This is a genomic window from Streptomyces sp. NPDC030183 (assembly GCF_055573455.1).
The window spans coordinates 54,364-99,310 of the sequence record NZ_JBVIBK010000030.1; the positions used below are offsets into that span (position 1 = coordinate 54,364).

At 73.5% G+C, this 44,947-nt stretch carries 40 protein-coding genes and 1 pseudogene (1 of these 41 cut by a window edge); 24 read left to right on the forward strand and 17 right to left on the reverse strand.

All coding sequences use genetic code 11. The features are described from left to right. Positions 1–43 carry the 3' portion of a class I SAM-dependent methyltransferase gene (locus tag ACZ4Z2_RS30810; protein ID WP_468080464.1) on the forward strand. It extends 644 nt beyond the left edge of the window, so 43 of the gene's 687 nt are visible here — the last part of the coding sequence; its start codon lies beyond the left edge, outside the window; its stop codon occupies positions 41–43. A 33-nt stretch (positions 44–76) separates the two neighbouring features. Then, positions 77–931, forward strand: coding sequence for an aminoglycoside 3-N-acetyltransferase (gene aac(3) / locus ACZ4Z2_RS30815; protein ID WP_468080466.1), 855 nt, complete (start codon positions 77–79; stop codon positions 929–931). Positions 932–940: 9 nt separating this feature from the next. Here the strand turns inward: aac(3) and ACZ4Z2_RS30820 are convergent, their stop codons facing one another. Next, complete coding sequence (locus ACZ4Z2_RS30820) at positions 941–1,315, reverse strand: fic family toxin-antitoxin system, toxin component (RefSeq protein ID WP_468080467.1); 375 nt, start codon at positions 1,313–1,315, stop codon at positions 941–943. Positions 1,316–1,319: 4 nt separating this feature from the next. Continuing rightward, the gene (locus ACZ4Z2_RS30825) at positions 1,320–1,595 is read right to left on the reverse strand and encodes a toxin-antitoxin system HicB family antitoxin (RefSeq protein WP_468080468.1); all 276 of its coding nucleotides are present in this window, start codon (positions 1,593–1,595) and stop codon (positions 1,320–1,322) included. A 218-nt stretch (positions 1,596–1,813) separates the two neighbouring features. On the opposite strand from ACZ4Z2_RS30825, the gene ACZ4Z2_RS30830 reads away from it, so the two are divergent. The 10 genes from ACZ4Z2_RS30830 (at position 1,814) to mug (ending at position 12,833) form a co-directional block, all read left to right on the forward strand. Beyond that, a complete protein-coding gene (locus ACZ4Z2_RS30830; protein ID WP_468080470.1) occupies positions 1,814–2,686 on the forward strand; it encodes an ABC transporter ATP-binding protein in 873 nt (290 codons plus the stop codon). 3 nt (positions 2,687–2,689) lie between these two features. After that, entirely contained in the window at positions 2,690–5,260 is a 2,571-nt protein-coding gene (locus ACZ4Z2_RS30835) for an ABC transporter permease (RefSeq protein ID WP_468080472.1), read from the forward strand. 131 nt (positions 5,261–5,391) lie between these two features. Continuing rightward, positions 5,392–6,270, forward strand: coding sequence for an LLM class F420-dependent oxidoreductase (locus tag ACZ4Z2_RS30840; RefSeq protein WP_468080473.1), 879 nt, complete (start codon positions 5,392–5,394; stop codon positions 6,268–6,270). Between the two features lie 119 nt (positions 6,271–6,389). Next, positions 6,390–6,809 carry a GNAT family N-acetyltransferase gene (locus ACZ4Z2_RS30845; protein WP_468080474.1) on the forward strand — a complete coding sequence of 140 codons (420 nt, stop codon included), beginning with the start codon at positions 6,390–6,392 and terminating at the stop codon, positions 6,807–6,809. A gap of 259 nt (positions 6,810–7,068) precedes the next feature. After that, a complete protein-coding gene (locus tag ACZ4Z2_RS30850) occupies positions 7,069–8,406 on the forward strand; it encodes a hemolysin family protein (protein ID WP_468080475.1) in 1,338 nt (445 codons plus the stop codon). Continuing rightward, positions 8,403–9,419 (forward strand): hemolysin family protein, encoded by a 1,017-nt coding sequence (locus ACZ4Z2_RS30855; protein ID WP_468080477.1) that lies wholly within the window; start codon positions 8,403–8,405, stop codon positions 9,417–9,419. The genes ACZ4Z2_RS30850 and ACZ4Z2_RS30855 overlap by 4 nt, the downstream gene beginning before the upstream one ends. A gap of 109 nt (positions 9,420–9,528) precedes the next feature. Further along, a complete protein-coding gene (locus ACZ4Z2_RS30860; RefSeq protein WP_468080478.1) occupies positions 9,529–10,356 on the forward strand; it encodes an SGNH/GDSL hydrolase family protein in 828 nt (275 codons plus the stop codon). A gap of 23 nt (positions 10,357–10,379) precedes the next feature. Further along, positions 10,380–10,718, forward strand: a complete 339-nt coding sequence (locus ACZ4Z2_RS30865; protein WP_468080480.1) for a DUF4326 domain-containing protein — start codon at positions 10,380–10,382, stop codon at positions 10,716–10,718. Between the two features lie 130 nt (positions 10,719–10,848). Then, positions 10,849–12,291, forward strand: coding sequence for an adenylosuccinate lyase (gene purB / locus ACZ4Z2_RS30870; RefSeq protein ID WP_468080482.1), 1,443 nt, complete (start codon positions 10,849–10,851; stop codon positions 12,289–12,291). 44 nt (positions 12,292–12,335) lie between these two features. Continuing rightward, the gene (gene mug, locus ACZ4Z2_RS30875; RefSeq protein ID WP_468080483.1) at positions 12,336–12,833 is read left to right on the forward strand and encodes a G/U mismatch-specific DNA glycosylase; all 498 of its coding nucleotides are present in this window, start codon (positions 12,336–12,338) and stop codon (positions 12,831–12,833) included. A gap of 46 nt (positions 12,834–12,879) precedes the next feature. Here the strand turns inward: mug and ACZ4Z2_RS30880 are convergent, their stop codons facing one another. Then, a complete protein-coding gene (locus ACZ4Z2_RS30880) occupies positions 12,880–13,317 on the reverse strand; it encodes a hypothetical protein (protein ID WP_468080485.1) in 438 nt (145 codons plus the stop codon). A gap of 218 nt (positions 13,318–13,535) precedes the next feature. Here ACZ4Z2_RS30880 and ACZ4Z2_RS30885 point away from each other — a divergent pair, with 218 nt between their 5' ends. Continuing rightward, on the forward strand, positions 13,536–14,693 hold the full coding sequence (locus ACZ4Z2_RS30885) for an ROK family transcriptional regulator (protein ID WP_468080487.1): 1,158 nt from the start codon (positions 13,536–13,538) through the stop codon (positions 14,691–14,693). 68 nt (positions 14,694–14,761) lie between these two features. Here ACZ4Z2_RS30885 and ACZ4Z2_RS30890 read toward each other — a convergent pair whose 3' ends face one another. After that, the gene (locus ACZ4Z2_RS30890; protein ID WP_468080489.1) at positions 14,762–15,523 is read right to left on the reverse strand and encodes a GntR family transcriptional regulator; all 762 of its coding nucleotides are present in this window, start codon (positions 15,521–15,523) and stop codon (positions 14,762–14,764) included. A 278-nt stretch (positions 15,524–15,801) separates the two neighbouring features. Next, complete coding sequence (locus tag ACZ4Z2_RS30895; protein WP_468080491.1) at positions 15,802–16,695, reverse strand: RNA polymerase sigma-70 factor; 894 nt, start codon at positions 16,693–16,695, stop codon at positions 15,802–15,804. A 155-nt stretch (positions 16,696–16,850) separates the two neighbouring features. Here ACZ4Z2_RS30895 and ACZ4Z2_RS30900 point away from each other — a divergent pair, with 155 nt between their 5' ends. Then, positions 16,851–17,681 (forward strand): alpha/beta fold hydrolase, encoded by an 831-nt coding sequence (locus tag ACZ4Z2_RS30900; RefSeq protein ID WP_468080492.1) that lies wholly within the window; start codon positions 16,851–16,853, stop codon positions 17,679–17,681. A 555-nt stretch (positions 17,682–18,236) separates the two neighbouring features. Here ACZ4Z2_RS30900 and ACZ4Z2_RS30905 read toward each other — a convergent pair. Continuing rightward, a pseudogene (locus ACZ4Z2_RS30905) lies at positions 18,237–18,650 on the reverse strand (EamA family transporter); the annotation flags it as partial. Between ACZ4Z2_RS30905 and pdxR the strand changes: the two are divergent. From pdxR to ACZ4Z2_RS30930, 5 genes are all read left to right on the forward strand, one after another. Then, positions 18,641–20,092 carry a MocR-like pyridoxine biosynthesis transcription factor PdxR gene (pdxR, locus tag ACZ4Z2_RS30910; RefSeq protein WP_468080494.1) on the forward strand — a complete coding sequence of 484 codons (1,452 nt, stop codon included), beginning with the start codon at positions 18,641–18,643 and terminating at the stop codon, positions 20,090–20,092. The pseudogene ACZ4Z2_RS30905 and the gene pdxR overlap by 10 nt on opposite strands. A 288-nt stretch (positions 20,093–20,380) precedes the next feature. After that, positions 20,381–21,970 carry an alkaline phosphatase D family protein gene (locus ACZ4Z2_RS30915; RefSeq protein WP_468080496.1) on the forward strand — a complete coding sequence of 530 codons (1,590 nt, stop codon included), beginning with the start codon at positions 20,381–20,383 and terminating at the stop codon, positions 21,968–21,970. A 130-nt stretch (positions 21,971–22,100) separates the two neighbouring features. After that, positions 22,101–23,558, forward strand: coding sequence for an SWIM zinc finger family protein (locus ACZ4Z2_RS30920; protein ID WP_468080498.1), 1,458 nt, complete (start codon positions 22,101–22,103; stop codon positions 23,556–23,558). Next, positions 23,555–26,326: a DUF7824 domain-containing protein gene (locus ACZ4Z2_RS30925; RefSeq protein WP_468080500.1), complete on the forward strand. Its 2,772-nt coding sequence runs from the start codon at positions 23,555–23,557 to the stop codon at positions 26,324–26,326. Before ACZ4Z2_RS30920 ends, ACZ4Z2_RS30925 begins: the two co-directional genes overlap by 4 nt. Before the next feature lie 137 nt (positions 26,327–26,463). Further along, entirely contained in the window at positions 26,464–27,891 is a 1,428-nt protein-coding gene (locus tag ACZ4Z2_RS30930; RefSeq protein WP_468080502.1) for a GNAT family N-acetyltransferase, read from the forward strand. A gap of 140 nt (positions 27,892–28,031) precedes the next feature. Here ACZ4Z2_RS30930 and ACZ4Z2_RS30935 read toward each other — a convergent pair whose 3' ends face one another. Beyond that, entirely contained in the window at positions 28,032–29,276 is a 1,245-nt protein-coding gene (locus tag ACZ4Z2_RS30935; protein WP_468080503.1) for a trans-sulfuration enzyme family protein, read from the reverse strand. 60 nt (positions 29,277–29,336) lie between these two features. Between ACZ4Z2_RS30935 and ACZ4Z2_RS30940 the strand changes: the two genes are divergently transcribed. Both ACZ4Z2_RS30940 and ACZ4Z2_RS30945 read left to right on the forward strand, forming a co-directional pair. Continuing rightward, on the forward strand, positions 29,337–29,828 hold the full coding sequence (locus tag ACZ4Z2_RS30940; protein ID WP_468080505.1) for an Lrp/AsnC family transcriptional regulator: 492 nt from the start codon (positions 29,337–29,339) through the stop codon (positions 29,826–29,828). A gap of 116 nt (positions 29,829–29,944) precedes the next feature. After that, positions 29,945–31,636 carry a DUF885 domain-containing protein gene (locus ACZ4Z2_RS30945; protein ID WP_468080506.1) on the forward strand — a complete coding sequence of 564 codons (1,692 nt, stop codon included), beginning with the start codon at positions 29,945–29,947 and terminating at the stop codon, positions 31,634–31,636. Positions 31,637–31,721: 85 nt separating this feature from the next. Here the strand turns inward: ACZ4Z2_RS30945 and ACZ4Z2_RS30950 are convergent, their stop codons facing one another. Together ACZ4Z2_RS30950 and ACZ4Z2_RS30955 are read right to left on the reverse strand one after the other, a co-directional pair. Continuing rightward, positions 31,722–32,285 carry an Imm21 family immunity protein gene (locus ACZ4Z2_RS30950; RefSeq protein ID WP_468080507.1) on the reverse strand — a complete coding sequence of 188 codons (564 nt, stop codon included), beginning with the start codon at positions 32,283–32,285 and terminating at the stop codon, positions 31,722–31,724. Between the two features lie 65 nt (positions 32,286–32,350). Next, positions 32,351–32,830: a rhodanese-like domain-containing protein gene (locus tag ACZ4Z2_RS30955; protein WP_468080508.1), complete on the reverse strand. Its 480-nt coding sequence runs from the start codon at positions 32,828–32,830 to the stop codon at positions 32,351–32,353. A 159-nt stretch (positions 32,831–32,989) separates the two neighbouring features. Here ACZ4Z2_RS30955 and ACZ4Z2_RS30960 point away from each other — a divergent pair, with 159 nt between their 5' ends. Further along, the gene (locus tag ACZ4Z2_RS30960) at positions 32,990–33,445 is read left to right on the forward strand and encodes an Lrp/AsnC family transcriptional regulator (RefSeq protein ID WP_468080510.1); all 456 of its coding nucleotides are present in this window, start codon (positions 32,990–32,992) and stop codon (positions 33,443–33,445) included. Positions 33,446–33,502: 57 nt separating this feature from the next. On the opposite strand, the gene ACZ4Z2_RS30965 is transcribed toward ACZ4Z2_RS30960, so the two are convergent. The 5 genes from ACZ4Z2_RS30965 to ACZ4Z2_RS30985 all read right to left on the reverse strand — a co-directional run bounded on the left by ACZ4Z2_RS30965 (position 33,503) and on the right by ACZ4Z2_RS30985 (position 39,803). Continuing rightward, positions 33,503–36,499 carry an AAA family ATPase gene (locus ACZ4Z2_RS30965; protein ID WP_468080511.1) on the reverse strand — a complete coding sequence of 999 codons (2,997 nt, stop codon included), beginning with the start codon at positions 36,497–36,499 and terminating at the stop codon, positions 33,503–33,505. Next, complete coding sequence (locus ACZ4Z2_RS30970) at positions 36,496–37,659, reverse strand: exonuclease SbcCD subunit D (protein WP_468080512.1); 1,164 nt, start codon at positions 37,657–37,659, stop codon at positions 36,496–36,498. The genes ACZ4Z2_RS30965 and ACZ4Z2_RS30970 overlap by 4 nt, the downstream gene beginning before the upstream one ends. A gap of 222 nt (positions 37,660–37,881) precedes the next feature. Beyond that, the gene (locus ACZ4Z2_RS30975; RefSeq protein ID WP_468080513.1) at positions 37,882–38,508 is read right to left on the reverse strand and encodes a YigZ family protein; all 627 of its coding nucleotides are present in this window, start codon (positions 38,506–38,508) and stop codon (positions 37,882–37,884) included. Between the two features lie 69 nt (positions 38,509–38,577). Next, positions 38,578–39,120, reverse strand: coding sequence for a SixA phosphatase family protein (locus ACZ4Z2_RS30980; protein WP_468080514.1), 543 nt, complete (start codon positions 39,118–39,120; stop codon positions 38,578–38,580). Beyond that, the gene (locus tag ACZ4Z2_RS30985; protein ID WP_468080515.1) at positions 39,117–39,803 is read right to left on the reverse strand and encodes a hypothetical protein; all 687 of its coding nucleotides are present in this window, start codon (positions 39,801–39,803) and stop codon (positions 39,117–39,119) included. The genes ACZ4Z2_RS30980 and ACZ4Z2_RS30985 overlap by 4 nt, the downstream gene beginning before the upstream one ends. Positions 39,804–39,970: 167 nt before the next feature. On the opposite strand from ACZ4Z2_RS30985, the gene ACZ4Z2_RS30990 reads away from it, so the two are divergent. After that, entirely contained in the window at positions 39,971–40,378 is a 408-nt protein-coding gene (locus ACZ4Z2_RS30990; RefSeq protein WP_468080517.1) for a CoA-binding protein, read from the forward strand. A gap of 58 nt (positions 40,379–40,436) precedes the next feature. Here the strand turns inward: ACZ4Z2_RS30990 and ACZ4Z2_RS30995 are convergent, their stop codons facing one another. The 3 genes from ACZ4Z2_RS30995 to ACZ4Z2_RS31005 all read right to left on the reverse strand — a co-directional run bounded on the left by ACZ4Z2_RS30995 (position 40,437) and on the right by ACZ4Z2_RS31005 (position 44,185). Beyond that, on the reverse strand, positions 40,437–41,381 hold the full coding sequence (locus tag ACZ4Z2_RS30995) for a universal stress protein (RefSeq protein ID WP_468080518.1): 945 nt from the start codon (positions 41,379–41,381) through the stop codon (positions 40,437–40,439). Positions 41,382–41,462: 81 nt separating this feature from the next. Then, positions 41,463–42,674 (reverse strand): FAD-dependent monooxygenase, encoded by a 1,212-nt coding sequence (locus ACZ4Z2_RS31000; RefSeq protein ID WP_468080520.1) that lies wholly within the window; start codon positions 42,672–42,674, stop codon positions 41,463–41,465. A gap of 56 nt (positions 42,675–42,730) precedes the next feature. Next, positions 42,731–44,185: an MFS transporter gene (locus tag ACZ4Z2_RS31005; protein ID WP_468080522.1), complete on the reverse strand. Its 1,455-nt coding sequence runs from the start codon at positions 44,183–44,185 to the stop codon at positions 42,731–42,733. An 87-nt stretch (positions 44,186–44,272) separates the two neighbouring features. Here ACZ4Z2_RS31005 and ACZ4Z2_RS31010 point away from each other — a divergent pair, with 87 nt between their 5' ends. Further along, positions 44,273–44,839 carry a TetR/AcrR family transcriptional regulator gene (locus ACZ4Z2_RS31010; RefSeq protein ID WP_468080524.1) on the forward strand — a complete coding sequence of 189 codons (567 nt, stop codon included), beginning with the start codon at positions 44,273–44,275 and terminating at the stop codon, positions 44,837–44,839. Positions 44,840–44,947 lie beyond the last annotated feature (108 nt).

Genomic DNA, 44,947 nt, shown 5'->3' on the forward strand with positions numbered 1-44,947 from the left:
CGCGGGCGAGGGCGAGGGCGAGGACAGGGACGGAAATGACTAGGGCGTCCGGCGGGCGGCGGATAGCGTCGCGGCCATGGACGAACAGGCCCTGCTCACCCGCTCCGACGGTCCGGTCACCCGCGGCCGGCTGGTCCGTGACCTGACCGCGCTCGGCCTCACGGGCGGCGACGTCGTGATGTTCCATACGCGGATGTCCGCCATCGGGTACGTGGCGGGCGGCCCCGAGACGGTCATCGGCGCCCTCCTCGATGTCGTCGGGGAGCGGGGCACCCTGATGGTGACGTGCGGCTGGAACGACGCCCCGCCCTATGACTTCACCGACTGGCCGCGGCCCTGGCAGGACGCGCTGCGCGCGGAGCACCCGGCGTACGACCCCGGCCTCAGCGAGGCCGATCACTCCAACGGACGCCTCCCGGAGGCACTGCGCCGCCGGCCCGGCGCCGTGCGCAGCCGTCACCCCGACGCCGGTTTCGCCGCACTCGGCGCGGCGGCGACCGCGCTGATGGCCGACCATCCCTGGGACGACCCGCACGGCCCCGGCAGCCCGCTGGCCCGGCTGGTCGCGCGGGGCGGCCGGGTCCTGCTCCTGGGCGCCCCGCTGGACACCCTCACGCTCCTGCACCACGCCGAGGCGCTCGCCGAGGCCCCCGGCAAGCGGTACGTCGACTACGAGCAGCCGATCCTGGTGGACGGCGAGCGGGTGTGGCGGCGTTTCCACGACATCGACTCGGAGAACGGGGCCTTCGACTACTCCTCCGTGGTCCCGGAGGGGCAGGACCCGTTCGAGGCGATCGCCCGGGACATGCTGGCCTCCGGGATCGGCAGGACGGGTCTGGTGGGGGCCGCCGAGAGCCACTTGTTCGAGGCCGGGGAGGTCGTGGACTTCGGCGTCACCTGGATCGAGGGGAAACTGGTCGAAGGCCGCTGACGCGGTGGTTCACCGGCTCCACTGGCGCAGTTCCCGCGCGATGTCCTGCACCGTGGCCTCGCCGCTCTTGACCAGGCGGGCCAGTTCGCGGACCTGCTCGGCGGAGGTGACGACCTTGACGCCGCTGGCGACGAGGTAGCCGTAGGCGACGGCCGAGGCGAACAGCGCGTTGGAGCGCTCCAGGGCCGGGACGTGCATCAGCAGTTGCAGGAGGGAGGCGGCCCGGGCGTGCGGGGTGTCGTAGACGGGGACGTCGAAGATCTGCGCGTCGTGCCGGGCGACGGCCGCGACGAGGGCGCCCCAGTCGCTGACCTGGGGATCTCCGGGCGTCTTCTGTTCGGCGACCATCAGCAGCCAGGCGAGGTCGATTCTGAGCTGGCTCAAGGGATCAGTGACGTCCCTCGCGCCCGCCCCCGGGTTCCCCCGCCGCGCTCGACGTCGCCCGGGCGGGGGCGGCCCCGTCGAACTCCTCGGCGAAGACCGCCGCGTACTGCTTCATGAAGTCGGCCGCGGACTCCACGAAGGTGTGGCCCACCTCTCCGGTGTCCTGTCTGACCAGCTCCTCGATGTACCGGTTGACACTCATTCCGCGCTCCAGGGCTCGCTCGCGGGCGGCTCGCGCCGTGTCCTCGTCCACCCGTACGTTCAGCTGGGTCTTGGCCATGACTCGACGCTAGCGCCGGAGCGCTAGCAGGACAAGGGCGCTCTATCCGTGTGCGCCCCCCTGGGACGTCACACCGGTGCCCCTTACACCGACATCCGGTACCCGACCTGCGGCGGAGAACGGCTCGGACCTCGGGGGGATACCCGGTGTGGACTGGATCACATTAGGCTCGTCCGGGAACGCCCGGAATGCGAACCCGTTCGAGCAGGGAGGCCGTCTTGTCCACTGCTGCCGCTGAGCACTCCCTCGGCCGCGCCGAAGCCGACGGTGTCGCCGCCCGCGCCCGGGGCCTGACGAAGGCGTACGGCTCGGGCGAGACGGCGGTGCTCGCCCTCGACTCGGTCGACGTGGACATCACGCGCGGCCGCTTCACCGCGGTGATGGGCCCCTCGGGCTCGGGGAAGTCCACGCTGATGCACTGCCTGGCCGGGCTCGACACCGTGTCGGCCGGACAGGTGTGGCTCGGGGACACCGAGATCACCGGGCTCAAGGACCGTGAGCTGACCCGGCTGCGCCGTGACCGCATCGGCTTCATGTTCCAGTCGTTCAATCTGATCCCGACACTGAACGCCGCCGAGAACATCACCCTGCCGATGGACATCGCGGGCCGGAAACCCGACGAGAAGTGGCTGGACCAGGTCATCGACACGCTGGGGCTGCGGAACCGGCTCGGGCACCGGCCGTCCCAGCTCTCCGGCGGGCAGCAGCAGCGGGTCGCCTGCGCCCGTGCCCTCGCCTCCCGGCCCGAGCTGATCTTCGCGGACGAGCCGACCGGAAACCTCGACTCGCGGGCCGGCCTGGAGGTGCTGGGCTTCCTGCGCGAGGCCGTCGACCGGCTGGGCCAGACCGTCGTCATGGTGACCCACGACCCGGGGGCCGCCGCCCACTCCGACCTGGTGCTCTACCTCGCCGACGGACGGATCGTGGACCGGATGGAGCACCCCACGGCGGAGGCGGTCCTCGAACGCATGCGCCTGTTCAGCGGGAGCGGCGCCCAACCCGGCGGGCTCGACCCGCGCGCCAGGCCCGACGGGGAGGGCGCCCCCACCGACGCGCACACCACCGGGACCACCGACCTCGACAAGGACTGAGCCGTGCTGAAGGCGACCCTGCGGAGTTTCCTGGCGCACAAGGGGCGGCTGGTGCTCTCGGCGCTGGCCGTCGTCCTGTCCGTGGCGTTCGTCGCGGGCAGTCTGATCTTCTCGGACACGGTCACCCGCACCTTCGACCGGCTCTTCGCCTCCACCTCGGCCGACGTCACCGTGGGCCCGAAGGACGACGACCTGGAGGGCCAGCTGCCCTCCGGGGCGGTCGACACCGTGCCCGCCTCGCTCGCGCGGCGGGTCGCGAAGGTGGACGGCGTCGCCGACACGCATGTCGACGCGGCGGTGGAGAACATCACGGTCGTCGACCGGAACAACGAGTCCGTGGGGCCGACGACCGGTGCCCCCACGATCGCGACCAACTGGTACCTCACCGACCGCAGCCCGGTCGAGCTGACCAGCGGACACGCGCCGGAGGGCCCCGGCCAGGCGCTGCTGGACGCCGACACCGCGAAGAAGAAGGACGTGGAGATCGGCGACACGCTCACCGTGCTCGCCGCGCCCGGCTCCTTCAAGGTGGAGGTCGTCGGCATCGCCACCTTCACCACCACCAACCCCGGCGCCGCGCTGGTCTTCCTCGACACCCCGACCGCGCAGACCCGGCTGCTGGGCGACCCGGACGCCGCCACGGGCATCTCGGTGACCGCGGAGCCCGGTGTCGGCGACGCGCAGCTGAAGAAGCGGATCGCCGCCGCGCTCGGACCGGGCACGTACGAGTACCAGACCGCCGACGAACAGGCCGATTCCGCGGCGGCCTCACTGGGCGGGTTCCTCGACGTCATCAAGTACGTGATGCTGGGTTTCGCCGGCATCGCGACGCTCGTCGGGGTGTTCCTCATCGTCAACACCTTCTCGATGCTCATCGCCCAGCGCACCCGTGAACTGGGCCTGTTGCGCGCCCTCGGCGCCGACCGGCGGCAGGTGCGCCGGTCCGTGCTCACCGAGGCGGCGCTCCTCGGCCTGGTCGGGTCGACGCTCGGCCTCGCCGCCGGCATCGGGCTGGCCCTCGGGCTGATCGAGCTCATGGGCGCGTTCGGGATGAACCTGAAGTCCACCGAGATGGTGGTCGGCGTGGGCACGCCGATCGCGGCGTACGTCGTCGGGCTCGGGGTGACCTTCGTGGCGGCGTACCTGCCGGCGCGGCGCGCGGCGACCGTGTCGCCGATGGCGGCGCTCACGGACGCCGAGATCGCCGGGGTGGGCCGGCCGATGCGGACGCGGGCGGTGGTCGGCGCGGTCGTCGGCGCGGCCGGTGCCGCCGCGCTCGTGGGGTGCGCGGTCTCGTCGGACACCGGTTCGGCGGCCTCGCTCCTCGGCCTCGGGGTCGTCCTCACCCTGATCGCGACCGTCATCGCGGGCCCCCTCCTGGTGCGGCCGGTGATCCGGGTCCTCGGCGGCGCGTTCCCGGCGCTGTTCGGCTCGGTCGGCCGGATGAGCCAGCGCAACGCCCTGCGCAACCCGCGCCGTACGGGAGCCACGGCCGCCGCGCTGATGGTGGGGCTCGCGCTGGTCGCCGGGATGTCCGTGGCGAGCGCGTCGATGACCAAGTCGTTCGACAACGAGATCGACAAGACGCTGGGCGCGGACTTCGTGATCCAGAACCAGAACTTCCTGCCGTTCCCCCAGGAGGTCACCGACAAGGTCCGCGACACCGAAGGTGCCGGCCTCGTCGTACGGCAGCGGTTCGCGCCCGTCGCCGTGCGGCTGCCGGACGGCGAGCGGGTCGAGACGACCGCCGCCGCCTACGACCCCCGGCTCGACGAGGTCGCGAACGTCACCTACGCCGAGGGCGACAGCGCCGCCGCGCTGGCCGGCGGCGCCATCGGCATGGACGTGGACTTCGCCCGCGAGCACGACGTGACGGTCGGCGACACGGTCCCGGTGCGGTTCCCGGGCGGCAAGGACGCCGAGCTGAAGGTCGCCGCGCTCACCGACCAGGACACCGCCGACGGCTTCGGGATGCAGGGCGGCCTCTTCTTCGGGATGGGCACCGCCGAGCGGTACGTGCCGGAGGGCCAGGACTCCGCGCTGTACGTGAACGCCGCCTCCGGGGTCGGCGCCGACGAGCTGCGGGCGGGCCTGGAGCGGACGCTGGACGCGTACCCCCAGGTGCAGGTGCGGGACCAGGCCGACTACAAGGAGCTGGTCCGCGGCCAGATCGCCGTGCTGCTGTACCTGGTGTACGCGCTGCTCGGCCTCGCGATCGTGATCGCCGTGCTGGGCGTGGTGAACACCCTCGCCCTGTCGGTGGTCGAGCGCACCCGGGAGATCGGACTGCTGCGCGCGATCGGTCTCGGGCGGCGGCAGCTGCGGCGGATGATCCGGCTGGAGTCGGTGGTGATCGCCGTGTTCGGCGCGGTCCTCGGGCTGGCGCTCGGGCTGGTGTGGGGGGTGTGCGTGCAGCAGGTGCTGGCCCTGCAGGGCATGAAGGCGCTGGCGATCCCGTGGGGCACGGTCGTCGCCGTGGTGATCGGCTCGGCGGTGGTCGGTGTGGTGGCCGCCCTGCTGCCGGCGTTGCGCGCGTCGCGCATGAACGTGCTGGCGGCGATCGCGCACGAATGACCTCGCGGGAACCGCGCAGGGCGCGTGTCGCCGACCGGAACGTCGTGACCGGGCGTGCTGGCAGCGAGCGCGTCCGGGTGGTGTACTCGCCGGGATGCCAGGCTCAAATCCCCTGCCGGTGAGGAGAGTTCATGCCGCGCCCGTTCCGTTTCGGAGTCAATCTGCTCAATCCGACCTCGGCCGGGGAGTGGCGCGCGAAGTGCCGCCGGGCCGAGCGGCTCGGCTACGACGTGATCCTGGTCCCCGACCATCTGGGTATGCCGGCTCCGTTCCCGGCGCTGGTGGCAGCGGCCGAGGCGACCGAACGGCCGCGGGTCGGCACGTTCGTGCTCAACGCGGGTTTCTGGAACCCGGCGCTGCTGGCCCGCGAGGTGGCCACGACGGACGCGCTGACCGACGGACGGCTGGAACTGGGGCTCGGCACCGGGTACGTACCGGCCGAGCACGAGCGGGCGGGCCTGCCGTGGGGGTCCCCGGGCGAGCGCGTCGACCATCTCGCGCGGACGATCGCGGAGTTACGGCGGCTCCTCGGATCCGGGGAGCACGAGCCGCGCCCCGCGCAGCGGACCGTACCGCTGCTCGTCGGCGCCAACGGCGACCGGATGCTGCGGATCACCGCGGAGCACGCGGACATCGCGGCGTTCACGGGCGCGCGGCCGGGCCCGGGCGGCACGCTGGAGGCGTTGACGGCGGAGGAACTGGACGAACGGGTCGGCCGGTACCACGAGTTCGCCTCCGGCCGGGACGAGCCGGCCGAGCTCAATCTGCTGATCCAGCTCGTGGAGTTCACCGAGGACCGGGGTGCCGCCGTTCAGCCGTGGCTCGGGCACATCCCGCACCTGAGCGAGGAGCAGGTCCTGCGTCTGCCGCTGGTCCTCGTGGGGACGCTGGACGAGGTCGTCGAGCAGGTGCTGGCGCAGCGGAAACGGTACGGGTTCACCTACCTGACGGTCCTGGAGCCGAACATGGAGGCGTTCGCCCGCGTCATCGAGGCGCTGCGCGGCAGATGAGCCGCGCTCCGCGAGGGCAGGGGCAGCGGGACGGGAACTCGCGGGAGCGTCCGCCTTTGCGGTGAGACCCGGGGTAAATCCGTTCGCCAGGCAGACGGGCGCTCTGCTTGGCTCGCCCCATGAGTGATCTTCATATCCGCCACGCCACCCTCCCGGACATCGACACCGTGCTGCGGTTCTGGCGCGAGGCCGCCGAAGGAACGAGCATCAGCGACGACCACGACGGAGTGGCCCGGCTCCTCGCACGGGACCCGGAGGCCCTGCTCCTCGCGGAGCGCGACGGCGACCTCGTGGGAACCGTGATTGCCGGCTTCGACGGATGGCGGTGCTCCGCCTACCGGCTGGCCGTGCACCCGGACCGCCGTCGCCAGGGCATCGCCACCGCCCTGCTGGAAGCAGCGGAACAGCGCTTCGCCGCCCTCGGGGGGCGACGCGTCGACGCCATGGTCCTGGAGGCCAACGAACAGGCCCACCACACCTGGGCGGCGACCGGATACCACCGCGAGGACCACTGGCGACGCTGGGTCAAGCCCCTGTAGGTGGGTAGCCGCCCGGAAGGAACGGGGGCGGTGGGTGAAGCCGCTCGGGAACCGAGGGAGCCGATGCGACCGGGACGGCGACACGCCACTTTGCCGACCCTTTACCATGGGTGGGCCAGTGAACCTCTACGAAAGGTCGTGAGCGTCCGCCCATGGGCGAGCCTCCCAGTAGCCTGCCCGGCGCCCGTCGCGCCCGGACCGGCGCACGACATCGCGCGATCATCCCGCCCCTGCCGGATCATGGGACGGAGGTGACCCGATGACCGAAGTGCTCCTCCTGCTGGTGGCGGTGCTGCTGTCGCTGGTCTGCGGCGCGTTCGTGGCCGCCGAGTTCTCGCTGACCACCGTCGAGCGCGGTCGGCTGGAGCGGGCCGTCGAGCGCGGCGAGCGGGGTGCCGCCGGCGCCCTCAAGGCCGTACGGAATCTGACGTTCCAGCTGTCCGGCGCCCAGCTCGGGATCACCGTCACCAATCTGGTCGTCGGCATGCTCGCCGAGCCGTCCATCGCCAAGCTCATCGCGGGCCCGCTGGAGGCGCTGGGCGTGCCCGCCTCGGCGTCCGGTTCCGTCGCCCTGGTGATCGGTACGGCCCTGTCCACGATCGTCCTCATGGTGGTGGGCGAGCTGGTGCCCAAGAACTGGGCGATCTCCTCGCCGCTGTCGGTGGCGAAGAAGGTGGCGAACCCGCAGCGCTGGTTCAGCGCGGCGTTCCGCCCCTTCATCACCCACCTCAACAACACCGCCAACCGTCTCGTCCGCCTGTTCGGGATCGAGCCAGCCGAGGAGCTGGCCTCCGCGCGCGGTCCCCAGGAGCTGGCGGCCCTCGCCCGGCACTCCGCGAAGGAGGGCGCGCTGGAGGCGGACACCGCCGAGCTGTTCGTGCGGACGCTGAACCTGGCCGACCTGACCGCGGAGAACGTGATGACGCCGCGGGTGCAGGTGATCGCCCTCGAAGCCATGGCGACCTGCGAGGACGTGGCGAACGCGACGCGCGCGACCGGTCTGTCCCGCTTCCCCGTCTACCGGGGCAGCCTCGACTCGGTGGTCGGCACCGTCCACATCAAGGACGTCCTCGCCGTGCCCGCCGAGCGCCGGCTGCGCACCTCGGTGTCGGAACTGCTGCGCGAGCCGCTGCTGGTCCCCGAGTCGCTGACCGTCGACCGGGTCCTCGACCGGCTGTCGGGCAAGCGCACGATGGCCGTGGTGATCGACGAGTACGGCGGCACCGCGGGCGTGGTGACGCTGGAGGACATCGTCGAGGAGGTCGTCGGCGAGGTGCGCGACGAGCACGACCCGCACGAGACGCCCGACCTGGCGCCCGTGGGCAGCGACGAGGACGGCCGTGAGCTGTACTCGGCCGACGGCGCCGCCCGCACCGACCAGCTCGCCCGCGTCGGCCTGAGGGTGCCGGAGGGGCCGTACGAGACGCTCGCGGGCCTCGTCGCCACCGAGCTGGGCCGCATCCCGGCCGTCGGCGACACCGTCGAGGTGGCCCGCTGGCGGCTCGACGTCGTGGACGCCTCCGGGCACCGGGCCGCCCGGGTGCTGCTGCACGCGCCGGCCGAGGCCGACGACGAGCACGAGGAGGAGAGGCGATGACCGCCGTCCAGCTGCTGATCGGCCTCGCGACCCTGGTCGTCAACGCCTTCTTCGTCGGCGCGGAGTTCGCGCTGATCTCCGTCCGCCGCAGCCAGATCGAACCGTACGCCGAACAGGGCGACCGCCGGGCCCGCAGTGTGCTGTGGGGGCTGCGGCACGTGTCGGCGCTGATGGCGGCCGCCCAGCTCGGCATCACCCTGTGCACCCTGGTCCTCGGTGTGGTCGCGGAACCCGCGATCGAGCATCTGCTGGAGCCGGTGTTCCACGCGCTGGGCGTGCCGGAGGGCGCGGGGCACGCGATCTCGTTCGTGATCGCACTGACCCTCGCGACCTATCTGCACATGCTGCTCGGCGAGATGGTGCCGAAGAACATCGCGCTGGCGGAGCCGGTGCGCAGCGCCCTGCTGCTCGGCCCGCCGCTGGTGACGCTGTCCCGGGCGCTGCGGCCGGTGATCTTCACGGTCAACGCCTTCGCGAACACCCTCCTGAAGCTGATGCGCATCGAGACGAAGGACGAGGTCGCGGCGACCTTCTCCGACGCGGAGCTGGCCCGGCTCGTCCGGGACTCCACCGAGGCCGGCCTGCTCGACGACCGGGCCCGGGAGCGGCTGCACGACGCGCTCGAACTGGGCCGCAGGCCGGTCCGGGACGTCGTGCTCCCGCTGGAGCGCGTGGTGTACGCGCGCGTGGGCGTCACGCCGGAGGAGCTGGAGCGGCTGTCGGCGGAGTCGGGGTTCTCCCGCTTCCCCGTGGTGGACGAGGGGCGCCGGATCGTGGGCTACCTCCATGTCAAGGACGCGCTCGACGCGGCCCCGCGCGATGTGCCGTTCCCGATCCGGGACATGCGGTCCATCGCCCGCGTCCGGGAGACCACTCCCCTGGACGACGTGCTCACGGCGATGCGCCGCAGCCGTACGCACCTGGCGGCCGTGCTGGGCGCGGACGGACGGCTCGGCGGGATCGTGACCATGGAGGACGTCCTGCGGGAGCTGTTCGGCCAGCCCGCGGCCTGACCCAGGAGGCGGGGCAGAAGGGGCGGCCGGCCGACCGCGCTCGGCGCGGGAGGCCGTACGCCAGGTGACCGACCGCGGGGTATGTGAAGGCGATAGCATCGTTCTCGCCATGCAGACGAACGCCACGCACACCGATGACACACATCCCCCGTACTCCAGCCTTGTCGCGGTCGGCGACTCCTTCACCGAGGGCATGTCGGACCGGCTGCCCGACGGTTCCTACCGGGGCTGGGCGGATCTCCTCGCGGGCCGGATGGCCGCGCGGTCGCCCGGCTTCCGGTACGCCAACCTCGCGGTGCGCGGCAAGCTCATCGGCCAGATCGTCGACGAGCAGGTCGACGTGGCGGCCGCCATGGGCGCGGATGTGATCACGCTGGTCGGCGGTCTGAACGACACCCTGCGCCCGAAGTGCGACATGGGCCGGGTGCGCGGGCTGCTGGAGGAGGCCGTGGAGCGGCTCGCGCCCGCCTGCGAGCAGCTCGTCCTGATGCGCAGCCCCGGCCGCCAGGGACCCGTCCTGGAGCGGTTCCGGTCGCGCATGGAGGAACTGTTCGTCTGCGTCGACGACCTGGCCGCGCGGCACGGCGCCCTCGTCGTCGACCTGTACGGCGCGGCCTCGCTGTCCGACCCCCGGATGTGGGACGTGGACCGGCTGCACCTCACCGCCGAGGGACACCGCCGGGTCGCCGAAGCCGTGTGGCAGACCCTCGGCTATCCGGCGCAGGACGCGCAGTGGCATGCGCCGATGGCCGCGACGCCACCGCCCGCCTGGGTGGCCCGACAGGTGGCCCACGCGCGCTTCGCCCGGCAGTACCTGCTGCCGTGGATCGGCCGTCGGCTGACGGGCCGGTCGTCGGGCGACGGGCGCCCGGCGAAGCGTCCCGACTTGCTGCCGTACGAGGGACCGGCAACCTGGAGTCGACAGGGTTCCGAGTGAGGCCGCGGCGGAGGGAGCCGAGCGTGACCACGACCGTGATCAACCTGAAGGGCCGCATCCAGGACTACGGGCCGCGCCTGGAGAAGGCCCCCGACGACGTCGTGTACATCGGCCGCCGCTGGACCATGGGCCACTGGGACCTGCCGCAGCACCCGCTGTACAACCCGTTCCAGCCCGACACCGAGAAGAAGAAGCGGGACGGGACGCGGGCCGAGGTGATGGCCAAGTACCGGGAGTACCTGTCGGCCCGGCCCGAGCTGCTGGAGCTGGTCCCGCAGCTGCGGGGCAAGACGCTGGCCTGCTGGTGCGCTCCGGAGCTGTGCCACGGTGACGTCCTGGCCGAGCTGGCCGACGGCGGCTGAGGCAGCCTCCGCGTGCGTGCGGGGCCGGGGCGCGCTCGCGGGTCGCGGTGGGTGTGACGGGGCTCTCGTAGGTTCCGACGAGCGGGGCCGGGGGGCCTGCCTGCATGAATCGCCAGTAGAATCCGTACACGTGACTTCTGCGCCAGCCAAGCCCCGCATCCCCAACGTCCTCGCCGGACGGTACGCCTCCACCGAGCTCGCCACGCTCTGGTCGCCCGAGCAGAAGGTGAGGCTGGAGCGGCAGCTCTGGCTGGCCGTGCTGCGGGCCCAGAAGGATCTCGGCATCGAGGTGCCGGACGAGGCCCTCGCCGACTACGAGCGGGTCCTCGACACGGTCGACCTGGCCTCCATCGCCGAGCGCGAGAAGGTCACGCGGCACGACGTGAAGGCGCGGATCGAGGAGTTCAACGACCTCGCCGGGCACGAGCACGTCCACAAGGGCATGACCTCCCGCGACCTCACCGAGAACGTCGAGCAGCTCCAGATCCGGCTCTCCCTGGAGCTGATGCGCGACCGCACGGTGGCGGTCCTCGCCCGCCTCGGCAAGCTGGCCGCCGAGTACGGCGAGCTGGTCATGGCCGGCCGCTCGCACAACGTGGCCGCGCAGGCCACCACCCTCGGCAAGCGTTTCGCAACCGCCACCGACGAGCTTCTCGTGGCGTACGGCCGCGTCGAGGAACTGCTCGGCCGCTACCCGCTGCGCGGCATCAAGGGCCCGGTGGGCACGGCGCAGGACATGCTGGACCTGCTGGGCGGCGACGCCGCGAAGCTCGCCGAGCTGGAGGACCGGATCGCCGGACACCTGGGCTTCTCCCAGGCCTTCACCTCCGTCGGCCAGGTGTACCCGCGCTCGCTGGACTACGAGGTCGTGACGGCGCTGGTCCAGCTGGCGGCGGCCCCGTCCTCGCTGGCGAAGACGATCCGGCTGATGGCCGGACACGAGCTGGTGACGGAGGGCTTCAAGCCGGGCCAGGTCGGCTCCTCGGCGATGCCGCACAAGATGAACACCCGCTCCTGTGAGCGCGTCAACGGCCTCATGGTCATCCTGCGCGGCTACGCGTCGATGACCGGCGAGCTGGCGGGCGACCAGTGGAACGAGGGCGACGTCTCCTGCTCGGTGGTGCGCCGGGTCGCGCTGCCGGACGCGTTCTTCGCGCTGGACGGCCTGCTGGAGACGTTCCTGACCGTGCTCGACGAGTTCGGTGCCTTCCCGGCCGTCGTCGCACGCGAACTGGACCGCTATCTGCCGTTCCTCGCGACGACGAAGGTGCTCATGGGCGCGGTGCGCGCGGGCGTCGGCCGCGAGGTCGCCCACGAGGCGATCAAGGAGAACGCCGTCGCCTCGGCCCTCGCCATGCGGGAGCGGGGCGCCGAGCGCAACGAACTGCTCGACAAGCTGGCCGCGGACGAGCGCATCCCGCTGGACCGGGCGCAGCTCGCCGCGCTGATGGCCGACAAGCTGTCCTTCACGGGCGCCGCGGCCGACCAGGTCGCCGTCGTCGTCGGCCGCGTCGAGGAGATCGTCAAGCAGCGCCCTGAGGCGGCCGGTTACACCCCGGGAGCGATCCTCTGACGCGCTTCACCCCGCAGGAGCTGGAGGCCGCCCGCGACCGGCTGGTGCCGGACGTGGTCGCGGACGGCCTCCGGGTGCTGTTCTGCGGTATCAACCCGGGCCTGATGACGGCGGCGACCGGCCACCACTTCGCGCGGCCCGGCAACCGCTTCTGGCCGGTGCTGCACCTGTCCGGCTTCACTCCGCGGCTGCTGAAGCCGTCCGAGCAGGGCGAGTTGCCGGCGTACGGACTCGGCATCACCAACGTGGTCGCCCGGGCGACGGCGCGTGCCGACGAGCTGACGGCGGAGGAGTACGTCGAGGGCGGTCGCCTGCTCACCGCCAAGGTGGAACGGCTGCGGCCACGGTGGCTCGCGGTGGTCGGTGTGACCGCGTACCGGGCGGCGTTCGGCGACCGCAAGGCCGTGGTCGGCCCGCAGGAGCGGACGATCGGCACGACCCGGGTGTGGGTCCTGCCCAACCCCAGCGGCCTGAACGCGCACTGGACGGCGACGACGATGGCGGAGGAGTTCGCCCGGCTGCGGGTGGCGGCCCAGGACTGAGGGCCCCGGGACTCAGGGGCAAGCGCTGAGGGTCGGACGATGAGACTCAGGGCGGATCCGTCGCCGTTATCAGGGCGACGAGTTGGAACGGCAGCTCCTTGTCCCACTGGGAGACGCCGAGGGCGACCCAGCGGCCGTCGACCTGCCACAGGTGCACATCGGGGACGTGCGCGCTGAGCACCGCCCACGGCTCCGGTATGTCCTCTCCCTCCAGGGAACGCTCCTGGACGCTCCAGAGGCTGAGCACGTCCGGCGCGCCCCAGCGCTCGGCCAGCCGCTCCGACAGGGCGTCCCGGTCCGCCTCGTACTGCTCCTCGGTCTCCTCCCTGCGGGTCCCGTCGTCCTCCCAGAAGTCGGCGCTGGTCTGTAATGCGGCGAGGTGGTGGTCGGGCCCGCCCGTGCACGTGTCCGACCGGCCGGGCTCCGCGGGGAACTCGGCGGAGCACAGCCGCTCGATGAGGGCGAGGTGCCGCGTGATGCTCATGCGTCCAGTAAAGCGGGCACCACTGACAATTGGCGGCCCGTCAGCGGCGGCCTCGGCGAAGGCGTACGGGCTTGCGGAGGCCCACCGGCAGGCCGGCCGGACGGGCTCGGGGGCCGGGGTGGGCGCGGGTCCGCAGGTCGGGCTCGGCAGACACTCGCCGGGGTCCCCCTCGACGAGTACGATCCGGCAGACACGCGCGCTAGCTGGGAGGACGGACGTTGGGGCAGCTGACCGGCGGGGATCCCTCTCTGCTCCGGAGAATCAACTCGGCGGTGGTGCTGCACGCGCTGCGCGCCACGGATCACGCGACGCTCACCGAGATCACCCGGGTCACCGGGCTGTCCCGGCCCACGGTCGAGGGCGTCGTCGAAGGGCTGGTCGAGGCCGGGCTGGTCGTCGAGCGGGCCGCCGACGAGGGAGCCGCCCGGCGCCAGGGCCGGCCGGCGCGACGGTACCGGTTCCGGGCGGAGGCGGGGCACCTGCTCGGACTGGAGGTGGGCTCGCACGGTGTCACCGCGCTGCTCGCGGACCTCGACGGGCGGGTGCTGGGCTCGCTGGCCAAGGACGTCGCCGAGACCGCGGCGGCGGACGAGCGGCTGGAGCGGCTGCGCGCGACCGTCGCGGAACTGCTCCGCAGGGCCGGTGTCTCGCGGGACTCGCTGCGCGCGGTCGGTGTGGGCACCCCAGGCATCGTGGAGGCCGACGGCACCGTACGGCTGGGCACGGCCCTGCCGGGGTGGACGGGGCTGAACCTGGGCGAGCGGCTGAGCCGTTCCTTCAAGTGCCCGGTCCTGGTGGAGAACGACGCCAACGCCGCCGCGGTCGCCGAGCACTGGAAGGGGGCGGCCACCGAGTCCGACGACCTGGTGTTCGTGCTGGCCGGGCTGAGCCCGGGGGCGGGTTCGCTGATCGGCGGGCGGCTGCACCGGGGCTACGGGGGCGCTGCCGGGGAGATCGGCGCGCTGCACCTGCTGGGCCGGGGGGCCACACCGGAGGCGCTCCTGTCGACCACCGGGGAACCCCTGCATCCGCTCGACGAGCAGGCCGTCGCCGAGGTGTTCAAGCACGCGCGCGAGGGCGACGAACGGGCCCGCGCCGCGGTGGAGCGGTTCATACAGCGGCTGGTGCACGACGTGGCCGCGCTCGTGCTGGCGCTCGACCCGGAGCTGGTCGTGGTCGGCGGGTGGGCGACCGGCATCGACGACGTCCTCGACCCGCTGCGGCACGAACTCGCCCGCTACTGTCTGCGCCCGCCCCGGGTGGCGCTGTCCCGCCTCGGCGAGACGGCCGTCGCCACAGGCGCGCTGCGGCTGGCGCTCGACCATGTCGAGGAGCAGCTCTTCGCGGTGGAGGGCACGGTCACGGCCCGGCGCTGAGTTCGGAAACGCCGCGCCCCGGCGTGTCCGGGGCACGGCGGATGCGGCTCAAGGGGCGGCCCGCGGCCTCAGGACGCTCGGCGTTCCGGGCCGTGGTGGATCTCGACGCCGCCCGAGGCGCCGAAGGTCAGACGGCAGGTGTCGGCGCGGTAGGTGGCCAGGGAGACGGCGGCGGCGCGTCCCCCGGCGAAGAAGCGGGTCGTCACGACCAGGACGGGCGCGCCCGGCAGCCGGTCCAGTTCCTTCGCGTCGTCCGCGCGCGCGGAGCCCAGCTCCACCGAGCGGTCCTGCGCCTCCAGCTCCAGCCGCTGCAGCTCGCGCAGCACCGCACGCGCGCGTGCCGCGCCGGACGGCGCGTCTATGGCGGACAGCGCGGGCACCGAGGCCGCGGGGATGTACAGCAGCTCGGCGGCCACGGGCTGGCCGTGGGACATGCGGGAGCGGCGTACGACATGGACCTGCTCGCCGTGGAGGGTCTCCAGGATCTCCGCCACCGCGGTGGGGGGCACCGCCTCCGCGCAGTCCACGGTCTGCCAGGCGTCGTCGCCCGTACCCGGCCAGGCGTGCTGCTCGCCACCGACGGAGACGCCCACGCGCGGCGGGGCCACGGTGGTGCCGACTCCGCGCCGGCGCTGGAGCCGGCCTTCCAGTTCGAGCTGTTCCAGCGCCTGCCGGAGCGTGGCCCGAGCGACGCCGAAGCGGGCCGCGAGGTCCCGTTCGTTGGGCAGGATCTCGCCCACCGAGAACTCGGAGTCCAATGCCTCACTGAGCACGGTCTTCAGGTGCCAGTACTTCGGTTCCGGCACCGATTCGAGCTGCTGGGTCCCCACCCTGTCCTCCGCTGCTTCGCCGTGTCCCGGCGGCGTTTTTAGCGCCCTTGTTTATTAAAGGTTGTTGCACTTTCTTGCGACCATAGGCCCGCCCCCACCCTTGGTCAAGACCAATCCTGGAACGCCCGGGCCGTCCACCGGGTGCGGTGTGGCACAGCGTTCACGGAGGCTTCATGACGGCATGACGGACCGCCGTACGACCGATCGTCAGACGCGTCGTACGGCGGTCCACCGGCGGGCACTTGACGGCCCACGGGCGCTCGGCTGCCTCCTACCGGTCACCGCTCCCGGTCGAGCGACAGGGAGAGCAGCTTCTCCGGGTTGCGCAGGATGTGGATGCGCTGGATCCGCCCGTCGGCGACGTCGAGCTGGAACACCGAATCGGGCTTGCCGGCGACGAGGACGACCAGCGCGAGGCCGCCGTTGATCTCCATGAGGCGGAACGCGGCGTCCTCGATGCCCTTGCCGGACACGCCGTGCAGGAAACGCCCCACCTTGTCGGCGGACTCGATGATCCGCACCGGGGCCTTGGCGAGACCGCCGCTGTCGGCGACGAGGCGGACGTCGGGGGCGAGCAGCGCCATGAGCCCGTCGAGGTCGCCGCCGGCCGCCGCGGCGAGGAACCGCTCGGTCAGCTCGCGGCGTTCGGCCGGGTCCACGTCGTAGCGCGGGCGCCGCTCGTCGACGTGTCGGCGGGCCCGTCCGGCGAGCTGGCGCACGGCGGGCTCGGTGCGGTCGAGCATGCCGGCGATCTCGGCGTAGGGGTAGCCGAATGCCTCCCGGAGCACGAACACCGCGCGCTCCAGGGGCGAGAGGGACTCCAGGACGACGAGGACGGCGAGGGAGACGGTGTCGGTGAGCACGGCGCGTTCGGCGGTGTCCGGGACGGTCGCCTCGTAGTCGGTGGCGTACGGCTCGGGCAGCCACGGGCCGGGGTACGCCTCGTTGCGGGACTGCACCTGGCGGAGCCGGTCGATGGCGAGGCGCGTCGTCACACGGACCAGGTAGCCGCGGGGTTCGCGTACGTCGGACCGGTCGGCGCCGGTCCAGCGCAGCCAGGCTTCCTGGACCACGTCCTCGGCGTCGGCGACCCGGCCGAGCATGCGGTAGGCGACTCCCATGAGGACGGGACGGTGCTCTTCGAAGACGTCGGTCGCGGTGTCAGTGGTCACCGTCCCATCCCATCCGACGCGCGGGCCGGTGTCCAGGGCGTTTGTTACCCACCGGGACTACCCGTCAGTAGCGGTTGCTGACAAGCTGTCTAGGAATGCCGTACGACTCCGCCGTACGACCGCGCGCCCCAGCCGCACAGACGAGGAGCTGCACCATGTCCGCCACGGTCTCCTTCCAGGTCCCCTCCCCGCTCGGTCCGCAGTCCGTGACGGTCTCCTACGCGCGCGAGGGCACCGGCGAACCGCTGCTCCTGCTGCACGGCATCGGCCACCACCGGCAGGCCTGGGACCCGGTGGTGCACCTGCTGGCGGCCGAACGCGAGGTCATCAGTGTGGACCTGCCCGGGTTCGGCGCGTCCCCCGGACTCCCGGACGGCCTCTCCTACGATCTGCCCACGACCACCGCCGTGTTCCGCGCCTTCTGCGAAACGCTCGGCCTCGACCGCCCCCATGTCGCGGGCAACTCCCTCGGCGGTCTGCTCGCCCTGGAGCTGGGCCGCGAGAAGCTCGTCCGGTCGGTCACGGCGCTGTCGCCCGCCGGGTTCTGGACCGAGGCCGAGCGGCGTTACGCCTTCGGCATCCTGCTCACGATGCGCCACCTCTCACGGCGGATGCCGCTGCCGCTGGTGCGGCGCCTGTCGCGGTCGGCGGCCGGCCGGGCCGCCCTGACGAGCACCATCTACGCGCGCCCGAGCCGCCGTTCACCCGAGGCCGTGGTCGCGGAGACGCTCGCGCTGGCCGGGGCCACCGGGTTCGACGCGACCCTCCGGGCGGGCGGCAGCGTCCTGTTCACCGACGACGTCCCGGAGCTGCCGGTCACCGTGGCCTGGGGCACCCGGGACTGGCTGCTCGTCCCGCGCCAGGGCGTCCGCGCCAAGCGGATCATCCCCGGGTCCCGGCTGGTGCGGCTGCCCGGCTGCGGCCACTGCCCGATGAACGACGACCCGGCGCTGGTGGCCCGCGTCATCCTCGACGGCAGCCGCTGACCCGGGGCGCGCCACAAGGGGCCGGCCGCGCGGGACCTTCACCACGCCCCACAGCCCCGAGCCGAGGGCGACCCCCGCACCCACCAGGGCGCTGCCCGCGGCCTGGGCGGCGCCGTAGGAGCCGGTGCCGACGAGGGGCGCGGTGCAGGCGGCGGCCACCGGGATGAGGCCGGAGAAGAGAGTGGCGCGCTCGGCGCCGATGCGCCGCATGCCCATGTACCAGCACACGAACCCGATGACGGTGACGACCGCCGCCTGCCACACCAGCGCGGCGGTCTCCGTGCCGTCCGGACGGCGCAGCCAGGCACCGCCGTCGACGAGCAGCCCGACGGCGGCCGACTCGACCGCGGCGACGCCGCACACGGTCGCCGACAGCAGCCGCGCCCCGAGCGGCCGCAGCACCGGCACGGCCAGGACCGCGAAGCCGACCTCACCGGCCAGCGCGCAGACGGAGAAGGCGATCCCGATGCCGTCCGTGCGGCCCCAGCCCTGCACGGCGAACGCGCCCGCCGCGACCAGTGACGCCCCGTACAGGACCGTCCGTCGGGGGCGCCGTCCCTCCAGCAGGGGCACCAGCACGGCCACGACCACCGGGGCGCACCCCACGAAGACCCCGGGCACGGCCGGTTCCGCCGTGCGCTCGGCGGCGAGCACGGCGAGGTTGAAGCCGACCATGCCAACCGCCGCCAGCAGCGCCAGCCGCAGCCACTGCCGGACGGTGAGGTGGCGCAGCGGTGCCGTGCCGCCCCGGCCCAGGAGCGGGAGCAGCAGCAGGCAGGCGAGCCCGTAGCGGAGGAACTGGCCGCCGGCGTACGGGTAGGCGCCGAGGAGGCTGTTGGCGGTGAAGGAACCGCCGACGAGGACGCAGGCGAGGGCGGCGAGCAGGGCTCCGCGAGCCGTGGTGGCGTTCATGGCCGTGACGTTAGGGACGCGGGCGGCCCGGTTTAAGGTCCACTTCCATGACGTCATCGGGGACCAATTCACCGCCGGACGCCTCCTCTTCGGACGGCGAGGGGTCCGTTCCCTGGGCCGCCGCCTGGGAGCTGCTGCTGCCCGTCGCCTCCGCGCCCGCACGCGCGCGTGGACGCACCCTGCAGGCGGCGCTGCGGGAGGCGATCCGCAGCGGGCGGCTCGCGCGGGGGACCAGGCTGCCGTCGAGCCGGGACCTGGCCGTGGATCTGGGGGTGTCGCGCGGCCTGGTGACCGAGGCGTACGAGCAGTTGGCGGCGGAGGGGTATCTGCGCAGCGGCCGGGGCGCGGGGACCTGGGTGGGGGCCGCGGTCCGTGCCGCGCCGCCACGCGCGCGTGATCTCGCTCCCCGCTCCCCCGGTGCCCGCGCCGACTTCGTTCCCGGGACACCCGACCTGTCGCTCTTCCCGCGCGCCGCCTGGGCCGCCGCACAGCGCGGGGTGCTCACGGAACTCCCCCACGACGCGCTCGGCTACCCGGACCCGCGCGGGCTGCCCCGGCTGCGCACCGCCCTGGCGGGACTGCTCGCCCGGCGCCGGGGTGTGGTCGCCGACCCGGAGCGTCTGGTGGTGGTCTCCGGGGTCGCCCAGGCGATGACCCTGCTCGGGCTGGTGCTCCACGCGCGCGGAGAACGGGACTTGGGCGTCGAGGACCCCGGCAGCCCGGAGCACGCGTCCCTGTACGCCGCCGCCGGGATGGGCACGGTGCCGCTGCCGCTGGACCGGGCGGGGCTCGCCGTGGCTCCGCTGCGGGACTCGGGGGTGCGGGCGGTGGTGACGACGCCGTCCCACCAGTTCCCCTCGGGCATCGCCTACTCGGCGCGGCGCCGCACCGAGCTCCTCGACTGGGCGCGGTCGGTGGACGGTCTGATCGTCGAGGACGACTACGACGGCGACTTCCGCTACGACCGCGCCCCTGTGGGCGCCCTCCAGGGACTCGACCCCGAGCGGGTCGCCTACACCGGCTCCGTCAGCAAGTCGCTCGCCCCGGGGCTGCGGCTCGGCTGGCTCCTCGTACCGGCGGCGCTGACCGAGGAGGTCGTCGCGCGCAAGCGGACCATGGATCTCGGCCATCCCATTCTCGACCAGGCCCTGTTCGCCCGGTTCGTGGAGCGCGGCGACTACGACCGGCAACTGCGCCGCTGCCGGCGGGCCTACCGGGAACGCCGGGACACCCTGGTGGCCGCCCTCACCGAGCACCTGCCCGGCACACGCGTGTCCGGGATCGCCGCCGGGCTCCATGTGATCGCCACGCTGCCCGAGCGGTACGGGCCGTGCGACCGTTTCGTGGAGCGGGTCACGGCGGCGGGCGTCGCGGTGCGGGAGCTCGGGCGGTACGGGCGCGTGCCGGACGACCGCCCACGGCTCGTCCTGGGCTACGCCCACCTGCCGTCGGCCCGGATCCGGGAGGGTGTACGGCTGATGGCGGAAGCGGTCCGTTAGGACCCGTCGCGGCTGACGGGGCAAGCGGTCCGTTAGGCCCCGTCGCGGCCGATGGCGCAAACGGTCCGCTAGGACCCGTGGCGGCCGATGGCGCAATCGGTCCGCTAGGACCCGTCGCGGCTGATCCCGACTGCCGCCGCCGGCCGCGCGACACACCCCGCGCGTGCCTCGCGGCGTGCTTCCCCCGCGACCCCGGTCAGTTGTTCACTTGTCGTTTCCGCGTGCGCCTCGGCGCACCAGTACTTGTGGCACTGCGCATTGGCCGAATCCGCCCCAGGAGGCTCATTCATGTCACACCGTCCGCCGATCTCCCTGCCCGGCCGCCGCAGTGTGCTGCGCGGTTCCCTGGCCGCGTCGGCGGCCCTGGCCCTCCCCGGCTCGCTCGCCGCCGCTCCAGCCTTCGCCCTGTCCGGGCGGCCGCGGGCCGGTTGGGGTGTGCAGGCCGGAGACGTGAGCGCGCACTCCGGTCTGGTGTGGGTGCGTGCGGACCGGCCGGCGCGCATGATCGTCGAGACGTCCGCCACCGAGGCGTTCCGCAACCCGCGCAGATGGCACGGCCCGCTGCTCGGCGCCGGCACCGACTTCACCGGGACGACCCGGCTGCGCGGTCTGCCGGCCGGCGAGCAGATCCACTACCGGGTGCTCCTCGCCGACCCCGACGACCCGCGCCGCACCGGCGAGCCGGTGACGGGCACGTTCCGTACGACGCCGCTGAAGCGGCGCTCCGGGGTGCGGTTCCTGTGGTCGGGCGACCTGGCCGGGCAGGGCTGGGGCATCAACCCGGACCGCGGCGGCTACCGCGTCTTCGACGCGATGGGACGGCTGGACCCGGACTTCTTCCTGTTCAGCGGTGACACCATCTACGCCGACGGCCCGATCGCCGCGACGGCGACGCTGCCCGACGGCGGGACCTGGCGGAACATCACCACCGAGGAGAAGTCCAAGGTGGCGGAGACGCTGGCCGAGTTCCGCGGCAACTTCCGCTACAACCTGCTGGACGAGAACCTGAAGCGGTTCAACGCGCAGGTGCCGTCGATCGTGCAGTGGGACGACCACGAGGTCACCAACAACTGGTACCCGGGGGAGATCCTCACCGACGCCCGCTACACGGAGAAGAGCGTGGACGTGCTCGCGTCCCGGGCGCGGCGCGCCTTCAGCGAGTACTTCCCCGTCTCCACCCTGCGGCCGGGCTCCCGCGAGGGCCGGGTGCACCGGGTGGTGCGCCACGGTCCGCTCCTCGACGTGTTCGTCCTGGACATGCGGACGTACCGCGACGCCAACTCGCCCGGCAAGCAGACCACCGACCCGGTGGGCATCCTCGGCGCCGAGCAGTTGCGGTGGCTGAAGCGGGAGCTGGCGCGGTCACGGGCGGTGTGGAAGGTGATCGCCTCCGACATGCCCCTCGGCCTGGTCGTCCCCGACACCGGCGACGGGAGGCCGAACATCGAGGCGGTGGCGCAGGGCGACCCCGGCGCGCCGCTCGGGCGCGAGCTGCAGATCGCCGAGCTGCTGCGGTTCATCAAGCACCGCAGGATCACCGGGACGGTGTGGCTCACGGCCGACGTGCACTACACCTCGGCGCAGCACTACCAGCCGTCGCGGGCCGCCTTCACCGACTTCGAGCCGTTCTGGGAGTTCGTCTCCGGACCGCTCAACGCCGGTGCCTTCCCGGCGAACGCCCTGGACAACACGTTCGGTCCCGAGCGGGTCTTCATCAAGGCGCCGACCACGGCGAACGTGTCGCCCGCGGGCGGCTACCAGTTCTTCGGCGAGGTCGACATCGACGGTCAAAGCGGCGAGTTGACGGTGCGGCTGCGTGAGCAGGACGGCACGGTGCTGTACACCAAGACCCTTCAGCCGGGGCTCGTCGGGCAGTGATCCGCGCGGCCTGAACGATGGCCGCGGACCTGGCGCACACATCGGGTGGCGGGCGGCTCCGACAGCGGGCCGTCCGCCTCCTTTTCGCAGGTCGGAGTCGATTGTCAGTGGTCGCTTCTACGGTTTTCCCATGACGCGATCTTTGCAGGCCGTGGCCTATACCCGACCCTCCGCGCTGGAGTCCGCGGCGGGCGCGCACCGGCTGGGGCTGGAGACCTCCCGGGGTGCGACCCCGACGGGCTTCCAGGGCCATCCGCGGTTCTTCACGGGCTTCCTGACGTCGCCTCAGGTGGCCGCGGCCGGGCTGCTGGCGGTCGCCGACGTGGCGGCGGCGCGGTACTACCAGCAGCAGCTGCGGGCCTCGCTCGACCCCGTGGTCACGGGCAACGGGGACCGGCTGCGCTTCGAGTCGTTCTCGGGCTGCGGCGGGGTGTACGCCCGCCTCGACGTCCTGGCGCCGGGACTCGACGGCGGCGAGGTCGGACACGGCACGACCAACGTCGACGTCAACAACCCGCTGCGCGAGGCCCTGTCCCGCGTCGGCTCCGACGATCCGCTGCATCTGCGGGTCGGGCCGGACGAGTTGGCGGTGACCACACTGGACGGACCGGTGGTGGAGAAGAAGGTGCCGCTGCCCGACCGCTGGCTGCGGGGTTTCGCCGAGGCCCAGGTGATCGCCGCCGGATTCGATCTGCGGGCCGAGCTGCCGACCGCCGAGGCCGTACGGTTCCTGCGGTCGCTGCCCCGCGGCGGTGCGCGGGGCGCGTCCCGGGGCGCCCAGTGGGTCGTGCCCTCCGGCCGGGCCCTGCGCCCGACGACCCGGCCGGTGCCGGGCGCGGTGTGTCTGCCCGGCCCGGAGCGGCTGGTGGCCCTTCAGCGGGTCCTGCGCCACGCGACCGCGCTGCGCGTCTACGGCCCGCCGGCCGCCGGAGGGGCCGCCCTGGCGAGCGCCTGGGAGGTCGAGCTGCCGGGTATGCGGCTCACCCTCACGCTGTCCCCGGAGGCCGCGCGCGGCTTCTCCGGCGAGGGCGGCGTGCTGGACGCCCTGGCCACCGACGAGGCCGCCGAGGACGCGGAGCTGATCTCGGTCCTCCTCGCCTGGGAGCCGCGCATCGACATCGGCGACCTGGCAGCGTCCTCCGGTCTCACCGCCGAGCGGGTCCGGGCCGCGCTGACCCGGCTGGGAACCTCCGGGCGCGTAGGCTACGACACGGCGGAGGCCGCCTACTTCCACCGCGAACTTCCCTACGACTCCGAGCGCGTCGAACGCCGCAATCCTCGGCTGCGCTCGGCCCGTGCCCTGGTGGCCGCCGGAGCGGTCTCCCTGGACGGCCCGCTCGGCACGGTGACCGCGGAGGACGGTCATGTCCACCGGGTCCGCGACGACGCGGGCACGCTGAGCTGCTCCTGCCTGTGGTGGGCGAAGTACCGCGGCGGCAGGGGTCCCTGCAAGCACGCGCTGGCGGTGCGGATGGTCCGCCGGGGCGCGGACACGGCGACCGGCGGGACACCGGCTCCCGTGGGACCGCACAGCACGACGACCGACACGGAACCGAGCGGGACGACCAACGACGGGGGTGCGCGATGACGGCGACGACGCTGATCAACGCGGTGAAGGCGGGGAACACGGGTGACGTCGTCACCCTGGCGGACGGCATGACGGACGCCGAACGACGGGCCTGCGTGCCCGAGTTGAAGCAGCTGCGCAAGAAGCTGCGGTCCGAGCCGTGGACCTCGCCCCACCAGCGCGCCTACCCCGCGCTGCACGCGGCCGGCGCGGCCTGCCAGACGGGCGCGGCGGCGGTGGCCGACTGGCTCGCGGGGAGCGACATGCGCTGGCGGCAGGCGCCGGCCTCGGTCCTGATCGACGTGCTCGGCGACCGTGAGCCGAGCTGGCTCGACGCCCTGGCGCACCGGCTGGCGGAGCGTCCGCTGACCGCGCAGGTGCCGTACGAGCTGATGTCCGGCCTGGTCAAGCTGGCCGGCTGCGCGGTACCGACGTCCGAGAGCTACGTGCGCGGCTGGATGGAGCACATCGGCCGGGCGCGCTGGAAGGCGGGCACCGTCATCGGCAACCTGCGCAAGGACCCGCACCTCACGGAGCTCGTCACCGCCCTGTTCGAGGTCGACGAGATCGGCGCCCGCAGCGACTGGCGGTACGGCGAGGGGCTGAACAACTGGACCTACGCCCTCACCCAGCTCGCCGAGGAGGGCCTCCTCGACCGCAAGGTCCTCGTCGACGGCTGTGTCTCCCGGCTGCTGCGGGGCGGCGGCTCCACAGCCGACAACAAGGTGTTCCTCGGCCTGCTGACCTCGCTCGACCTCACCCGCGACGAGCGGTGCGAGCGGATCGCGGACTGGATGTCCCTCTGCGCGGACGGCACCTCCACGGTGGCCGGGCACGCCCAGTCGGTCCTGGCCGACTTGTCCCTGGACGGCGAACTGGGCGTACGCCGGCTCACCGAGATGTCCCGTGCCGTCCTCTTCCGCACCGAGCACAAGCTCGTCCGCTCCCAGCTGGTCCTCCTGGGCAAGGTGCTCAAGCAGGACCCGTCCGCGGCGGGCGATCTGCTCCCCGTGGTCGCCCAGGCGTTCGGGCACGAGGGCACCGAGGTGCAGGAGCGGGCGCTGAAGCTGGTCGAGCGGCACCTCGGCGACCTGGACGGGCAGGACACCGCGCGGGACGAGATCGTCGCCGCGGCGGCTGACCTGAGTCCGGGCCTGCGGGCCCGCGCGCACGAGATCCTCGGCGTCTCCCCCCTGGAGCAGTCCCCCGAGGCGTACGAGGAGTTGCTCCCTCCCGTCCCCTCGCCGACCGCGCTCCCGCCCGCGCCGGAGACCGTCGCCGAACTCGCGGAGGAGGTCAACGCGCTCCTGGTCTCGGACAGCGATGTCAGTGTCTTCGAGCGGACCCTGGACGGGCTCGTGCGCCACGCGCACCGCGATCGCGAGGCGCTCGTGGAGGCACTCCGCCCGGCGGCGGCGGGGCGCTGGTGGGGGGCGGCGACGGAGACGGAGCACGTCGACCGGTTCTTCGCGGAGTCGCCGCACGGCGTGGAGATCGTCCTGGCGTCGCTGTTCGAGCGGGTCCGCCTGTCCTCCCTGCACCCGGCGCGTCACGACGCGCCGGCGCCCGACGGTTGCGTGCACAGCGGTCTCACCGGGGTCTTCGGCGCCCGGCTGCGGGAGATCGCCCATCGCGTCCGCACCGACCCGCTGCCGTTCCTCCTGGCCACCCCCACGTGGAGCACCGGATCGCTGGAGCCCGGCGAACTGGTGGAGCGACTCGCCACTTACCGGCGTCTCGGTGCCCGGCCGGGTGCGGCCGACTTCGCGCAGGCGCTGCTGCGGGTGCGGCGCGACGACACGGCCGCCCTGGCGACCGCCGCCGTGGCAGCGCGGGAGTTGAGCACGAAGGAGGGCGACCGGTTGGCGGAGTGGCTGGCGACCGACGTGCCCTCGCAGCCCGTTTGGCGCCGCCGTACGAAGGGGCCGAGGGTCCTGGTGGAGTTCGGGGAGCTCCCCGAGTTGCAGAGCGAGTCCTTCCCCCCGGAGTTCCGGCGGCTGGGGCGTCCCTTCGCCCCGTACCAGTCCCACTGGTACTGCCCCCACTGGGACGACTCCGAGTGGCGGCACTGGCTGGCGGTCGTGCCGGGGCGCCCGGAGCTGATGGCGGGCCGCGTGCTGCGGGACCTCTCGCAGGGGGCCATCGAGGACACCGGGGCCGGGTTCTCGTTCCTGCCGACGCTCGCCGAGGCGGAGGGCGAGACGGGCGAGGCCGTGCGGCTGTGCGTGGTGTACGGGCTGGGCGCCAAGCGCCCGGAGGACCGGCTCGCCGCCGTGGACGCCCTGTTGGTCCTGGCGGCCCGGGGGCGGCTCGACGCCGAGCAGACGGGTGCCGACCTCGGGGAACTGGCCGTGTCCGGCTGTGTGAAGCCGCTGCGGATCGCCGAGGCGATACGCACGGCGGCGTCCACCGGCGCGTACGGCACGGCCTGGTCGGTCCTGCGAGCGGCCCTCCCGCCCCTGCTCGCCGAACTCTCGGCCGACCCGGGCGGCACGGGCGTCTCGGGCAACGCCGAAGGCGAGGGCGGGGTCGGGGACATGGGCCAGGACAAGGGCACGGGCAAGGGCACGGGCAAGGACAAGGGCACGGGCACGGGCACGGGCACGGGCACGGGCAAGGCGACCACGCCGGTGCGGGGGCTCGGGGAACTGCTCGCCGTCGCCGCCGAATGCGTGGAGCGGTCCGGGGCACACGGGGAGCTGCCCCACCTCGATCGGGCGGCGGACCGCAGGGGTTCGTCCCGGGTGGTGACCGAGGCACGGCGACTGCGTACAGCGCTGGCGGGCTGACCCCGGCACCACGAGTGACCCCACCTCAGTCATCCAATCTGCAACAAAAGGTACGGAACGCTGCTTTTACCGGCCAGTCACAAAGCGTTCGTGATCACGCAACACCCTTCCTTCACAGTGGGCACATGACTCCAGACATGTCTGATGTGACGCGGGCGCGGAACGGTCGCCCGGTGCGCCACTGGCGGCGGGCCGTGGTCGGCCTCGCCGCGCTCCTCGCGGCGGTGGCGGCGGTCGAGGCGGTGACCGGCCCGGGCGCCCAACACCCCGGCGGCGCGGTGCTGTTCGCCGTCCCGGCGGCCGTTCTGCTGGTCGCCGTCGGATGCCACGCACGGTGGACACGACGCCACGGTCACGCGCCGCCCACGAGCGATACCGACGCCCGGCCGTCGCTCCCCGCGGAGCGGCAGGCCGGGCAGGCCGGGCACGCTGGTCGGGGCGAGGCGGGCGCCGGGGCCCTGGCGGGGGCCACGGTGCTGTGGCGGATGCGGACGACGGTGAAGGACGCACCGGGCTCGCTGGCGGCGCTGTGCACGGCGTTGGCGGACCGCGGGGTCGACATCCTCAGCCTGCAGACGCATCCGCTGGCCGAGGGGACCGTCGACGAGTTCCTGCTGCGGGCGCCCGAGGTGCTGTCCGCCGCGGAGATCAACCGGTCGGTGTCCGACGCGGGAGGCACCGAGACCTGGATCGAGCGCGGCGACACCCATGATCTGGTGGACGCGCCGACGCGGGTGCTCGGCCTGGCGACGCGTACGGCGCTGGACGCCGCGGAGCTGCCGCTGGCGCTGCGGCAGCTGCTCGGCCGCTGCACCATCCGTTCGCTGCCCGCCACCGCCCCCGGCTCGGGCCGGGCCCAGCAGAGCGCCCCCGTCGAGGGGGCCCTGGAGGACACGGTGATGCGGCTGCGGGCGCCGGAGGGCGGGGTGATCACGGTGGAGCGGCCGTATCTGCCGTTCACCCCGACGGAGTTCGCGCGGGCGCGGGCCCTGGTGGAGCTGGACGCGCGACTCGGGCCGCGGATCCCGCGCAGCCAGGACGTGCTGACGCTGCCCGAGGGCAACGACATCATGGTGCGCCGTGCCGACGCCGGGGACCTGCGTGCGGCGAAGGCCATGCACGAGCGGTGCTCGGCGCGGACGTTGAGCATGCGGTACCACGGGCCGGTCGGTGACGCGGACCGGTACCTCAAGCATCTGCTGAGCCCCAGTTTCGGGCGGACGCTCGCCGCGCAGACCGCCTCGGGCCGCCTCGTGGGCCTCGGCCACCTGCTCTGGGACGGCGACGAGACGGAGATCGCGCTGCTCGTCGAGGACGACTGGCAGCGGCGCGGCATCGGCAGCGAGCTGCTCCGCAGGCTGGTGGCCATGGCGGGCGAGGCCGGCTGCGCGAATGTATACGTCGTGACCCAGTCGTCCAACACCGGCATGGTCGCGGCGATGCGGGCGCTGGATCTGCCGCTCGACTACCAGGTCGAGGAAGGGACGCTGGTGATCACGGCCCGTCTGGACGCCGTGACGGCGCAGCGGGCCGAGAGCGCGGAGGGGCCCCCGAGGAGGCGTTGACCTGCCTCGACGGCAAGGAGGGCGATGACCACGGCGCGGGAGCCGGTGACGGGGCTCCCGCGCTCCGCTGTCGGGTGATCACACTCGGCCTCACCCGGGCACGAGGATCACACTCGGCCTCACCCGGGGACGAGGGCCGGTCAGCGGCCGGGCGTCGATCCCAGGCCCACGGGCGGCCTTTCCGCGTCGGCGACGCCGCCCTTGGTGGACGTCGTGGCGGCGGCGCCGCCGCCCAACGCCCCGTCCAGGTCGGCCCACAGGTCGTCCACGTCCTCCAGGCCCACCGACATGCGCAGCAGGCGGTCGCTCACCCCGGCGCCCCGGCGGTCGGTCTCGTCCACGATGCGGTGGCTGATGGAGGCGGGGTGCTGGATCAGCGTGTCCACGCTGCCGAGGCTGACGGCGGGGGTGATCAGCCGGACGCCCGCGATGACGTCGTGGGGGTCGCCCTGGACCTCGAAGGCGATCATGGCGCCGCCGATCCGGGGGTAGTGGACCCGGGCCACGCGGGGGTCGGCGGAGAGCCGGCGGACCAGTTCCGCGGCGGTCGCGGAAGCCGCCCGGACGCGTACGGGGAGGGTCGCGAGGCCGCGCAGGAGGAGGTAGCCGGCGAGCGGGTGGAGGACGCCGCCGGTCGCGAAGCGTATCTGCCGCAGCCGCCCGGCGAACTCCTCGTCGCAGGCCACGACCCCGGCCATGACGTCCCCGTGACCGCCGAGATACTTGGTCGCGCTGTGCAGGACGAGCCGGGCGCCCTGTTCGACGGGCCGCTGGAGGACCGGCGTCGCGAAGGTGTTGTCCGCGAGGAGCGGCACCGAGCCGCAGGAGTGGGCGAGGGCCCGCAGATCGAGTTCGGCCAGGGTGGGGTTGGCCGGGGACTCGACCAGCACCAGACCGGTGTCGGGCCGCAGCGCGTCCGCGACACCGGCCGGGTCGACCCAGGTGACCTCGGAGCCGAGCAGCCCGGCGGTGAGGAGGTGGTCGCTGCACCCGTAGAGGGGCCGTACGGCGACCACATGGCGCAGCCCCATGGAGGCGCGGGCGAGGAGTACGGCGCTCAGCGCGGCCATGCCGCTGGCGAAGGCGACCGCGCTCTCGGTGCCCTCCAGGCGGGCGAGCGCGGTCTCGAAGCGGGCGACGGTCGGGTTGCCGAGCCGCCCGTAGACGGGGGTGCCCTCGGGTTCGGCGCCGTCGACGGCGAACGCGTCGATACGGGCGGCCTCGCCGCGGCTGTCGTACGAGGGGTAGGTCGTGGACAGGTCGATGGGCGCGGCGTGCAGGCCCTGGCGCGCGAGATCGTCGCGGCCGGCGTGCACGGCCTCGGTGTCCAGCGCTCTCGGCGTGGTGCGTGCGGGGTCGTACGCGTGCGTGCTCGCTGAGTTCATGGGCGTCAGGGTGAACATCGGCCGGGTCGGCCGGGGCGTTCTCCGTGCTACGTTCGAGCAATGGCCGAATCTGTCGTACTGGATCCGGTGGACCTCCACCTTCTGCGCCTGTTGCAGAACGACGCACGGGCGACCTACCGCGATCTCGCCGCCCAGGTGGGGGTCGCGCCGTCGACGTGTCTGGACCGGGTGGCGCGGCTGCGCCGCTGCGGAGTGATCCTCGGTCACCAGCTGCGGCTCGATCCGGCCAAGCTCGGGCGGGGGCTGGAGGCGCTGCTGTCGGTCCAGGTCAGACCGCACCGGCGGGAGCTGGTGGGGCCGTTCGTGGAGCGGATCCGGGCGCTGCCCGAGTCGCGGACCGTGTACCACCTCACGGGCCCGGACGACTATCTCGTGCATGTCGCTGTCGCGGACATGGCGGACCTGCAGCGGCTGGTCCTCGACGAGTTCACGTCCCGGCGCGAAGTGGCACGCGTCGAGACCAGGTTGATCTTCCAGCAGTGGGAGTGCGGGCCCCTGCTGCCGCCGGACGCCGAACGAACCACGGCCTGAGCGGCACGGGTCACCCGGGCCGGAGTGCTGCGCCCTGAGCGGAATCCGGCCGCCGTAAGGCTCAACACCCGGTCAAGCAGCTGACGGCGGCGGGTCGGCGTACCAAGATTGTCCGCATGTCTGAGACCAAGAGTCCTCTGCCCCGTGAGGTCGCCGACGCGTATGTCGACGACCTGATCGCCCTCGACCCGCTGACCGGTACCTACCTCGGTGTGAAGGAGAGTTCGAGCAGACTGCCGGACACCTCGCCCGCCGGTCTGGATGCCCGCGCGGAGCTGATCCGGACGACGCTCGCCCGGCTCGACGAGGCGGAGCGGCGACCGGGCGCGGACAGCGACATCGAACGCCGGTGCGCGCGCCTGCTGCGCGAGCGCCTCACCGCCGAACTCGCCGTGCACGAGGCCGACGAGCCTCTCCGCGCGGTCGGCAACATGGTGACGCCGCCGCACGAGGTGCGTGAGGTCTTCACCATCACCCCGGCGGAGACCGAGGAGGACTGGGCGGCGATCGCGGAGCGGCTGCGCGCGGTGCCGACGGCGTACGCCGGGTACCGCGAGTCCCTCGCCCTGGGTCTGGAGCGCAAGCTGTACGCGGCTCCGCGGCCGACCGCGACCTTCATCGGGCAGCTCACCGAGTGGGCGGACACGGACGGCGCGGGGCGCGGCTGGTTCGAGGACTTCGTGTCGGCCGGCCCCGAGTCACTGCGCGCCGAGTTGGACGAGGCGGCCCGCGGGGCGACGCGGGCCGTGGTGGAGCTGCGCGACTGGATGCGCGACGTGTACGCCCCGGCGATCGAGGGCGCCCCGAACACGGTGGGCCGTGAGCGGTACGCCCGTCTGGCCCGCTATTTCACGGGAGCGGACCTGGACCTCGACGAGGCGTACGCGTACGGCTGGTCGGAGTTCCACCGGCTGCTCGGCGAGATGAAGCAGGAGGCGGAGAAGATCCTTCCGGGTGCCGCGACGCCCTGGGTGGCGCTGGCGCACCTGGACGAGCACGGCCGGCACATCGAGGGCGTCGACGAGGTCCGCGAGTGGCTCCAGTCCCTGATGGACGGGGCGATCGAGGCGCTCGACGGCACCCACTTCGACCTGGCCGAGCCGGTGAAGAAGGTCGAGTCGTGCATCGCGCCGCCCGGCGGCGCCGCCGCCCCCTACTACTCGGCGCCGAGCGAGGACTTCTCCCGTCCTGGCCGCACCTGGCTGCCGACGATGGGCGCGACCCGCTTCCCGGTGTACGACCTGGTGTCCACCTGGTACCACGAGGGCGTCCCCGGCCATCACCTCCAGCTCGCGCAGTGGGTGTACGTCAAGGACGACCTCTCGCGCTACCAGGCCACCATCGGCGGGGTGAGCGCCAACGCCGAGGGCTGGGCGCTGTACGCGGAGCGGCTCATGGACGAGCTGGGCTTCCTCAAGGACGCGGAGGAGCGGCTCGGTTATCTCGACGCGCAGATGATGCGCGCGGCCCGGGTCATCGTCGACATCGGTATGCACCTGGAGCTGGAGATCCCGGCGGACTCCCCCTTCCACCCGGGCGAGCGCTGGACGCCCGAGCTGGCCGAGGAGTTCTTCGGCTCCCACAGCAGCCGCCCGGCGGACTTCGTGGAGAGCGAGCTGACGCGCTATCTGACCATCCCCGGGCAGGCCATCGGCTACAAGCTCGGCGAGCGCGCCTGGCTCCTCGGCCGCGAGAAGGCCCGGCAGCGGCGCGGGGACGCCTTCGACGCGAAGGCGTGGCACATGGCCGCTCTCTCCCAGGGCTCCCTGGGCCTGGACGACCTGGTGGACGAGCTGTCCCAGCTGTGATGCGGCGTGCCGGGCCCGCCCCGCCGGGCCCGGCCGACCACACCACCGGGCAAGGCCGGCGAGCGCTGCCCCGGCCGGCCCCCGTTCAGCCCGCCGACGGTCTGACGCGCACCAGACGGAGCCCCGCCCACGGCCCCGCCGGGACGTACGCGGCGCTGATGCCGTACCGTCCGGGCGCCAACTCCACGCGCACATGGTCGGCCGCGGTGGCGGCGCGCCCGGGGCGGGCGGCGTCGAAGAGGACGAGCGGCCCCGGCACACGCCACTCCAGCTCGGGCTCCCAGACGGCGGAGTCGAGAGTGGCCGGCGCCTCGACGAGGAGCGGGTCCTCGGGGCCACCCGCGCCCCCGGGACCGAGCGGACCGTGCTCGGGGCCCGCCGCGTGCCGGCGCACGAAGAGGCCGTGCTCGGGGAGGTACGCGGTGGCGGCCGGTTCGTCGCCCAGTACCAGGGCGCGGGTGTCGCCGACGGGCAGGAGCCCGGCGCGGCCGTCGATCTCGCAGGCGCGGTCGTAGTCGGAGGACGTCTCGTCGCCGTCGGCGCCCGCCCAGAACGGCAGGACCGCCTCCGGCACGGCTATGAGCGGTCCGCCGCTGGACTCCACCCACCGCACCACATCGGCAACCACCGGATCCGCACATCGAGCCATGCCCAGAAGCTACACGCTCACGTCTGCACACAACTCACCGGGACCGCACATGTGTTGACAGTCTGTCAGCAGCCGCAGTCCGCGGCGTCCACCGGCGCGGTCAGCGGGTCCGCCGCACGCCGCTCGCGGCCCTCCCAGGTCTCGAACGCGAAGCCCTCGCGGACCCAGTACTCGAAGCCGCCGAGCATCTCCTTGACCTGGAAACCGAGTTCGGCGAGGGCGAGGGCGGCCCGGGTCGCGCCGTTGCAGCCGGGGCCCCAGCAGTAGGTGACGACCGGCACGGACCTGTCGAGGAGCCGCTCGGCCTGCTCGGGGATGAGGGCGGTGGGCAGATGGATCGCGCCGGGGATGTGGCCCTGGTCCCAGGAGGCGGTCGAGCGGGAGTCGAGGACGACGAAGCCGGGGTCGCCGTCGGCGGTGAGGGCGGCGGCCACGTCGGAGACGTCGGCGTGGAAGGCGAGAGCGGCGCGGAAGTAGGCGGCGGCCTCGGCCGGGGCGGCGGGGGCGACCCGCAGGACGGGGTTCACGGCGGTCGTGGTGGTCATCTCGGCGCCTCTCTCTGCCCGGCACTGCGGCCGGCTCCTCGACGGGGCCGCTGCCCGGCCCCGCTGACCAGAAATCTACGGTCGATGATCACCTTCCTGAAGAGGTCTTCCACGGTCCGAGCCTTGCCCGGCCGGGGATTCCCCTGCTATCCCTCCCCCATGACCGCGAATTCCCCGTACACCCCGGACGCCACCGACTGGCGCATCCTCGAAGTCCTCCAGCGCGACGGACGGGCGAGCTTCGCCGACCTGGCGCGCGCCGTGTCGATGTCGGCGAGCGCCGTCACCGAGCGGGTGCGGCGGCTGGAGGAGGCGGGCGTCATCCAGGGGTACGCGGCCGTGGTGGACCCGGAGCGGCTGGGCCTGCCGATCCTCGCGTTCGTCCGCCTCCGCTACCCCCACGGCAACTACAAGCCGTTCCACGACCTGGTGGCCGTCACCCCCGAGATCCTGGAGGCGCATCACGTCACGGGGGACGACTGCTTCGTGATCAAGGTCGCCGCCCGTTCGATGCGCCACCTGGAGGAGGTGTCGGGCAAGATCGGGTCGCTGGGGTCCGTGACCACCAGCGTCGTGTACTCCTCACCGCTCCCCCGGCGCCCGCTCGGTCACTGACACACCGGGTCACCGGACCGCGCCGTCACCCGTCACGCCGTGGTCCGCCGTCACCCGTCACGCCGTGGTCCGCTGTCGCACGACCGACCCCGAGCGCTCCTTCACGACCTCCAACTGCGCGTGGATGCGCCGACGCAGATCCCCCACATGGCTGACGATGCCGACGCTGCGGTCCCGTTCGCGGAGCGCGTCGAGGACGTCGAGGACCTCGTCGAGGGTCTGGTCGTCGAGGCTGCCGAACCCCTCGTCGATGAAGAGGGTGTCGAGGCGTACACCGCCGGCCTCGTCGGTGACGACGTCGGCGAGGCCCAGCGCGAGCGCGAGGGACGCGAAGAACGTCTCGCCGCCGGAGAGCGTGGCCGTGTCCCGCTCCCGGCCGGTCCACGCGTCGACGACATGCAGTCCGAGGCCGCTGCGCCCGCGTCCGGACCGGTCGTCGGAGTGGACGAGCGTGTAGCGGCCGGACGACATCCGCTGGAGCCGTACGGTCGCGGCGGCAGCAACCTGTTCAAGGCGGGCGGCCAGGACGTACGCCTCCAGCCGCATCTTGCGCTCGTTGTCGGCGGCGGTGCCGGCGGCGAGGCCCGCCATGCGGGCGACGCGGTCGTACTCCTCGCGCAGCGGTGCCAGTCGTCGTACGGAGGCGGCGGCCCGCGCGGACAGCCGGTCGAGTTCGCCGCGGCGCCGCTCGGCCTCGTCCCACGCGGACACGGCCCGCTGGAGGCGCAGCGCGGCTGCCTCGGCGGCCCGCTCGGCGCCGGCGACATCGGCGGGCGGACGCCGGGCCGCGGCGGCGGTCTCGGGCTCGGCGAGCACGGCCCGCACCGCCGCCTCCTCCGACTGCCGGGCGTCCAGGCGCCGTTGGAGGTCCCGGTGGGCAGCGTCGTCGAGGATCGCCGCGGCGGCCTCCTGCGGGGTGTCGAACCCGGCGCGGAAGGCGGCGTCGGCGAGGCGCGCGTCGGCGTCCTTGAGCCGCTGCGCGGTGTCGTCGGCGGCGCGCACGGCCTCGGCGGCCTCGGCGAGCCGGGCGGCCCGCAGCTCCAGTTGCGCGGCCCGTTCGGCCACGCTGTCGGCGTCGCCCCTGGCCTGCGCCAGCTCCGCCTCCAGGGCGGCCCGTTCCCGTTCCAGGGTGTCCCGGCGGGTGGTGCGGGTCGCGGCGCGGACCGCGGCCTGCTGTTGTGCGGCGGCCCGCCGGTCGCGCTCCCGCTCCGCGTGCAGCAGCGCCTCCCGGGCGGGATGCAGGTCCGAGGCGCCGCGCCGGGCCTCCGCGTAGTCCCGCTCCACCTCCTCGGCCAGTGAGGCGAGCCGGTCGGTCGGGGTGTCACCGGCCTCGGCGCCGGCGGCGGCCAGCGCCCGCTGGAGGAGCCCGAGACGCTGTTCGGCCTCGGCTCGCTCCTCGTCGGCCCGCTGGAACGCGGTGAGCGCCGCTTCCTCCGCCTCCCGGCCGACGTGCCCGGCGACCTTGCGGGCGGGCGCGGGGTGTTCGGTGCCCCCGCAGACGGCGCACGGCTCGCCGTCGAGGAGTCCGGCGGCCAGTTCGGCGGCGATGCCCTGCAGACGCTGTTCCTTGAGGTCCAGCCAGTGGGCGCGCGCGTCCCCGGCGCGCTCGGACAGCCGCAGCACGCTCGCCCGTGCCGCGTCGGTGTCCCGCCCGAGCCGGTCCCGCTCCCGGGCGGCCCGCAGCCGCCGCTCGGCGGGCTCGCGCTGGACGGCGAGCTGCTCGGCCCGGGTCGCGGCCTCCTGGGCGGCCTCGATCCTGGCCCGCAGCCCGGCCCGTACGGTCTCCCACTCCTCCAGCCAGCCCTCGGCGTCCTGGAGGACGTCCTCGTCGGCGCGCTCCTCGCTGTCGAGTTCCGCGCGCTCGGCGAGGAGGTCGGCCAGCTTCCGCTCGGCGCGGCGGGCCGACTCCAGTCCGCCCAGCTCCTCGGACGCCTTCCGGGCGGCGGCCGCGAGCCCGGCGGCACCGGCGTCGGCGTGGTCCGCGGGCAGGGCGGCACGCGTGCGTGCCTCGTCGGCGCTCGCCCGCCGGTGCTCGGCCTCGGCCTCGTCGCGCAGCTCCAGCGCCGGTGCCACGGCCTCGGCCTTGCGGGCCCGTTCCATGCGTTCGCGGTCCGCCCGGTGGGCGTCGGCCCGCTCCTGGAGCGCCGCGGCCCGCTCCTGTGCCTCGGCGAACCGCCGCTGGAGCCGCGCCACTTCGCGTACGTCGTCCAGTTCCCGCTCGGCGGTGGCGTGCGCCGACTCCGCCGCCGTCCGCGCGCAGTGGGCGATGGTGAGCCGCTCCCGGGCGGTGCTGCGGGCGACAGCGGCCCAGCCGAGGACGGCTTCCGCGAGTCCCGGGTCGCCGGGCGCGAGCTGGGGCGGTGCGAGATCGCCCCCGGCGGCCTGCTGCATCCGGTGGGCGTCCGCGAGCAGGTCGGTGTCGCCCTCGCGCACCTGTGCCTCGGTGGCCCGGCGCCGGTCGGCGAGGCGCTTCTCGACCGCGGCGAACCGCTGGGTGTCGAACAGCCGCCCGAGCAGCCGGCCACGGGCCTCGGCGTCGGCCCGCAGGAACCGGGCGAAGTCGCCCTGCGGCAACAGCACGACCTGGCAGAACTGCTCCCGGCTCATCCCCAGGATCTGGGTGATCTCCTCGCCGATCTCCTGGTGCGACCTGCTGAGGTCCTTCCAGGAGCCCCCGGCGGCGTCGTACTCCCGCAGCCGGCTCTGTGCCTTGTCGACCGTCGTCCCCTGCCTCCTCCCCTTCTTGGGGCGCTCCCAGGGCGGCTGTCGGGTGAGCTCCAGCCGGCGTCCGGCGACGGTCAGTTCGAGGCGGACCTCGGTACGGGTCGACGGGTCGGCGTGGTCGCTGCGCAGGGTCATGCCCTGGCCGCTCTGGCGGGCGCCGGGCACCGAGCCGTACAGCGCGTAGCAGACGGCGTCCAGGACGGAGGTCTTCCCGGCGCCGGTCGGGCCGTGCAGCAGGAAGAGTCCGGCGGACGAAAGGTCGTCGAAGTCGACGCTCTGGGTGCCGCCGAAGGGGCCGAAGGCGGTGATGTCGAGCCGGTGCAGTCTCATCGGGCGGTCTCCCGGAGGGTCTCGTCGGCCCGAACGGCGTCGAAGGCGTCCCTGAGCACGGCCTGTTCGCGCGCGTCGGGTCCGGTGCCGCGCACATGGGCCACGAAGTCCTCCGCGATCTGCTGGTCGTCGCGGCCCGCGAGACGCCGTGCGTAGGAGACGTCCGGGTCGTCGGGGGCGCGTTCCGGGTCGAAGACGAGGCTGAGGGTGTGCGGGAATCGGGCGCAGAGCCTGGCCATGGGCTCGGCGGGCCGCACCGGGTCGGTGAGCGTGGCCTCGACCCACGCGTCCTCGTGCGGGGCGAGCCCGGGGTCGGCGAGCAGGTCGTCCAACCGGCCCCGGACGCGGGCGAGTCGGCGCGGTACCGGGCAGTCGACGCGCTCGGCGTCGATCGAACCGTCGGCACCGAGGTCGACCAGCCACATGCTCTTGCGGTGGTCGGCCTCCGAGAAGGAGTACGGCAGCGGGGATCCCGAGTAGCGCACCCGTTCGGTCAGGGTCTGGCTGCCGTGCAGATGGCCGAGGGCGACGTAGTCGACGCCGTCGAAGACCCCGGCGGGCACGGAGGAGACCCCGCCGACGGAGATGTCCCGCTCGCTGTCGCTGGGCGCGCCGCCCGTGACGAAGGCGTGCGCGAGGACCACGGACCGGGTGCCCGGCGCGCGGGTGGCCAGGTCGGAGCGGACGCGGTCCATGGCGGCGGCGAGCACCGCCTCGTGTCCCGGCCTGTCGACCGCGAACTCGTCCTTCACCAGGGCGGGTTCCAGGTAGGGCAGCCCGTAGAAGGCGACGTCGCCGTGGGCGTCGGTGAGGATGACCGGCGTGCCGGCCGCGGAGGCGTCGGTGCACAGGTGGATGCCGGCACGGCCCATGAGCCCGGCGCCCACGCCGAGCCGGCGCGCCGAGTCGTGGTTGCCGGAGATCATCACGGTGGGGACGTCCAGCTCGGCGAGGCGGTGCAGGGCGTCGTCGTAGAGCTCGACGGCGGCCAGCGGGGGCACGGCCCGGTCGTACACGTCGCCGGAGACGACCACCGCGTCCACGTCGCGCTCCCGCACGGTCGTGACGAGGTGGCCGATGAACTCGGCCTGCGCGCCGAGCATGCTGACACGGTGGAACGACCGGCCGAGATGCCAGTCGGAGGTGTGCAGAATCCTCAAGACGCCACTCCGACCCGCATGTTTCCCCTCATCCCTCCCTGGACCCGCCACGACCGGCCCGTACCGCGCCGCCGCACCGACCACGCTAATACCTGTCGGCACCTGGTCAGGCACGGTCCGGCAAGGTCACCGGTGCACGCCTCGGGGCCGACATTTCACCTAGAAAACCGCCGGATTGGGAAAAATGACCGAGGCGCACGTCACACAGCCCGGCCCCGTCCGTCACGCGTCGCCGTACGTCTCCCCGCCGAGTTCGAAGCCGGCCGTGCCCGCGGTGGTGTCGGCGAGCCAGGCGCGGAAGGCGGGCACGTCGGCGTCGGGCAGCCCGATCTCGATGGTGACGGCCTCTCCGTAGCGGACGTCCCGGACCTCGCGCCCCGTCGCCCGCAGGTCGTTCTGCACCTTGCCGGCGCGCTGGTGGTCGACGGTGACCGTGGCGATGCGGAAGCGGCGGCGGGTGAGGGTGCCGAGCGCGTCCAGCGCCTCGCCCACGGCGCCGCCGTACGCCCTGATGAGGCCGCCCGCGCCGAGTTTGACGCCGCCGTAGTACCGGGTGACGACGGCGACGACGTAACGCATGTCACGCCGCATGAGCATCTGCAGCATGGGGACGCCCGCGGTGCCGCCGGGTTCCCCGTCGTCGCTCGCCTTCTGCACGGCGGCGTCGGCGCCGATGACGTACGCGTAGCAGTTGTGTGTGGCGTCGGCGTGCTCCTTGCGGACGGCCGCGATGAACTCCTGGGCCTCCCGCTCGGTGCCGGCCGGGGCGAGGGCGCACAGGAAGCGTGAGCGGTTGACCTCGGTCTCGTGCACACCGGCCCGGGCGACGGTGCGGTACTCGTCCTGCATCCGGCCAGCCTAATCCGTGGCCAAGGGCCTCCCGACGGGGACGACGGGGCGGCTGACGGCGGGACCCGGTCAGTCCTTCTTGCGGCCGCGCGCCACGATCAGGTCCGTCAGGAGTGCCGTCCCCGGCGTGAGGGCGGCCCAGGTGTCGCCGTGCCAGGCGAGGACCGCCACGGCGGAGGTCGGGAACTTGGCGCGCACGGTGTCCAGGGCGTCGTCGAGCGCGTCGCCGGCCAGGTCCAGCACCAGCTCCTCCAGGCCCGGGTTGTGGCCCACCAGCAGCAAGGTCCTGACCCCGTCCGGGACCTCGTGCACGACGTCCAGCAGTTCCGCCGCGTCGGCGGCGTACACGCGTGGTTCGAGCCGTACGGGTGGTGGTGTCCCCCACTGGGCGGCGACCGCCTCCCAGGTCTGGGTGGCCCGTACGGCCGTGGAGCACACGGCGAGGTCGGGCAGGCAGTCCGCCTCGGCGAGGGCCCGCCCGGCGGCGGGGGCGTCACGGCGGCCACGCGGCGCCAGGGGCCGTTCGTGGTCGGGCACGCCCACCGGCCAGGCCGACTTTGCGTGCCGCAGGACGACGAGTCTGCGCAGCGGTCCCGCTCCCCGCCCGTTCATGCCGAGGCTCCGATCTCCCGGGTCAGCTCCAGCCCGAGGAGCCGGTCCGCGTAGGCGAACGTCTCGAACCGCGCTCCGTCGGGCACGTCGTCGGCCCGTTCCACGGCCCGCAGGACGTCGAGCACGGCGGGCACGTCCAGGTCGTCCTCCCAGGCGGCGCGCAGGGCCTGCCGGATGGGGTCCGGGATCGGCTTCGACGGGCGGGTGGCCCAGCCGGCCACCGCCGCGCGCCAGCCGCCGAGGGTCGCCTCCGCCTCGGCCAGGGCGGGGCCGTCCAGGACGACCGGGGTCCGCCGGGGCCGGCCGAGCAGGGCGAGCCGCAGGGCGGTGCCCGACGCGGCCGGTGCCTCCGGCCCGGTGACCGGGGCGACCTCGACGCCGACGGCGTCGCCGTCCGTCTCTCCGGTGCCGGCCACCCGCAGCACCTGCCGCCCGCCGCCCGCCCCGGCGGCCTCCGTCGGCCGGACACCCAGGTCGTCGGCGCGGCCGCGCAGCGCGGGGGGCGGGTCGGCGACCAGCAGGACGGGGACGCCGCCCATGTCCAGCGCACGCGCGAGGACATCGGCGACCAGCAGCACCCGCAGGCCCGAGGTGTCGTCGCTCGGCGCGTGGACGTGAACCCGGGTGAGCGCCCTGCGGACGTCGGCGGGCTCGCCGGTCCGGGCGTCGGTGATACGCAGCACGAAGTGAGCGTAGGCGCGCGAGCGGCGGAACGCAGTGCGCACCACGACATTCCGCTGCCCCCGCCCCCGCTCCCCCGCTTTCCCGGCGGGGGAATCACCGGGTTCGCTCCGCTGTTGCCCAGGGAGCCCGCACCGGGCGCTCTGGTACGGAGATGAGGAGACGGGACATGTACGGCGACGCCGCCACGATCCGCAAGATGCTGACGGAACTGGGCGACACCTGGGCCGTCGTGGGCCTGTCCACCAACCGCGGCCGCGCCGCGTACGGCGTCGCCGAGGTCCTCCGGCGCTACGGCAAGCGGGTCGTCCCGGTGCACCCGAAGGCCGAGACCGTCCACGGCGAGCAGGGGTACGCCTCACTCGCGGACATCCCCTTCCCGGTGGACGTCGTCGACGTCTTCGTCAACAGCGATCTGGCCGGTCCGGTCGCCGACGAGGCCGTGCGGATCGGCGCCCGGGCCGTCTGGTTCCAGTTGGGTGTCGTCGACGAGGCGGCGTACGACCGCACGCGCGCCGCCGGGCTCGACATGGTCATGGACCGCTGCCCCGCCATCGAGATCCCTCGGCTGGGCTGACCTCCGCGGGGCGGCTCGGCTGCCCCGGTGCCCCGTCCGGCTCACGTCCGGGGGCCGCTCAGGCATGTGCGACGACCGCCACCGGGGCCGCCGCGTGGTGCAGCACCGCGTGGGTGACGGGACCGATGTGGGCGCCGAGCGGGGAATGGCGCACCCGGCGGCCGACGACCACCAACGACGCCTCGCGGGACGCCTCGACGAGGTGGTCCGCCGCCTTGCCGGGGCCGGGCCGTGACTCCTCGACCACCGCGACGGCGGGGAACTCCCGCCGCCAGGAGGACAGTGTGCCGGCCGGCCCGGGGGCGTCCCCGGCATCGGCCCCCGCGTCCGGCGTGGCGGTGGCCCGCGGTCCGGGCCCGGCCGAGGACCGGGGGTCCGGGTCGTGGATGACCCGGAGCGCCGTGTTCCGCAGTGCGGCGGCCTCGAAGGCGAACCGGAGCAGGGTCTCGTCCGGGTGCGCGGTGTGCAGTCCGAGGACGACGGGCAGGAACGGCGTCCCGGCGGACGGGGCACCGGCCGGATCCGGTGTGTGTTCGTCGGCGGCCCGCTCTGCGGCCCGGACGAGGACGACCGGGCACCGTGTGTGCGCGACGACGTGCTGCCCGACGGACCCGAGGAGGAAGCCCGCGACTCCGCCGCGCCCGTGCGAGCCGAGGACCAGCAGTGCCGCGTCCGCGGCCGCCTTCTGGAGCTCCTCCGTCGCCCGGCCCGTCAGCTGCTCCAGGGTCACGTCGAGGGCCGGGTGACGCGACCGGACCCCGTCGGCGGCCTCGCTCAGGATCCGCCGGGGCCCGGGGCCCGCCGACGTCACCCCGTGTTCGGCCCAGCCCTGCTGGGCCGAGGGACCCAGCATCGGGGACCGTCCCATCGGCTCGGGCACCGGTTCCCAGACGTTGACCAGGAGCAGCGGCAGGGCGCGCAGCCGGGCCTCACGGGCCGCCCACTCGACGGCGGCGCGGCTCTCACGGGAACCGTCGAAGCCCACGGTGACGGTGCGGGGCATGGGCGCACCTCCTGACGTCGAGGTCTGCCTCCAGGATCGCGGCAAGGCGGCCCGGCCGCACACAGGGATCCCGGCATTGGATTACCGGCAGGCCGGCGAGGCCGAGTCCTCGGGCAGGGTGAGGGCCGTGTGGGCCGGGTGCCCGGTCGCCGGGGGCAGGGCGGTCAGGCCGCGAAGTCTGTTGTTGCGCATGTCAAGGGCTTCGGCGGTGGCGGGGAAGAGCGCCGCGTCGCCTTCACCGATCTTCGCCTGGTTCAGTTCGACGAATCCGCGGGTGTCCCCCTCGTAGGCGGCGAAGGCGGCGGTGTGGTCGCGCCGAGCCGCGAGCGAGCGGGCGAGCATGTAGGCGCCGACGAGGGCGAGGCTGGAACCCTGCCCGGTCAGGAACGACGGTGCGTAGGCGGCGTCGCCGACGAGCGCGACCCGGCCGTTGGACCAGCGCGGCATGCGGACTTGGCTGACGGTGTCGAAGAACGGATCGCTCGCGTCGCGCAGGGCGGCGACCAGGGCCGGGATCTCCCATCCGTGGCCGGCGAAGGCGGCGGCGACGAGGGCGCCTCGCGCCTCGGGGTCGCGGAGGATCGCGAGCGGTGGTTCGGGCTCCGCGAAGGTGAGGAGCGCGTGCAGCTCCGGGCTGTCTCCGACCGCGTAGAGCGCCGCGGCCCTTCCCGGGGTGTTCCAGATGAGCACTTCATGGGAGAGCCCATAGGTGTTCGGCATGGTGAACAGGACGAAGCAGTACCCCAGATAACGGTGGAACCGCCGCTCGGGGCCGAACACCAGCTTCCGGGTGTGGGAGTGCAGCCCGTCCGCGCCCAGGACCAGGTCGAAGCCGCGCTCGAGACCGCTGCGGAAGGTGACGTCGACGCCGCGCTCGTGCTGCGTGAGCGCATCGATGGAGTCGTCGAGGAGGAACTCCGCTTCGTCCCGGACGACTTCGTGGAGGACGTCCGTCAGGACGCCGCGAGGCAGCTCGACATCACGTCCCTCGATACCGCCGGCCACCGCCTGCGGGTGCACCATCGCCGCCTCACTCCCGTCGGCGTGGAGGAAGGTCAACCGGCGCGAGTCGACATGTGCTTCCCGGAGCCGCGGCAGGATCCCCATCCGGCGGGCCACCTCCACCGCGGTCCCCCGCACGTCGATCGGGTACCCACCGCCCCGCGGTCCGGCGGACTTCTCCACCAAGGTCACCGAGAACCCGGCGCGGGCCATCCAGAACGCCACCGTCTGACCGGCGACGCTCGCGCCGGAAACCAGAACCGTGCCCTTGGACGCGCTTCCTCTGTGCATTCGCCGACTCCTCGGTCATGGATGAGACATGCGGGGGCCTACTCGGACGGGGCGGGTCACCCGACGGGCGAGGAGACCGCCGGCGGCGGGGCGAGGCTGCCGCGGCGTGTGCTCCGTACGAGCACCACGGCCAGCACCCCGGCGATCGCGAAGGCTCCGGAGGCGATCGCGACACAACCGAACACGCCCGCGGCCGAGTTCGTCGTCCCGCCGTCGACGACGACGGCGGTCGACCTGAGCACGGCTGCGCCCACGAAGTCCAGCACCACCGACCCGATCGAGACCATGACCATGACGAGGCTGGACACGATGCCCTGCCGCTCGGCGGGGGCCAGGCTTCCCGCCAGGTTGAAGCCGGACGTGCCGAGCGCCCCCACCGTGACGCCCAGCAGGAATCCGCAGCCCAGCGCGACGAGAAGCCGGGACGCCCCGAGGAACATGCCCGTGGTCACCGCGGTGCCGAGCATCACCGCCCCGGCCAGCGTCGGGGCCGGTCCGATGCGTGCGGCAAGCCATCCGGACCCCGGACCGCCGACGGTGACGCCGACTCCCGGCGCCGCGAGCAGCAGCGCCACGGACCCCTGGCCGGCCAGTCCGTATCCCAGTCCCTGACCGGCTGAGACGTCACCGATGAGCGGGATGAGCTGCAGCATGCTCTGGTACGAACCGGCCGCCAGGAAGACGACGAGGAGCGTGAGCACCAGCGGCCCGCTGAGGTCCCGCACGTCGATCAGGGGGTCGGGCTTCCGGCTGGAGACCAGGAACCACCTGGCCAGTGCGGCGACGCCGGCGACGAGGAGAGCCGGCGGTCCGGCCGCGAGCCAGCCGAGTTCCGAGCCCAGACTGACGTAGCCGAGCACCCCGGCGAGTCCTCCGCCGAGGAGGAGGGCACCGCCGACGTCGATCCTGCCCGGTGTCCCGGTCGGGGACTCGGGAAGGACGAGGCGCACACAGATCGCCATCAGCGCCGCACCGAAGGCCGACAGGAGGAACAGGAACCGGAAGCCGGACTCGGCGACCAGTTCCTCGATGAGGAAACGGGAGGCGATGTTGAGCACGGCGGAACCGGAGGTCACGATGCCGACGATGATCATCGCGATGCGGGGTGCGCAGATCCCCCGGACGATGGCGACGGAGAGGAACACGGTGGCGAGAGCCGCTCCTTGCAGCATGCGGCCCGGCACGAACACCCACAGGCTCGGCGCCGCCGCGCACAGGACGGCGCCCGCGCAGCTCAGGCATAACGTCAGCACGAGCACTCTGCGCCTGCCGTAGACGTCGGCGCTCTTGCCGAGCAGGGGCGCCCACAGCACCCCCGCCAGCATCGCGGTGGCGTTGAGCCACGCCGCCTGGCCGGTGTCGAAGTGGTCGAGCAGGGCCGGGAGGACGAGCAGTGGCGCGGTGATGGCCGAGTCGACGACGAAGTTCACCAGGACCAGGACGGCCACCACGCCCATGAGCCGCCCGTTCCATCCCGTGTGCGGTTCCGCGTGTGTGCTTCCGGTGCTCACACCCACCCCCATTTAGATACGCCATGGTTTCTTATTTGGGAGAGTAGAGTACGCGGATAAGAAACGTCAAAGTTTCTAAGGGGAGTTGTGGGAAGACGGCGCGGTGAAGCACTCGAGGCGGCGATCCTCGAAGCGGCCTGGGACGAGTTGAGCGAGCGGGGGTACACCCACCTGACCGTCGACTCCGTCGCCCGACGGGCCGGCACCAGCAAACCGGTGCTCTACCGGCGCTGGGCGGACAAGCAGCAACTGGTCGAGGCGGCGGTCGTACGCCGCAACGCCCTCCAGCAGATCACTCCGGCCGACACCGGGTCCCTGCGCGGCGACCTGATCGCCACCCTCACCGAGCTGAGTGAGAAACAGGGGCCGTTCCTCGTCCAACTGAGCCTCGTGCTCACCGGCTACTTCGCCGAGACCGGCACCGGCTTCGCCGAGTTGCGCGAGATGTTCCTCGCCGGACGCCGCTCCGGACGTGACGAGATCATGGAGCGCGCCGTCGGGCGCGGCGAGATCGATCCGGCCAGGCTCACACCGCGGATCGCGTCGCTCCCCTTCGACCTGCTGCGGGGCGAGACCATGATGACGCTGCGCCCGGTCCCGCCCGAGGCGATCGAGGAGATCGTCGACACGATCTTCCTCCCGCTGGTCCGCTAGGCCCTGTCGTCAGATTCCCGCCGTCGCCCGAAGGGCGGCCCCGCGGCGTCAGGTGCGTGCTCTCGGCGTGCCGGGCCCTGACCCGTGTACTGGACGTACTCGGGTCGG

Coding starts and splice junctions, on each gene's coding strand:
- ACZ4Z2_RS30960 (WP_468080510.1), top strand. CDS start 32,990: ATGACCGCGAATTCCCCGTACACCCCGGACGCCACCGACTGGCGCATC.
- ACZ4Z2_RS30935 (WP_468080503.1), bottom strand. CDS start 29,276: ATGAACTCAGCGAGCACGCACGCGTACGACCCCGCACGCACCACGCCG.
- ACZ4Z2_RS30845 (WP_468080474.1), top strand. CDS start 6,390: ATGAGTGATCTTCATATCCGCCACGCCACCCTCCCGGACATCGACACC.
- ACZ4Z2_RS30980 (WP_468080514.1), bottom strand. CDS start 39,120: ATGAACGGGCGGGGAGCGGGACCGCTGCGCAGACTCGTCGTCCTGCGG.
- ACZ4Z2_RS30925 (WP_468080500.1), top strand. CDS start 23,555: ATGACGGCGACGACGCTGATCAACGCGGTGAAGGCGGGGAACACGGGT.
- ACZ4Z2_RS30950 (WP_468080507.1), bottom strand. CDS start 32,285: ATGGCTCGATGTGCGGATCCGGTGGTTGCCGATGTGGTGCGGTGGGTG.
- ACZ4Z2_RS30995 (WP_468080518.1), bottom strand. CDS start 41,381: ATGCCCCGCACCGTCACCGTGGGCTTCGACGGTTCCCGTGAGAGCCGC.
- ACZ4Z2_RS30945 (WP_468080506.1), top strand. CDS start 29,945: ATGTCTGAGACCAAGAGTCCTCTGCCCCGTGAGGTCGCCGACGCGTAT.
- ACZ4Z2_RS30840 (WP_468080473.1), top strand. CDS start 5,392: ATGCCGCGCCCGTTCCGTTTCGGAGTCAATCTGCTCAATCCGACCTCG.
- ACZ4Z2_RS30900 (WP_468080492.1), top strand. CDS start 16,851: ATGTCCGCCACGGTCTCCTTCCAGGTCCCCTCCCCGCTCGGTCCGCAG.
- ACZ4Z2_RS30920 (WP_468080498.1), top strand. CDS start 22,101: ATGACGCGATCTTTGCAGGCCGTGGCCTATACCCGACCCTCCGCGCTG.
- ACZ4Z2_RS30930 (WP_468080502.1), top strand. CDS start 26,464: ATGTCTGATGTGACGCGGGCGCGGAACGGTCGCCCGGTGCGCCACTGG.
- ACZ4Z2_RS30975 (WP_468080513.1), bottom strand. CDS start 38,508: ATGCAGGACGAGTACCGCACCGTCGCCCGGGCCGGTGTGCACGAGACC.
- ACZ4Z2_RS30850 (WP_468080475.1), top strand. CDS start 7,069: ATGACCGAAGTGCTCCTCCTGCTGGTGGCGGTGCTGCTGTCGCTGGTC.
- ACZ4Z2_RS30880 (WP_468080485.1), bottom strand. CDS start 13,317: ATGAGCATCACGCGGCACCTCGCCCTCATCGAGCGGCTGTGCTCCGCC.
- ACZ4Z2_RS30965 (WP_468080511.1), bottom strand. CDS start 36,499: ATGAGACTGCACCGGCTCGACATCACCGCCTTCGGCCCCTTCGGCGGC.
- ACZ4Z2_RS30860 (WP_468080478.1), top strand. CDS start 9,529: ATGCAGACGAACGCCACGCACACCGATGACACACATCCCCCGTACTCC.
- pdxR (WP_468080494.1), top strand. CDS start 18,641: ATGACGTCATCGGGGACCAATTCACCGCCGGACGCCTCCTCTTCGGAC.
- ACZ4Z2_RS30990 (WP_468080517.1), top strand. CDS start 39,971: ATGTACGGCGACGCCGCCACGATCCGCAAGATGCTGACGGAACTGGGC.
- ACZ4Z2_RS30915 (WP_468080496.1), top strand. CDS start 20,381: ATGTCACACCGTCCGCCGATCTCCCTGCCCGGCCGCCGCAGTGTGCTG.
- ACZ4Z2_RS30955 (WP_468080508.1), bottom strand. CDS start 32,830: ATGACCACCACGACCGCCGTGAACCCCGTCCTGCGGGTCGCCCCCGCC.
- ACZ4Z2_RS30825 (WP_468080468.1), bottom strand. CDS start 1,595: ATGGCCAAGACCCAGCTGAACGTACGGGTGGACGAGGACACGGCGCGA.
- ACZ4Z2_RS30855 (WP_468080477.1), top strand. CDS start 8,403: ATGACCGCCGTCCAGCTGCTGATCGGCCTCGCGACCCTGGTCGTCAAC.
- ACZ4Z2_RS31000 (WP_468080520.1), bottom strand. CDS start 42,674: ATGCACAGAGGAAGCGCGTCCAAGGGCACGGTTCTGGTTTCCGGCGCG.
- ACZ4Z2_RS30940 (WP_468080505.1), top strand. CDS start 29,337: ATGGCCGAATCTGTCGTACTGGATCCGGTGGACCTCCACCTTCTGCGC.